General features: G+C 71.3%; 45 protein-coding genes (1 of these 45 only partly in view). 17 read left to right on the top strand and 28 right to left on the bottom strand.

The genetic code is table 11. The features are described 5' to 3' along the window. The 11 genes from OG884_RS27645 to OG884_RS27595 form a co-directional block, all read right to left on the bottom strand. A protein-coding gene (locus tag OG884_RS27645; protein ID WP_326637649.1) for an ABC transporter ATP-binding protein crosses the window boundary here: on the bottom strand, positions 1–765 show its 5' portion. It extends 123 nt beyond the left edge of the window; the window shows 765 of its 888 coding nt (coding positions 1–765); it begins with the start codon at positions 763–765; its stop codon lies off the left edge, out of view. Then, positions 762–1631: an ABC transporter permease gene (locus OG884_RS27640; RefSeq protein WP_326637647.1), complete on the bottom strand. Its 870-nt coding sequence runs from the start codon at positions 1629–1631 to the stop codon at positions 762–764. Before OG884_RS27640 ends, OG884_RS27645 begins: the two co-directional genes overlap by 4 nt. Beyond that, positions 1628–2683 (bottom strand): ABC transporter permease, encoded by a 1056-nt coding sequence (locus tag OG884_RS27635; protein ID WP_326637645.1) that lies wholly within the window; start codon positions 2681–2683, stop codon positions 1628–1630. Before OG884_RS27635 ends, OG884_RS27640 begins: the two co-directional genes overlap by 4 nt. 74 nt (positions 2684–2757) lie before the next feature. After that, the gene (locus OG884_RS27630) at positions 2758–4365 is read right to left on the bottom strand and encodes an ABC transporter substrate-binding protein (protein WP_326637643.1); all 1608 of its coding nucleotides are present in this window, start codon (positions 4363–4365) and stop codon (positions 2758–2760) included. A 6-nt stretch (positions 4366–4371) separates the two neighbouring features. Continuing rightward, on the bottom strand, positions 4372–6099 hold the full coding sequence (locus tag OG884_RS27625; protein WP_326637642.1) for a hydantoinase B/oxoprolinase family protein: 1728 nt from the start codon (positions 6097–6099) through the stop codon (positions 4372–4374). Continuing rightward, entirely contained in the window at positions 6096–8162 is a 2067-nt protein-coding gene (locus tag OG884_RS27620; RefSeq protein WP_326637641.1) for a hydantoinase/oxoprolinase family protein, read from the bottom strand. Before OG884_RS27620 ends, OG884_RS27625 begins: the two co-directional genes overlap by 4 nt. Beyond that, positions 8159–9457, bottom strand: coding sequence for an amidohydrolase family protein (locus OG884_RS27615; protein ID WP_326637639.1), 1299 nt, complete (start codon positions 9455–9457; stop codon positions 8159–8161). Before OG884_RS27615 ends, OG884_RS27620 begins: the two co-directional genes overlap by 4 nt. Continuing rightward, positions 9451–10671: an NAD(P)/FAD-dependent oxidoreductase gene (locus OG884_RS27610; protein ID WP_326637637.1), complete on the bottom strand. Its 1221-nt coding sequence runs from the start codon at positions 10669–10671 to the stop codon at positions 9451–9453. Before OG884_RS27610 ends, OG884_RS27615 begins: the two co-directional genes overlap by 7 nt. After that, positions 10668–12131, bottom strand: coding sequence for an FAD/NAD(P)-dependent oxidoreductase (locus OG884_RS27605; RefSeq protein ID WP_326637636.1), 1464 nt, complete (start codon positions 12129–12131; stop codon positions 10668–10670). Before OG884_RS27605 ends, OG884_RS27610 begins: the two co-directional genes overlap by 4 nt. After that, on the bottom strand, positions 12121–12441 hold the full coding sequence (locus tag OG884_RS27600; RefSeq protein WP_326637635.1) for a (2Fe-2S)-binding protein: 321 nt from the start codon (positions 12439–12441) through the stop codon (positions 12121–12123). The genes OG884_RS27605 and OG884_RS27600 overlap by 11 nt, the downstream gene beginning before the upstream one ends. Then, positions 12438–13415, bottom strand: a complete 978-nt coding sequence (locus OG884_RS27595) for a dihydrodipicolinate synthase family protein (RefSeq protein WP_326637633.1) — start codon at positions 13413–13415, stop codon at positions 12438–12440. Before OG884_RS27595 ends, OG884_RS27600 begins: the two co-directional genes overlap by 4 nt. A 189-nt stretch (positions 13416–13604) precedes the next feature. On the opposite strand from OG884_RS27595, the gene OG884_RS27590 reads away from it, so the two are divergent. From OG884_RS27590 to OG884_RS27580, 3 genes are all read left to right on the top strand, one after another. Next, complete coding sequence (locus OG884_RS27590; RefSeq protein ID WP_326637632.1) at positions 13605–14648, top strand: LacI family DNA-binding transcriptional regulator; 1044 nt, start codon at positions 13605–13607, stop codon at positions 14646–14648. A gap of 254 nt (positions 14649–14902) precedes the next feature. Next, the gene (locus OG884_RS27585; RefSeq protein WP_326637630.1) at positions 14903–16210 is read left to right on the top strand and encodes a DUF6271 family protein; all 1308 of its coding nucleotides are present in this window, start codon (positions 14903–14905) and stop codon (positions 16208–16210) included. Continuing rightward, on the top strand, positions 16207–16884 hold the full coding sequence (locus tag OG884_RS27580; protein WP_326637629.1) for a class I SAM-dependent methyltransferase: 678 nt from the start codon (positions 16207–16209) through the stop codon (positions 16882–16884). The genes OG884_RS27585 and OG884_RS27580 overlap by 4 nt, the downstream gene beginning before the upstream one ends. Here OG884_RS27580 and OG884_RS27575 read toward each other — a convergent pair. Continuing rightward, positions 16873–19191: an ATP-binding protein gene (locus OG884_RS27575; protein WP_326637628.1), complete on the bottom strand. Its 2319-nt coding sequence runs from the start codon at positions 19189–19191 to the stop codon at positions 16873–16875. The two genes, OG884_RS27580 and OG884_RS27575, sit on opposite strands and share 12 nt — an antisense overlap. 71 nt (positions 19192–19262) lie before the next feature. On the opposite strand from OG884_RS27575, the gene OG884_RS27570 reads away from it, so the two are divergent. Then, positions 19263–19655, top strand: coding sequence for a hypothetical protein (locus tag OG884_RS27570; protein ID WP_326637626.1), 393 nt, complete (start codon positions 19263–19265; stop codon positions 19653–19655). A gap of 132 nt (positions 19656–19787) precedes the next feature. Here OG884_RS27570 and OG884_RS27565 read toward each other — a convergent pair whose 3' ends face one another. The 3 genes from OG884_RS27565 to OG884_RS27555 are packed head-to-tail and all read right to left on the bottom strand — an operon-like array spanning position 19788 to position 23465. Then, positions 19788–21380 (bottom strand): carbamoyltransferase C-terminal domain-containing protein, encoded by a 1593-nt coding sequence (locus tag OG884_RS27565; RefSeq protein WP_326637624.1) that lies wholly within the window; start codon positions 21378–21380, stop codon positions 19788–19790. A gap of 13 nt (positions 21381–21393) precedes the next feature. Then, complete coding sequence (locus tag OG884_RS27560; protein ID WP_326637623.1) at positions 21394–22284, bottom strand: hypothetical protein; 891 nt, start codon at positions 22282–22284, stop codon at positions 21394–21396. Beyond that, positions 22281–23465 carry a Gfo/Idh/MocA family protein gene (locus OG884_RS27555; protein ID WP_326637621.1) on the bottom strand — a complete coding sequence of 395 codons (1185 nt, stop codon included), beginning with the start codon at positions 23463–23465 and terminating at the stop codon, positions 22281–22283. Before OG884_RS27555 ends, OG884_RS27560 begins: the two co-directional genes overlap by 4 nt. A 98-nt stretch (positions 23466–23563) precedes the next feature. Here OG884_RS27555 and OG884_RS27550 point away from each other — a divergent pair, with 98 nt between their 5' ends. Both OG884_RS27550 and OG884_RS27545 read left to right on the top strand, forming a co-directional pair. Beyond that, complete coding sequence (locus tag OG884_RS27550) at positions 23564–24496, top strand: TIGR03621 family F420-dependent LLM class oxidoreductase (protein WP_326637619.1); 933 nt, start codon at positions 23564–23566, stop codon at positions 24494–24496. 88 nt (positions 24497–24584) lie between these two features. Beyond that, positions 24585–24959 (top strand): hypothetical protein, encoded by a 375-nt coding sequence (locus tag OG884_RS27545; protein WP_326637617.1) that lies wholly within the window; start codon positions 24585–24587, stop codon positions 24957–24959. Between the two features lie 355 nt (positions 24960–25314). Here OG884_RS27545 and OG884_RS27540 read toward each other — a convergent pair whose 3' ends face one another. The 3 genes from OG884_RS27540 to OG884_RS27530 all read right to left on the bottom strand — a co-directional run bounded on the left by OG884_RS27540 (position 25315) and on the right by OG884_RS27530 (position 28228). Then, complete coding sequence (locus OG884_RS27540) at positions 25315–25728, bottom strand: class II glutamine amidotransferase (RefSeq protein WP_326637616.1); 414 nt, start codon at positions 25726–25728, stop codon at positions 25315–25317. A 140-nt stretch (positions 25729–25868) separates the two neighbouring features. Continuing rightward, positions 25869–26861 (bottom strand): phosphotransferase enzyme family protein, encoded by a 993-nt coding sequence (locus OG884_RS27535; RefSeq protein WP_326637613.1) that lies wholly within the window; start codon positions 26859–26861, stop codon positions 25869–25871. Next, entirely contained in the window at positions 26858–28228 is a 1371-nt protein-coding gene (locus tag OG884_RS27530; protein WP_326637611.1) for a helix-turn-helix domain-containing protein, read from the bottom strand. The genes OG884_RS27535 and OG884_RS27530 overlap by 4 nt, the downstream gene beginning before the upstream one ends. Before the next feature lie 178 nt (positions 28229–28406). On the opposite strand from OG884_RS27530, the gene OG884_RS27525 reads away from it, so the two are divergent. The 3 genes from OG884_RS27525 to OG884_RS27515 all read left to right on the top strand — a co-directional run bounded on the left by OG884_RS27525 (position 28407) and on the right by OG884_RS27515 (position 32276). After that, on the top strand, positions 28407–28967 hold the full coding sequence (locus OG884_RS27525; RefSeq protein WP_326637610.1) for an ATP-binding protein: 561 nt from the start codon (positions 28407–28409) through the stop codon (positions 28965–28967). 235 nt (positions 28968–29202) lie between these two features. Then, positions 29203–30786 carry a PucR family transcriptional regulator gene (locus OG884_RS27520; RefSeq protein ID WP_326637608.1) on the top strand — a complete coding sequence of 528 codons (1584 nt, stop codon included), beginning with the start codon at positions 29203–29205 and terminating at the stop codon, positions 30784–30786. 239 nt (positions 30787–31025) lie between these two features. Further along, positions 31026–32276, top strand: coding sequence for an NAD(P)/FAD-dependent oxidoreductase (locus OG884_RS27515; RefSeq protein ID WP_326637606.1), 1251 nt, complete (start codon positions 31026–31028; stop codon positions 32274–32276). On the opposite strand, the gene OG884_RS27510 is transcribed toward OG884_RS27515, so the two are convergent. Genes OG884_RS27510 through OG884_RS27480 form a run of 7 tightly spaced genes read right to left on the bottom strand, consistent with a single transcriptional unit; the run spans position 32250 to position 43563 of the window. After that, entirely contained in the window at positions 32250–33098 is an 849-nt protein-coding gene (locus tag OG884_RS27510) for a methyltransferase domain-containing protein (RefSeq protein ID WP_326637604.1), read from the bottom strand. The genes OG884_RS27515 and OG884_RS27510 overlap by 27 nt on opposite strands. Before the next feature lie 31 nt (positions 33099–33129). Further along, complete coding sequence (locus OG884_RS27505) at positions 33130–34380, bottom strand: cytochrome P450 (RefSeq protein ID WP_326637603.1); 1251 nt, start codon at positions 34378–34380, stop codon at positions 33130–33132. Continuing rightward, positions 34377–35141, bottom strand: coding sequence for a thioesterase II family protein (locus OG884_RS27500; protein ID WP_326637601.1), 765 nt, complete (start codon positions 35139–35141; stop codon positions 34377–34379). Before OG884_RS27500 ends, OG884_RS27505 begins: the two co-directional genes overlap by 4 nt. Continuing rightward, positions 35138–39814, bottom strand: a complete 4677-nt coding sequence (locus tag OG884_RS27495) for a type I polyketide synthase (RefSeq protein ID WP_326637599.1) — start codon at positions 39812–39814, stop codon at positions 35138–35140. Before OG884_RS27495 ends, OG884_RS27500 begins: the two co-directional genes overlap by 4 nt. Continuing rightward, complete coding sequence (locus OG884_RS27490) at positions 39811–41847, bottom strand: non-ribosomal peptide synthetase (RefSeq protein WP_326637598.1); 2037 nt, start codon at positions 41845–41847, stop codon at positions 39811–39813. Before OG884_RS27490 ends, OG884_RS27495 begins: the two co-directional genes overlap by 4 nt. An 8-nt stretch (positions 41848–41855) precedes the next feature. Then, positions 41856–42740: an NAD(P)-dependent oxidoreductase gene (locus tag OG884_RS27485; RefSeq protein ID WP_326637596.1), complete on the bottom strand. Its 885-nt coding sequence runs from the start codon at positions 42738–42740 to the stop codon at positions 41856–41858. A gap of 1 nt (position 42741) precedes the next feature. Beyond that, on the bottom strand, positions 42742–43563 hold the full coding sequence (locus tag OG884_RS27480; protein WP_326637594.1) for an SAM-dependent methyltransferase: 822 nt from the start codon (positions 43561–43563) through the stop codon (positions 42742–42744). Positions 43564–44042: 479 nt separating this feature from the next. On the opposite strand from OG884_RS27480, the gene OG884_RS27475 reads away from it, so the two are divergent. Next, entirely contained in the window at positions 44043–45296 is a 1254-nt protein-coding gene (locus OG884_RS27475; protein WP_326637593.1) for a cytochrome P450, read from the top strand. Positions 45297–45453: 157 nt separating this feature from the next. Here the strand turns inward: OG884_RS27475 and OG884_RS27470 are convergent, their stop codons facing one another. Next, positions 45454–45996, bottom strand: coding sequence for an EF-hand domain-containing protein (locus OG884_RS27470; protein ID WP_326637591.1), 543 nt, complete (start codon positions 45994–45996; stop codon positions 45454–45456). A 490-nt stretch (positions 45997–46486) separates the two neighbouring features. Between OG884_RS27470 and OG884_RS27465 the strand changes: the two genes are divergently transcribed. Genes OG884_RS27465 through OG884_RS27445 form a run of 5 tightly spaced genes read left to right on the top strand, consistent with a single transcriptional unit; the run spans position 46487 to position 54897 of the window. Continuing rightward, on the top strand, positions 46487–48037 hold the full coding sequence (locus OG884_RS27465; protein ID WP_326637589.1) for a TIGR02677 family protein: 1551 nt from the start codon (positions 46487–46489) through the stop codon (positions 48035–48037). Beyond that, positions 48034–49200 (top strand): TIGR02678 family protein, encoded by a 1167-nt coding sequence (locus OG884_RS27460; protein ID WP_326637587.1) that lies wholly within the window; start codon positions 48034–48036, stop codon positions 49198–49200. Before OG884_RS27465 ends, OG884_RS27460 begins: the two co-directional genes overlap by 4 nt. Next, positions 49197–53276, top strand: a complete 4080-nt coding sequence (locus OG884_RS27455) for a TIGR02680 family protein (protein ID WP_326637585.1) — start codon at positions 49197–49199, stop codon at positions 53274–53276. Before OG884_RS27460 ends, OG884_RS27455 begins: the two co-directional genes overlap by 4 nt. Then, entirely contained in the window at positions 53273–54535 is a 1263-nt protein-coding gene (locus OG884_RS27450; protein WP_326637583.1) for a TIGR02679 family protein, read from the top strand. The genes OG884_RS27455 and OG884_RS27450 overlap by 4 nt, the downstream gene beginning before the upstream one ends. Further along, positions 54532–54897, top strand: a complete 366-nt coding sequence (locus OG884_RS27445; protein ID WP_326637581.1) for a hypothetical protein — start codon at positions 54532–54534, stop codon at positions 54895–54897. The genes OG884_RS27450 and OG884_RS27445 overlap by 4 nt, the downstream gene beginning before the upstream one ends. A 95-nt stretch (positions 54898–54992) precedes the next feature. Here the strand turns inward: OG884_RS27445 and OG884_RS27440 are convergent, their stop codons facing one another. Next, positions 54993–55364 carry a hypothetical protein gene (locus tag OG884_RS27440; protein WP_326637579.1) on the bottom strand — a complete coding sequence of 124 codons (372 nt, stop codon included), beginning with the start codon at positions 55362–55364 and terminating at the stop codon, positions 54993–54995. 303 nt (positions 55365–55667) lie between these two features. Between OG884_RS27440 and OG884_RS27435 the strand changes: the two genes are divergently transcribed. Beyond that, complete coding sequence (locus OG884_RS27435) at positions 55668–56591, top strand: TIGR03620 family F420-dependent LLM class oxidoreductase (protein ID WP_326637577.1); 924 nt, start codon at positions 55668–55670, stop codon at positions 56589–56591. A gap of 72 nt (positions 56592–56663) precedes the next feature. Here OG884_RS27435 and OG884_RS27430 read toward each other — a convergent pair whose 3' ends face one another. Beyond that, the gene (locus OG884_RS27430; RefSeq protein ID WP_326637576.1) at positions 56664–57038 is read right to left on the bottom strand and encodes an MmcQ/YjbR family DNA-binding protein; all 375 of its coding nucleotides are present in this window, start codon (positions 57036–57038) and stop codon (positions 56664–56666) included. Positions 57039–57057: 19 nt separating this feature from the next. On the opposite strand from OG884_RS27430, the gene OG884_RS27425 reads away from it, so the two are divergent. Further along, positions 57058–57561: a DinB family protein gene (locus tag OG884_RS27425; protein WP_326637574.1), complete on the top strand. Its 504-nt coding sequence runs from the start codon at positions 57058–57060 to the stop codon at positions 57559–57561. Positions 57562–57671: the final 110 nt, after the last annotated feature.

Here is a 57671-nt window from a genome sequence, read left to right as displayed (position 1 = left end):
CGCGAGCAGCGCCCTGGTGTAGGGGTGGCGGGGCCGGGCGTAGACCTCATCGACCGGGCCGCTCTCCACCGCCAGGCCGTGGCGCATCACCACCAGCCGCTCGGCGAACCCGGCCACGATGCCCAGGTCGTGGGTGATCAGCAGGACCGCCATGTCCCGCTCGTCGGCCAGTTCGTGCAGCAGCCGCAGCACCTGCGCCTGGACCCGCACGTCGAGTGCGGTGGTCGGCTCGTCGGCGATGAGCAGCGCGGGTTCCGCGATGATCGCGATGGCGATCACCACCCGCTGCCGCATCCCGCCGGAGAACTGGTGGGGGTAGTCGTCGAAGCGCTGCTCGGCGTCGCGCACGCCCAGCCGGGAGAGCAGCTCGACGCCGCGCCGCCTGGCGACCTTCTTGGACACCCCTCGGATGACCAGCGGCTGCATGATCTGCCAGCCGATCGTCATCACCGGGTTGAGCGAGGCGAGCGGGTCCTGGAAGACCAGGCCGACCCCCGAACCGCGGATCTCGCGCATCCGGCGCGGCGGCAGCGTCAGCAGGTCGGTGCCGTCCAGCGCGATCCGCCCGGTCAGCGTGGCGCCGGCGTCCAGCCGCAGTACGGCTCGCGCGGTGACCGACTTGCCGGATCCGGACTCGCCGACCAGCGCGACCTTCTCGCCGCGTGCCAGCTCCAGGTCGACGCCGTGCACGACCTCGACCGGCCCCTCGGGCCCGGGGAAGCTCGCCCGCAGATCTCGTACGGCGAGCAGTGGTGTGTCCGTCATCGGCCGGCCCCCTCGCGGATCGTCGGGTCGTTGCGCACCCGCAGCCAGTCGCCCAGCAGGTTGAAGGAGATCGCGGTCAGCATGATGGCCAGGCCGGGGAAGGCCACCGCCCACCAGCCGTTGGTGAGGTTGTTGGCCGCCGCGGCGATCATCGCCCCCCATTCGGCGGACGGCACCTGCGCGCCGACGCCGACGAAGGACAGGCCGGAGATGACCAGCATCACCGCGGCGACGTCCAGCGTGGTCTGCACGTACAGGGTGTTCAGCGCGTTGGGCAGGATGTGCCGGAAGACGAGACGGGTCCTGGAGACGCCGAGCATCCTGGCCGCGTCGACGTACTCGGCGTCCTTGACGTCGCGGACCAGCGTGCGCACCAGCCGCGCGTAGCCGGGCCACCAGGTGAGGGAGAGGGCGATCACCGCGGACTGCAGGCCGGAGCCGAGTGCGGCGGCCAGGCCGAGGGCCAGGATGATCGACGGGAGCGAGAGGCCGATGTCGGTGATCCGCATCAGCACCTCGTCGACGACCTTCCCGCCGAGGGCCGCGACCGTGCCGACCACGGTCCCGATCAGCGCCGCGGCGACGATCACTATCATCGTGGCGGGCAGGGTGACCCGCGCGCCGGACAGGACCCGGCTGAGCACGTCACGGCCGCTGGCATCGGTGCCGAACCAGTGGTCGCCCGAGGGGGACAGCAGGGCCTTGGACAGGTCGACCGCGTAGGGGTCGTGCGGCGCGATCAGCGGCCCGATGACGGCGAGGAGCACCATCGCCACGGCCACCGTCACCGCGGCGCGCTCGACGATCGGGACGCGGGGCAGGATACGGCGGCGCGCGCCGGTGACCGCCGTGGCTCCGGCGCTCACGCGTTCACCTCCGCGAGAGCGGGTACGGCCGGCTCGCCCGTGCGGCGCTTCGTCCTGCGCAGTCGCGGGTTGAGCCAGAGCTGGATCAGGTCCACGGCGATGTTCGCCACCACGAAGACCACTCCGATCACGAGAACCGTGCCGATCACGGTGTAGAGGTCGCTCTGCAGGACGGCGGCGACCGCGTGGGCGCCGATTCCCGTCCTGCCGAAGATGGATTCCACCAGGACCGTGGAGCCGAGCATCCAGCCGAGTTGCATGCCGAGAATCGTGCTGGCCGGGACCATGGCGTTGCGCAGGCCGTGCCGTACCACCACGCGGAACTCCGAGGCGCCGGTCGCCCGGGCCAGCGTGATGTAGTCGGAGTCCAGCGCGGTGATCATTGAGGAGCGTACCGTGCGGGCCACCACCGCGACGAACGAGGCGGCCAGCGTGAGGGCGGGAAGTATCAGGTGTCGCAGGGCGTCGCCGAAGGCGGGCAGGTTCCCGCCGAGCAGCGCGTCCAGTGAGGTCATTCCGGTGATCCTCGGCACGTCCTGGCCGAAGGCGAGCTGGCCGGTCAGCGGCAGCAGCCTGAGTTCCGCGGCGAAGACGAGTTGGAGCATGAGGCCCAGCCAGAAGACCGGGACCGCCGCGCCCAGCAGGGCGATGAGCCGGGCCGCGATGTCGGCCGGCCGGCCTCGCCGGTAGGCGGCGTACACGCCCAGCGGTACCGCCACCACGATATTGATCGCCATCGCGGCGAGCACGAGTTCCACCGAGGAGGGCAGCATGGCCGCGATGTCGTCGAGCACCGGCCGCTGGGTGAACACCGAGACGCCCAGGTCGCCGTGGAGCAGCCGGTCCAGATACCCCGTGAACTGCTGCCACAGAGGCCGGTCAAGGCCGAGCTGGATCCGTACCTGTGCCACCTGTTCGGCGGTCGCGTTACGCCCCGCGGCGGTCCTGGCCGGGTCGCCGGGCAGTACCTGGGTCATCAGAAAGGTGACGACGGCCAGGCCTGCCAGCACGATGACGCTGGTCACGAGCCGCCGTAGCAGAAAACGAGCCATGGGGTACCTCCCCTCAGTGGTGATCTCCGATGATGGGCGGGCTCGGCGCGGAGGGCCGCGCCGAGCCCGGCGGGTCAGCCGACCTGCACCTGGTAGACGTCCACGGTCTGGTGGTGCGCGGGGTCATAGGCGTAGCCGGTGAGCCCCTTGCGGTGAACCGTCACGTACTGCGGGTTGGACATGTTGATCGAGGGGTGGTCGGCCGCGATGGTCTGCTGGGCCTCCTTGTAGAGGGCGCAGCGGGCCTCCTCATCCGTCAGCTTCTGAGCGTCCTCGACCAGCTTGTCGACCTTCGGGTTGTGGTAGCCGCCGCTGTTCTGCCCGTTGTTGATGAACTTCGAGTTGAACTGCAGGTGCAGCACGGAGTCCGGGTCCGGGTAGGGCGGGAAGCCGTAGATCATGCCGAGGTCGGGCGTGGTCTCGTTGCTCTTGAGCATCTCGACGTACTGCGGGTAGGTGACCGCCGACAGTTCGACCTTCACCCCGATCTTGGCGAGGTCGGACTGGAGCAGCGTGGCCGCCTGCTCCATCTCGGCGGTGGCCTTGAGGTAGCTCATCGTCAGCGTGACGTTCTTCAGACCGGCGGCGTCCAGGATGCTCTTGGCCTTGTCCAGGTCGTAGCCCGCCTGCGCGACCGTGGGGTCGGCGCAGGCCATCGTGCTCGCCAGCACTCCGGCGGCCTTCTTGCCCGCACCCTTGAGGATGGCCGACTGGTGCTGGTCGTAGTCGTAGGCGTAGGTGATGGCCTCGCGCAGCGCCTTGTCGGCCGCCGGCGAGTCCTTCATCTTGAAGAAGACGTAGAGCTGCACGTTGGTGTCGGCCTTGTCCACCACATGGCCGCCGCTTTCGAGACCGGCCCAGTCGTTGGGGTCGATGTCCATCGCGATGTCCACGTCACCGTTGCTCAGCGCGGTCTTCTGGGTCGCCGCCTGCGGCAGGTAGCGGATCACCACGTCCTTGGCCTGCTTGGTGAAACCGCCCCAGTAACCGTCGTGCCGGGTGAACTTGGCCTCCTGGTTGGGGGTGTACCCGGTCAGCTTGTACGGCCCGGACCCCGCGCCGTTGGCCGCCAGCCACTGACGGCCGTCGTCGGAGCCGGCGTTGGCCTGGACGAGCTTGGAGTTGAGCAGGTAGACCCGCGACAGCGCACCCAGGAACGGCGCGTAGGGCTGCTTCAGACTGATCTTCAGATGGGTGTCGTCGACGGCCTCGGCGGAGTCGTAGGCGGTCATCAGCGACGCGACGCCCATCTGCAGCCTGCCGATCCGGTCCAGCGTGTACTTCACGTCGGTGGCCGTCAGCCTGGTGCCGTCGTGGAAGGTCACGTCGTCGCGGAGCGTCAGGTCGAGGGTCTTGCCGTCCTTGGAGAACGTCCACTCGGTGGCCACCGCGGGGGCGATCACGCCGCCCTTGGCGTACTTGACCAGGGTGTCGTAGGCGGGGATGGACACCTCGTCAACGGTCGAGTTGTCGGCCTGGACCGGGTCGAAGGTGGCCGGCGGCTCGTTCTCCGCGATGATCAGCGTCTGCTTGCGGACGTCGGAGCCGCCGGAGCCGCCGGGGGCGCCCGAGGTGCTCTGGCCGCAGGCCGCGAGGGCCAGCGCGCCGACGAGCACGACGGAGGTCAGGCCCAGCGTGCTCCTGCGGCCACGTGCCACCGGGGTGGCGGGGGGTCGGTGCACTGTCGTCTACCCTTCACTCTTGATTCGGGCGGCCCTGGCCGGCGTGGGCCGCCAGCCGTCGCCGTCCACGATCACGCCATAGGACTGCTCCGCGGCCTCGGCGCCGACGTAGCCGTCCAGCACATCGGCCACCACCGCGGCCGGGTCGCGGTCGAGGGGGTCGCCGTAGCCGCCGCCTCCGGCGGTCCGGTTCACGAACCGGTCGCCGGCCTTCATCGCGGCCCGGTACATGCCGACCCGCTTGGCCTGGTCGGTCTCCGGCCACAGCACCATCTCGCTGGGCTCGGGCTCCTGGCCGCCGTCCAGCGCCCAGGGCCGGGTCTTGCTCTTCTTCTTCATCGAGAGCACCTCGCCGTCGGCGAGGTAGCGGACCTGCCTGAGCACGCCGACGCCGCCACGGAACCGGCCGGCGCCGCCGGAGTCGGGAATCAGTTCCAGCCGCTCGTGGAACACGGTGGACTTGTGCTCCAGCACCTCGACCGGGGTGTTGCGGACGACGCTCTGGGAGGGGTGCTGCTGGGCGTTCGCGCCGTCACGGTCCTTGCGCGCGCCCCAGCCGATGCCCTCGTTGTTGCTGATCACGAAGTCCGCGCCGGTGCGCGGGTCGTGGCCGAGCGCCATGAAGCCCGGCTCGTCACCGCCGGAGGAGGCCGGGATCGAGTCCATCACCTGGGCCAGCGCCTTGTGGATCAGCTCGAACGCGACGATGGCGCTCCACTGGGTGAAGGTCGCGGCCGGGTAGACGGCGTGGAAGAAGTTGCCGGGATCGGCCTTGACCTCCAGCGCCCGGTAGTGCCCGGCGTTGGAGGGCTCCCTGGGCGTGGTCAGTTCCTTGAAGATGGCCTTGCCCAGGCTCTCGGTGGAGCCGATCGGCAGGTTGACCGGGCCCACCACCGCGCCGTCGGAGCCGTTGAAGTCGACCTCCATCCGGTCGCCGTCGATGGTGACCTTGACCTCCATCCGGATCAGGTCCTCGGTGATGCCGTCGTCGTCGCAGTAGTCGAAGGCAGTCCAGGTGCCGTTGGGCAGCGCGGCCAGGGCCTTTCTGGCGACCCGCTCGCCGTGCTCGATGACCTGCCTGATGGCCTGGTCGACGGTCGCACCGCCGAACTTCTCCCAGACCTGCGCCAGCCGGTTCTCGCCGGTACGCAGGGCGGCGAGCTGGGCGTGGAAGTCGCCGATGGTCAGGTCGGGCAGCCGGGAGTTGAACCGGATGAGCTCGACGATGTCGCGGACCACCTCGCCACGACTCACGATCTTGGTGCCGGGGAAGATGAGACCTTCCTGGTGCATGTCCGTGGAGTCCAGGACGTAGCCGGGGGACTTGGCGCCGAGGTCCATCCAGTGCGCGCGCACCGCGAGGTAGGCCGCGGGACCCTCGTGCCCGTCACGGAAGACCGGCGCGAAGAGCATCGCGTCGTAGGAGTGCGCGCCGCTCCAGTACGGGTAGTTCAGCAGGTAGACGTCGCCCGGTGCGAAGTTCTCCCGGCCGACGTACTCCACGCCCTTGACGATGGCGTGGTCGTTGGCACCGAGGAACGAGGTGATCCCCGCGGCCTCGGCGGTCAGCTCCAGGTCGGCGTTGTAGATCGAGATACCGAAGTCGAGCACCTCGTAGATCACCGGGTTGAAGGCCGCCCGCACCAGGGTGCGGCGCATCTGCTCGCCCACCGAGACCAGGTAGTTGCGGATCACCTCGACGGTCGCGCCGTCCAGACGCTCAGGGCTGTTCACAGGGTTCCTCCGGTACCGGTCACCAGCAGCTGTCCATAGGTGTCGACGGTGAGCCGCTGATCACCGAAGATCACCGTCGTCGAGGTGCCCTCCTCGACGATCGCCGGGCCGCTCACCTCGTGACCGGGCGCCAGGGTGGTCCGGTCGTAGACCGGGAACACGGCGATCTCGCCGTCCGCGACGTCGAAGGCGGGCCGTTCGCCGACCGCCGCGGGGGCGCCGGGCCCGGCGGGCGCCGGCTCGCGCAGCGCCGGCTTGGCCAGCCGTCCCACCGCCCGCACCCGCAGGGTGAGGATCTGCCCGGTGTCGGCCATCGCGTGGCCGTAGCGCGCCTCGTGCTGGGCGTTGAAACGGGCCAGCACGGTGGCTGCGGTGTCGCCGGGCTGCAGGTCGATGCCGAGGCTGTGCTCCTGGCCGTGGTAGCGGATGTCCAGCCTGCGGATCAGGGTGCGGTCCTCCGGCTTGATGCCCTGCGCGGACAGCACCTCGTCGCCCTGCGCCTCCAGGTCGGCGAACTCGCTCTCCAGGGCGGCCAGGCTGTCGTCGCCGAGGGAGCGCAGCACGGTGGCGGCGAACTCGTACTCCAGGTCGGACATCAGCATGCCGAAGGCGGAGAACGCGGCGGGCACCTGCGGGACGATCGTGGTGGCGATGCCCATCTCCCTGGCGAGCATCGGGCCGAGCAGCGGTCCGGCGCCGCCGATGGCCAGCAGCGCGAACTCGCGCGGATCCAGCGCCCGCTCCACGGTGATCTCACGCAGCGCGCCGACCATGCGGGCCAGCAGCACCCGGAGGACGCTCGCGGCGGCCTGGTTCACGCTCACCCCGAGGGGAACGGCCAGCTTGGCCTCGATCGCGGCGCGGGCCGCGTCCGCGTCGATGGACATGTCGCCGCCGAGGAACGCGGCGGGGTCCAGGTAGCCGAGCACCAGCGCGGCGTCGGTGACGGTCGGCTCGGTGCCGCCCGCGCCGTACGCCACCGGCCCCGGCACGGCACCGGCGCTGTGCGGACCGACCTTGAGCAGCCCCTCGTCGATCCAGGCGATCGAGCCGCCGCCCGCGCCCACGGTACGGATGTCGAAGATCGGGATGAGCAGCGGGAAGCCGTCGATGCCCGCCTCGTGCACCTCGCCGGGCTCGCCGTCCTCGATGACGCAGCAGTCCACGCTGGTGCCGCCGACGTCGAAGGAGATCAACTTGGGCAGCCGCTGCTCGCGGGCCAGGAAGGAGGCGCCCACCACTCCCCCGGCGGGGCCGGACAGCACGGTCATCAGCGGGGCGCGGCGGGCCAGTTCCGCGGTCATCGCGCCGCCGCCCGAGCGCATGATGTGCAGCGGGTGGGTGAGCCCCGCCTCGGTCAGCCTGGCCTCCAGGGTGCCGATGTAGTCGCTCAGCACCGGCCTGATGTAGGCGTCCAGGGTGACGGTGCTGGTCCGCTCGTACTCGCGGTACTCGCGGGTGATGTCGGTGGAGACCGAGATCGACACGTCCGGGTAGAGCTCGCGCAGGATGCGCGCGGCCCGCCGCTCGTGCTCGGGGTTGGCGTAGGAGTGCAGGAAGCAGATGGCCAGTGAGGCCAGTCCCTGCTCCTCGACCAGGATCCGGCCGGCCTCGCGCACGGCGTCCTCGTCCAGGTCCTGCAGCACGTCGCCCTGCGCGTCGATCCGGCAGGGTACGCCGATCCGCCGGCGGCGCGGCACCAACGGCGGCGGCGGGGCGTAGGAGAAGTCGTACATGTGCTGGCCGGGGACGTTGGCGCGGGCGATCTCCAGCAGGTCCCTGAAGCCCTCGTTGGTGATGATGCCGAGGTTCGCGCCGCGGCGCTGCAGGATCGCGTTCAGGCCGAGCGTGGTGCCGTGCACGAACGCCTCCACCCCGTCCAGCCGGGTGGCGAGGCCGCCCACCGCGTCCAGGACGCCCTGCTCGGGGGCACCGGGGGTGGTCGAGGCCTTGTGCAGCCGGATCTGCCCGGTCTCCTCGTCGTAGGCGATCGCGTCGACGAACGTGCCGCCGATGTCCACGGCGAACCGGGTACGTCCGGCCGGAGTGTCGGGGGAATTCACAGGGCACCTCCAGGGACCTGCTGCGGGGCGGGGACGACCGGCAGGTCGTCGCGGACGATCCGGCCGGCCTGCATGACGAAGGGGATCCGGCGCAGCGCGGAGACGTCGCTCAGCGGGTCGCGCTCGGTGACGATCAGGTCGGCGAGGTAGCCCTCCTCGACGGCACCGGCCTGGCCGGCCAGCCCGACCAGGCGCGCGGCCTCGGAGGTGCCGGCCCGTACCGCCTGGATGGGGCTGAGGCCCGCGTCGGTGAGGAACTCCATCTCGCGGACCGCCACGACGGTGTCCTCGATGGGCTCGCCCGGCGGGTAGTCGGTGCCGGCGAGCATGGTGATGCCCGGCGCGCCGGGGTCGTCCGGGTCGGCGATGCCGGCCGCGACCGCCCGCCGGATGCTGGCCAGGTGGCCGGGGCCGACCTCCACCGCCCGCTCGATCTGCCAGGGCGTGAAGCTGTGCTCGGCCATCCAGTCGGGGCAGCGGGTGACGCACAGGGTCGGGGTGAGGAACACCCTCCGGTCCGCCATCTGCCTGGCCGTGTCGTCGTCCAGGTCGTAGGCGTGCTCGTAGCCGCGGACTCCGGCGGCGAGCGCCTCGCGGATCGCCGAGCCGGCGCCGGCGTGCGCGGTCACGTAACTGCCGTGCTCCTCGGCGGCGCGGACCACGGCCCGCATCTCCTCTGCGGTCATCTGCGCGCCGGTGAACGACTCTCCCTGGTGGGCGATGCCGCCGGTGATGAAGATCTTGAGCAGGTCGGCGCCCGCGTCCAGCTCCTGCCTGGCCGCGCGCAGGAAGCCGTCGTGCCCGTCGGCGTAGGAGCAGTCGGCGCCCTTGCCGTGGCCGCCGGTGGTGGAGATGGCCCGGCCCGCTCCGACGATCCGTGGCGCGGCCACCCAGCCCTGGTCCGCGGCGGTGCGCACCAGCAGGTCGGCGCGGTTCTGCTCGTGCACGCAGCGGATCGTGGTGACCCCCGCGACCAGGGCGTCCTGCGCCCGGGACAGCGCGCGCAGCGCGGTCAGCCCGGGGTTCTCCGACTCGTCGGTGGCGGAGAAGGGGTAGAGCACCGACAGGTGGGTGTGCACCGAGATCAGGCCGGGCATCAGGTACCTGCCGCCCAGCTCGACGATCCGAGCTCCCGGGGGCGGGGCGTCCGCCGTGATCTTCTCGATCCGGCCGGCCGCGATGAGCACGTTGACGTTCCTGCGGATCCGTCCTGATCGGACGTCCACGACGTGCCCACCGGTCAGCCAGAGGGTCTCGGGCTCCGACGTGGGCCGCAGCCGAGGTGATGTCAGCACCGCTTGCTCCTTCTGTCCTGGTGGTTTTCCTGTTCGGGGCCGTTGTCTTCCTGGCTCCACTGCTCCATCAGCCGGCCGGGGCCGAGGTCGGAGACGTCGACCGGCGGCGGCTTCCCCTCGATCAGGCAGCGCAGCGTCTCCCCCCACAGCGGGGCGAAGGTGAAGGCGTAGGTGCCTCCGGCCACGTAGAACCCGGGGGCGCCGGGCACCTCGCCGATCACCGGCATCTCGTCGGGCGTGGCCGCGAGCGGCCCGGCCCACATCCGCAGCAGCCGCAGGTCCCGGATGAACGGCAGCACCCGGACCGCCAGCGCGACGTTGCCCACCAGGCTGTCCAGGCTGGCGTCGCTCCGGCCGGCCAGGTCCATGCTCAGGGCCGGCCAGCCGCCGCCGATCAGCAGGTTGCCCGCGGTGACCTGCTTCACCGACAGTCCCTCGCCGATGTGCTGGACCAGGTGGGACATGGTGGCCGACGAGCGCACGGTGGCGTGCATCTGGATCGCCACCGGTGTCATCCGCAGCGTGATCCCGGCCATGGCCGCGATCTCCCCCAGCCAGGGCCCCGCGACGTCGACCACCACGGGGGTGTCCACCACCCGCTCGGCGGCGCCGCGCCCGGCGACCACCCGCCAGCCGTCGCCGTTGCGGGTGATCCGCCGGACCGGCGCGAACGCCACGGTCCGGCCGCCGTGCCTGGTCGCCGAGTCCAGGTAGGCGGGGGTGACCTTCAGCGGGTTGGCGTAGCCGTCCAGGTCACACCAGGTGGCGGCGGCCACCGTCGGTCCGAGCAGGGGCAGCGCGGCCCGCGCGGCGTCCCCGTCGAGGATCTCGGTGTGGATCCCGGCGGCGGCCTCCCAGCCGTGCTTGTCGCGCAGCTCCTGGTACTGCTCCTCGGTCTCGGCGATGGTGAAGCCACCGGTGCGGCGGACCTCCACCGAGGTTTCCAGCTCCTCCTCCAGCGTCTCCCACCGGTCGCTCGCGGCGCGCTGCAGCGGCAGGAACCGCGCGCTGTCCAGCGGCACCGCCTGACCGGGGCGCTTGGTGTGCACGGCCTGCATGTGCAGGTTGCCGGCGGTGGTGCCGGAGCCCTCCCTGCCGGGGGCGCCGCGTTCGAGTACGAGCACCCGATGGCCGCTGCGGGCCAGGTGGCTGGCCACCGAGGCGCCGAGCACCCCGGCTCCCACGATCACCGCGTCCGCGGTCCGCGTGCTCATGCGTCGCCTTTCTGCGATTCCGGTCCGGCCAGCTCCAGCAGCGTGGCGAGGGGGACGGGGCGCACCGGCAGCCGGGAGGGGAAGATCTCCACCCGGGACTCGCCGTCGCCCACGCCCCGGCCGGGCATGACGGACCGGACCAGTCCGGCGACCGCGAACCCGCACTCCCGGCCCTGGCAGGGGCCCATTCCCGCGCGGGTCCAGGCTTTGGTCGCGTTGAGGTCGCCGTCGGCGCTTCCCGCGGCGGTGGTGCGGATCTCCTCCGCGCGGACCGCCTCACACCGGCAGACCACGGTGTCGGCGGGCAGCGCGGGCGCCAGCGTGGCGAGCAGCGCCGCCGGGCCGGGGTAGAGGGAGTCGGTCAGTGCGGTGAAACGTGCCAAACGGCGTCTGGCCGACATCATCCGCCGGGCCTCGGACACCGGTACGGCCGAGCGGCCCTCACGGGTCAGGATGTCGTGCGCGGCGGCGAGCCCTCTGGCCTTCGCCGCGTGCACCCCGCCGATTCCCGCCGCCTCGCCCACCACGTACACATCGGCCCGGGAGGCGCGTCCCGCCGCGCCGGTCACCGGCACCGCGTCCCCGCTCGCCACGTCGACCCGTACCTGGCAGCCCAGCATGCGGGCCAGGTCGGTCTGGGGACGGAAGCCGTACCCGACGCAGAGCGCGTCCACCTCGACGGTGCGGACCGGACGCGCGGGCCTGGCCGCGGCGGCGAGGGTCACCGAGGAGACCCGGTCGCGGCCGTCGGCGCGGAGCACGACGGTCTCCTGCCAGATCGGCACCCGGGCGCGGGCCAGCCGCGCGGCGTAGGAGGCCAGCTCGCGCAGTCGCGCGGGGTGGCCGAGCGTGCCCAGCGCCCGCAGGCTCGGCCGGTACGGCCTGCCCGCCTCGGCGATTCCCGCCACGCTCACGCCGAGTTCGATCAGCGAGCAGGCGACCGGCAGCAGGAACGGCCCTGAACCGGCCAGGACCACCCGGTCTCCGACGGTGGTGTGGTCGCTCGCGGCCAGGTGCTGGGCGAAGCCCGGGGTGGTCACTCCGGGAAGCTGCCAGCCGGGGAAGGGAAACACCCGCTCGAAGGCGCCGGTCGCCAGCACGAGGTAGCGGGCGCGCAACCGCACCGGATGCTCGGCGTCGTCGGAGGCGAGCAGCGTGCGCCCGTCGTCCTCCACGCCCCAGACCAGATGGCCGGTGCGGCACTCGGCGCCGGCCGCGCGCACCTGGGCGATCAGCCGGCCGCCCTCGGGCCGGTGGTCGCCCCACTGCCTCGCCACCGCAGGCGCGGGCCGCCGGTAGTACTGCCCGCCCAGTTCCGGCTGCTCGTCGAGGATCGTCACGGCCAGACCGGCGGAGGCAAGCCGGGCCGCGGCGCTGAGCCCCGCGGGACCGCCGCCGACGATCACGACATCCCGTTCGACGACCTCGCCGTACGTGGCCGCGCTGTGCTCAGCGGTCATGCGGAGCCTCCCCCTCTGTGGCCGTCTCGACCCGCATGCCGGCATAGATCTTGGTGATGCAGGCGCGGACCCCCGGACGACCGTCCACGGTCACCTCGCACTCGAAGCACACGCCCATCCCGCAGAACGGGCCGCGAAGGTCGCCGCCCACCGGATTGCGCCGCAGGCTCCACCGCCGCTCGCCGACGAGAACCGCGGCGAGGCTGATGCCGTCGACGGCCTGCACGGAGTCGCCGTCGACGACGATCTCCGTTTGCGGAGCCCGGCCCGGCCCGGCACGCCGGCCGGTGCGGCCCTGCGCCGTTGTCATCGCCCGGCCCGCCCCGAGACGGTGTCCGCGTTGTCCCCGGAAAGGGCTTCGACCAGGCCGGACTCCTTCAGCACGGCGCCGATCGCGTCAAGCCTCTCCGGGTCCGTGATCGGCAGGAGCGGCGGGCGGACGTGCCCGCCCGGCTGGCCGAGCATCGCCATGGCTGCCTTGAGCTGGGCGATGGGCGTGCCGTACACGCCGCTGTAGTCGGGGTTGATCAGCCGGGAGGAGAGCCCCGCGTACCGGTCGACCCAGCCGCGCGCCGCCTGGCGATCTTTTGCCGCGACCGCCTCGTAGTAGGGGACGGCGAACGGGGCACCCATGCCGCCACCGTCGATGTTCCCGTCCCCGCCCAGTTCCAGCAGGACGGCGAGGCCCCGCCGGTGCAGGAAGCTGCCGAACACCCGGACCCGGTCGCCGACCTCCTCAACCGTGCCGAGCATCCGCAGCCAGTCACCGGTGCTGTCCTTGATGGCCACCACGTTGTCCAGGTCTGCCAGTCTCGACATCAGCCCGGGGTGGGCGGAGATGTCGACGGCCACCCCGCGCGGCCAGTTGTAGACCATGAACGGCAGCTCCGTCGCGGAGCTGACCTGCCGGTAGAAGGCGAGGATGTCCCGAGGCCCCGGGTGCGCGTACGGCGGGGGCGTGGCGAGCACGCCGTCCGCGCCCGCCTCGGCGGCGTGCCGCGCGAACTCGATCGCCTCTGCGGCGGTGTAGGCCGTGACGCCGACGACCACCGGGACCCTGCCGGAGAGCTCGGACACCGCGATCTCGGCGACCCGGCGGCGCTCGGCCGCGCTCTGGCTGAACCACTCACCGGTGCTCCCGTTGACCAGGACTCCGTGCACGCCCTGGGCGGCGTAGAGCCGGAGCAGCGCACGCCACGCGTCCTCGTCCAGCCCGCCTTCGCTGGTGAAAGGGGTGGGCGCGGCCGGCCAGTAGCCGTGCCAGGTGACGTCGTCGCGGTCCATGGAACCCCCGGGGATCAATGTTGTAGTCATTTTTTGGGATCGCTTGCATTAGGTTGCAGTACTCAGGAGATTCAGGTCAAGGCCGAAATGTGTTTTTAACCTGGCTAAATTTCCCAGCACCGCACCAAGTGTTCGCGATCTTGTGGCAAAATTTCCCCCCGGATGGGATCGATCCCAGGAAGAAGGACAATGGCGATCACGCTGAAGGACGTCGCCGCCGCAGCCGGGGTGTCACGCAGCACGGCCTCCCGCGCACTGAGCGGCTCACCGCTGATCGCCCCGGAGACCCGGGTGGCGGTGAAGGAGGTCGCGGACCGGATGGGCTACCGCCCCAACCGCGCGGCCAGCGCACTGCGTTCCAAGCAGTCCCATGTCGTGGGACTGGTGCTGAACAACCTCATCAACGCGTCCTTCCACACCATCGCCGAGGTCGTGCAGCGTCGCGCCGCGGCCGAGGGATACCAGGTGATGCTCTGCATCACCGACGCGGACCCGCGGCGGGAGGAGTCCTTCCTCAGGACCCTCGCCGCGCACGGGGTGGACGGGCTGATCATGATAGGCACGGGCAGGAACACGGCCATGGCCAACGCGCTGCTCGCCGAGGGCATCGGGGTCGTCAACGTCATCCGCGCCGCCACCGAGAGCGCCGCGCCGTCGGTGCTCGCCTCCGACCGCGAGGGCGCCCACGCGGCCACCTCACACCTGCTCGACCTGGGTCACGAGCGGATCGGCTTCATCGGCGGCCTGCTGAGCGCCAACTCCGGACTGGAGCGGTTCGCCGGCTACGAGCAGGCACTGAGGGAACGCGGCCGTCAGGTCGACGAGTCACTCGTCGAACGCGGACCGTTCGACTCCGCCTTCGGCGCCGAGGCGACGGAGCGGCTGCTGCGCCGCAACCCGGAGATGACGGCGCTGTTCGCCGCGAACCACGAGGCCGTGTTCGGCATGCTGCCCACACTCGTCGGTGCGGGCATCGTCATTCCCGAGCAGCTCTCGCTGATCTGCTACGAGGACATCCCCTGGCTGCGCTGGTGGCAGCCTCCCATCACCGTCGTCGACAACGGGGCCCACGAGCTCGGGGATCTCGCCATGAACCTCCTGCTCCAGCAGATCGAACGGACCGACCGGTCGACGGCCCCGGCCCAGAGGGGCCGGGCAGGCCGGGCCTACCGGGTGGGCGCCCAGCTCGTCCTGCGCTCCTCCTGCGCGAAGCCTGCCACGACCACGCGGTGAACGTCCTGCGTCCGGTGGGTGGCGTCCGGTGGGTGGCGTCCGGTGGGTGGCGCTCACGCCGGACAGGCGACAGGGCCGTCACCGTCAGGACCCGCGCCCGGTGCCACGAGCCCTCCGGGAGGTGCTCAGCAGGAGTACGGCGCGGATTGAGCGCGGCCCTCGCCGGCACCGAGGTGGACGGCGTGGACAGGAGGGCCGGGTCGTTTTACAGTTCGGGGGTGCGCTGATCGCGGGTTTCCCAGTGAGGCTGTGGCATGCCAAAACGGTTGCTCTACGTTCCCACGCACCGGCGCTGTCCCGAGGCCATCGTCTCGTATCTGGACGAGAGCCTGTTCCTCGCCCGCGAGTACGGGGAGGAGATCCCCTTCCTGCTCGTCGAGTCGTTTCCGGCCGACTGGATCCCCGAACATGCCGAGTTGCTCGGGCGGCTCAGCGTCGAGCGGTCCGCGCGGGCCTTCCATCTGATACCGGAGGGGCGGCGAGCCTACGTACGGGCGCTGGTGGAAGCGGCGGCCGATGAACCGGCGGATCGGGATCGGCTGGAAAGGCTCCTGATCCCGGAGGGGGTCTCGTACGGGGCGGGGCCGAACATCGCGGCGTTGGTCGCGGTGGCACTCGACGCCCAGGTACTGCTGCGCCGGGACTCCGACACGCGCCCGATGCCGCGCGGGGAGGTCCTCGCGTTTCCCGGAGAGCTGGAACTGCGCGCGCTGGCCGGACAGGGGGTGTATTTCGTCGCCAGCACCTACGTGGGAGATCCGCCGCTGGACCGGCGCGACCTGCTGTCGGCCGGACCGGAGTTCATGCGCCGTATCGAGCGCCAGGTCAAACCCGGCCTGAGCGATCGGGAGATCGACGAGCTGCTCCGCGAGTACCTGGTCGACGAGCCGGCCCGCGGCTACGACTCCGATTTCGTCACCCCCGACCGGCCTGGAAGCGTGGAGATGGGCGTCTCCTGCGTCAAGGAGATCTTCCGTACGGTGCCGGAGATGCCGCTCACCGAGATGCTCGGATCGGACTTCATCCAGCGGAACCTGCTGCTGGCCGTCGGATATCCGGTGCTGTTCCACTCCCGGAAGGTCTACCACCGCTACGACGAGACCCGGCGCGGGCGCTCCGACTTCTCGGCCGCGGTCCGCTACGCGGTACGGGACCTGCGTTACCTGCTGTTCTGGCGGATCTGGAGCGAGCTGGCCGCTCGGGTGGCCGCGCGTCCCGAGGACTTCTGGCGCCCGCCGGGAGAGGTCGACGCGAAACGGTTCGGCGCCACGACGCGGCAGGCGGTCGCCAGACAGGCTCCTTCGCTCCCCGGCCTCGCGGCGGAGTTCGGCGCGACGCACCTGGCCGCGGCGGCGGAGACCCGCGGCGACGTCGCGGCGCGGCTGAACGCGATCGGCACGGCCGCGCTCGACGGTGCCGACCGTCATGTCGCGGAGATCGTGGACGGGTTCGCCGACTACTGTTTCCTGCTGGAGCACTGGCCCGGCCTGGTCACCGCCGCGTCCCGGTCGGCCGGTCTGGTCCGGGCCCTGGCCCTGGTGGGAGAGGACCGGCTCGGATGACCGACGGCAGGCCGCGCAACAGCGGTCAGGAGGTGCCGCACTCGGCCGCCTTCCGGCGGCAGGTCGCCAACGCGGTCAGGGCTGCCGAGTTCGAGGCTCGGGAGTTCGCCGGAGTACCGGTCTTCCACGACCAGCCCAACCTGCTGGAGGCCAGCATCCGTGCCGTCGACCCGGCGCTGGGGTGCTGGGTGGAGCTCGGATTCGGCAGCGCGGAGAGCGCCCTGCAGATCAGGGCCATCGCCGCACGGGCCGGACTCGCCATGACGCTGCACGGATTCGACTCGTTCGAGGGGTTGCCCGAGGACTGGGGAGGTGAGGCGAAGAAGCACGACTACCGGTTCGCCAGGCCCCACCTGGACCTGCCGGACATCCGGGTGCACGAGGGCTGGTTCCACGAGTCGATCCCGAGGGCACTGCCGGAGCTGGCCGGACGGATCGGCTTCGTCCACGTCGACTGCGACCTGTACTCCTCGACGCGCACCGCGTTCGAACTGCTCGGCGAACGTCTCGGGCCCGGGACGGTCATCCAGTTCGACGAGTACTGGAACTACCTTGAGGCCGAGGACGGAGAGCTGAGGGCGTTCCGCGAGTTCCTCACCAAACGGGACCTGGGCTTCCGCTATCTCGGCTACAACGCGAACTACATGCAGGCGAGCGTGCTGTTAGAGACCTGAGATCAGCTCCCTGAGCTCCGCCTCGCGGGGTGAGCCCACCTGGTGGAACCGGTCGGCGGCCAGCCGCCACTGCCCGGCGGCGGCCCCGGTGTCGCCCGCCGCCGCCCGGGTGTCGCCAAGCAGGGTGAGAATCCGGGCCTGCGCCAGCGCGTCGTCGGCTTCGGCCGCGATCCGCAGCGCCTGGTCGAGCCGGGTGACCGCCTCGGTGAGGCGGCCCGCGTCGGCCGCCACGGCGCCGAGCCCCGCGGTGGCCTCCGCCTCGCCGCGCCGCTGCCCGTACTCGACGAACGGCGGCAGCGCCCGCGCGAACGCCGCCTCGGCCTCGTCGATCTCACCCCGGTCGCGGTGCGCCCAGCCAAGCCTGACCAGCGCGTCGGATTCGGTCAGCTTCGCTCCCTGCTCGCGTGCGATCTCCAGCACCTGCCGGTAGAACCCGGCGGCCAGGTCAGCGTGTCCGCGTACCCGCTGGACGTCCCCGATCGCGGTCAGCGCGTAGCTCTCCCCACTGCGGTCGTGGAACTCACGCTGCATGACCAGTGACCGCTCCGCCTGGGCCATGGCCTCGTCGAGCCGCCCCAGCTGGAGGTAGCTCATCGCGAGATGGGTATGGGTGTACGCCACGCCGGTCAGGTCGTCGATCCCGGCCCAGGCCGGCAGTGCCCGTTCGAAATAGGCGGTCGCCTCGACCATCCGGCCTCGATCCAGGCAGACCTCACCCATCCCGTTGAGCATGAAGGCGCTCAGCAGCGTGCTGTCCAGGTCCGTCGCGATGGCCAGGCCCGCCTCGTAGCAGGCGATGGCCTGGGCCGGGCGGCCCTGGTCCCGGTAGACGTTCCCGAGGTTGCGCAGGATGCACGCCTCGCCCCGCCGGTTGCCCGCCAGCCTCGCCGCCTCCAGCGCCAGCTCGTGGGTCGCCGCCCATTCGGCCCAGCGGGCGAGCACCCGGAAATGGTAGTGCAGCGGATCGGCGAGTTCCCAGGTCAGGTCCCACAGCCGGTGCTCGTAGGCCTGCCCGACGGCGGCGACGATGCCCGCCTCCTCGGTGACGAACCAGTCCATCGGCCGGTGGCCGACCAGGACGTCGGCGTCGAGGTCGCGAGGCAGCCAGAGCCTCGCCCGGGGAGCCAGGGCGTCTCGTTTACTGTTCGGCGACATCAGGTAGAGGGCGCGTTTGGACAGCGCCAGATACCCGCCCAGAACACGTTCCATGGCCTCGTCCGCAGGGCCGTGGTCACGCAGCCGTTCCTGGGCGAACGAGCGCAGCAGGTCGTGGAAGCGGAAGCGGAGCTGCCCCACCGCGTCCTCGCCGACCGCCTCCAGGAGCTGGACATCGGCCAGTCGCTCGATGAGCTCCTCCGCGGCCGCCAGGTCGGAGTCGAGCGCCGCCGCGAGCACCCAGGGGGCGAAGTCGGGTGCTCTGACCAGGCCGAGCAGCCGGAACGCCGACTGCTCCTCCGCACTCAGGGCCGCATAGCTCAGGGAGAACGAGGCGCGCACGCTGAGATCACCAACTTTCAGCTCTTCGAGGCGGCGGTGCTCGTCCTCCAGCCGGGTGAGCATCCGGGCCAGCCGCCAGTGCGGCCGGACCGCCAGTCTGGCCCCGGTGATCCGGACCGCGAGCGGGAGGTGGCCGCAGAGCCGTACCAGCCGCTCGGCGGCCTCCGCCTCGGCATCGACCCGAGCCGGACCGACGATCTTCCTCAGCAGTTCGAGCGCCGCCTCGTGCGTCAGCACGTCCAGGTCGAAGCCTCGGGCGCCCTCCAGCGTGGGAAGGCGCTCGCGGCTCGTGATCAGTGCCGCGCAGCCGGGCATGCCGGGCAGCAGCGGCCGGAGCTGGGCGGCGGACGCGGCGTTGTCGAGAACGACGAGCACCCGCCTGCCGTCCAGCAGCCCCCGGTAGAAGGCGGCGCGTTCGGCCACCTCCGGCGGGATCGCCGGGCCCTGCACACCGAACGCGCGCAGGAACCCGGCGAGGACGTCCGAGGGGTCGAGGGATTCGGCTTCCGCGCCTCTGAGGTTCACGTACAACTGGCCGTCGGGGAAAAGGTCCCGGAGCCGGTGCGCCAGCCGTACCGCGAGGGCGGTCTTACCGACCCCGCCCATGCCCGAGATCGCACTCAGTATCACCGTGTCCTCGGCTCCGGCGAGCCAGGAGCGCAGGGTCTCCAACGCCTCTTCGCGTCCGGTGAAGTCCGCGAGGTCGGCGGGGAGCTGGTAGAGCCCCGCGGTGACGGTGAACGGCTGGTCCAGATGCTGATGGATGATCAGGTCTCGTCCGGCGACGTAGAGGTCGCGTCCTGCGTGCATCTCGGGCATCGCACCTGCCGCATCGGGAAGAAGTCCAGAGTGACACCAGGATTATCCCCGAGGGGAGCCCGATGACGAAGGCGATTGTCACCAATGTTTCCCGCCACGACGGAGCGCACGTCCTCGAAGCGCGTTACGGCGACTGGAGGATCACCGTTCACCTGCGTCCGGACACCGGGCCGGTGACGGCTTCCGAGCTCGCGGAGCCGCTCGGGGCCGTGGCCGCGGCCCTGGCGGCGGCACCGGCGGCGGCACCGGCGGCGGACCCGCCCTGGAGCGACGCCGAGGACGCGGCGCTGGTACGCGCCTTCGACGCCTCCTACGACCTCGACGCGGTGGCCGCGCGCCTGGGACGGCCTGCCCGGAGCGTACGGCAACGGCTGACGCTCTTCGGCAGGCTGCCCGCGATGGATCCGGTGACCGGCCGGACGATCGAACCGGCGGATGACCGTACCGACCTCTGACACCGCCGACGCCGCTGATACCGCTGACGCCGCCAACGCCGCCAACGCCGCCAACGCCGCCAACGCCGCCAACGCCGCCAACGCCGCCAACGCCGCCGACGCCACTGCCGCCACTGCCGCCGACGTCCGCGGTCAGTGCGGCCGGCGTTCGATCAGGGTCCCGTTCACCACCATGGCGTCGAGGTCGGCCTCCTGGAACACCGCCATCGCCTCGGCCGGGGTCTCGACGATCGGCTCACCGCGGATGTTGAGCGAGGTGTTCAGAAGCACCGGGGGCGCGCCGAGGCCGGCGAACTCCGCCAGCAGCCGGCCGAGCGACGGGTTGTCTTCCGGGGCCAGAGTCTGGACCCGGGCCGTGCCGTCCACATGGCATACGCCGGCGAGCGTCTTTCTGTGCTCCGGCCGGATGGGCCAGGCGAACTGCATCCAGGGTGAGGCGCAGTCGGCGTCGAAGTAGTCCCCGGCCGCCGCCGCGAGGACCACCGGGGCGAGCGGCCGGAACCACTCGCGGTGTTTGATATGGCTGTTGATCCGCCGTGCGACGTCGGCGCGCCGGGGGTCGGCGAGGATGCTGCGGTGGCCGAGCGCACGCGGTCCGAACTCCGAGCGCCCTTCGAACCAGCCGACCACCCCGCCCCGGTCGAGCAACTCGGCCGTGCGGCGCAGGACCCGGTCGTCGATCTCCTCCGTACCGTAGCTTCGCCCCCGGTATGGACCGACGGGGAAGCGCGTGGTCAAGGCCGGCGGGTCGAGTTCGAGCGCGGCGAGGATCGCCGCACCGAGCGCCGTTCCGTCATCGCCGGGGGCGTAGACCACGTGGACCCGTTCGAACGGGGTGTTCTTTATGATCTTTCCGTTGAACGCGCAGTTCAGCGCGACCCCCCCGGCCAGGCACAGGTTGGGACAGCCGGTCACCCGCCAGGCGTGGGCCAGCACGTGCAGCAGGATCCGCTCCAGGACCCACTGACCGGCGAAGGCGATGCTCGCGTCGGTCTCGAACCCGCCGGACACCCGATCCGCGCGGATCCGGCGGATCCGCTCGACCACGCCGTACGGTCCCTCCAGCGCGATGGTGAAGCGTCCGTCCGGCAACAGGTCGACGGCCTCCATGAGCTCGCCGGTGAACCGGTCGTCACCGTAGGGCGCGAGGGCCATCGCCTTGCCGGCCTGCATGAAGGCGAAGCCGATCCCCTCGGTGACCGCCCGGTAGAGGTCACCGAGCGAGTTGGACATCAGCGCCGTCAGGTCGTTGGACGACGCGGCGCCCCGCTTGGCCCCCACCACCTGGCCGAGCGGGGTGAGCTCGTTGCCCCGGCCCAGCATCCAGGTGGTCGTCTCCCGCTCGTGCCGGTCTGCGGCTCCCGGTCCGACGACGCTTCCGGCTCCGTCCACGACCAGCACCACGGCCTCCTCGAAAGGGCTGGTGAAGAAGGTGCTCGCGGCGTGCGACCGGTGGTGGTTGACCCAGCGGATCGAGATCTCGGGTTCCCAGCCGCGCAGCGGGGTGAGCATGTCGTTCGCGGCGAAGGCACGGATGTCCTCGGCCCTCAGGCCCGCCGCGTCCAGGCAGTAGGCGAGGGAGGCCCGGCAGGGGTCGGGGTCCAGCAGCGCGTAGCGGACCCGGCTGAGCCTCTCGTCCTCGATCGCGATGCTGCCGCCGTCCTCGGTGATCAGCCAGGTGGCGAAGTCGTGAATGGACCCGCCGAACCCTACGACACCCGTCATTCTTTCTCCTTCGTTAGGTCTCGGCGCTGCCGGCCCACGGGTTGCACAGATGGACGATGAGGATCGCGATCGCCCAGCGGTCGGGCATCACCGAGGCGGCGCCCAGCGCCACCGGCGGGGCCGCCCACTGGTACAGCCGTGCCGTGTCCGTGGCGACGAGGAGCTGGGCGTAGGCGAGGATCACGGTGACGACGAGCATGGGCACGACGCGCGCGTCGGTGACGAGCAGCGCGAGCAGCCCGGCCCCCCAGGGCGTCAGCATCGTCAGCGGGTCGAACCACCTTCCGGCGTGGTAGAGGCTGCCCGCCCGCCAGGGATCTCGCATCAGCTCGGACTGCCCGAAGTGGTCCTCGCCGACGGTGCCGGTCAGCCGGCGGATCAACGGGGCGGCGAGGCCGACCAGGGGCAGCCAGTGCCAGGCGAAACAGGCGGCGAACAGCGGAGCCGACTCCTTGACGCACCCGGCGACGAGGGCCGCGAGCAGGGCTGGGAACCAGAGCTCGCGCTGGAGGAGGATCGCCGAGCCGAGAGCCCAGGCGAGGGCCGTCCCGTCGACGAGCACCGGCCAGCGGAGCTGGATCCGCCAGATTCCCGGCATGCCGCATATCAACAGGCCGCCGACCACCCGCAGGCGCGCGTCGGGGATCCAGGGCTCCATCCATACGGTGACCAGCGGCGGCAGCGCCACCAGGTGCGCGGTCGTGCACCAGCGCCATCGGCGTGCGGAGTCCCCGCACAGCGCGGGCAGCAGCCAGCGCAGCATGAACGGCAGCGCGACCGGCTGCCCGGCTCCGGCCCGCAGGTAGCGGCGGCCATCGGGACAGACGGCCCGCACCGGCCGGTTGATCAGGCTCAGCCCGAGCAGTACCAGGGAGAGACCGAGCGACCACAGCGCCGCGCTCACGGATCACCGCACCGCTCGCACCACCAGCAACCGGTGGCGTACGGGGTGGGTCCCAGCGGCGCGGGACGGTCGCACCGGGATCTCAGCCGCACCGGGGAGGTCTCCGGGGTCTCGATGGCCAGCATGGTCTCCATGACGTGTCCGACGAACCCGCCGGTCAGCCGCTGTTCGGTCAGGCCTCGCAGGGCGTGCGCCATGTCGACGACTCCGATCCCGCGTCCCCCCGGCGCGTCCGCCGGATAGGGCACGGTCGTCCATCTCGACGATCGGGCCGTCTTCAGCCGGACCTTGCCGGTGTAGAAGTTCGGGTCGGGGATCGCGAGGGTCCCCTCCGTCCCGAAGATCTCCAGATGCGGGATCCGGGTTCCCCACACCTCGAAACTCGTCGTCAGGGTGGCGACGGCCCCGGTTTCGAACTCCAGGAGGGCCGCCAGGTGGGTCGGCACATCCGCGAGGAAGGTCTCCCCGGCGCGCGGTCCGGTGTCGATCGACCGCCTCGGTGCGGGCCGGCGGTGCGCGCCGACGACGTCGCGCACCGGGCCGAGCAGTCCGACCAGCATGCTCAGGTAGTAGACGCCCATGTCCAGCAGCGGTCCCGCGCCGGGCTGGTAGAAGACCTCGGGCGTGGGACAGCTCCGTTCGTGTCCGGGGGTCAGGAGTGCCGCCGCCGCGCCCAGCGGATGTCCGATCAGACCCTGGTCGATCGCGCGGCGGGCGGCCTGGGCGGCGGCCCCGAGTACGGTGTCGGGCGCGCCGCCCAGCATCGCGCCACCCGGCATCGCGCCACCCGGCATCGGGCCACCCGCCGGGGCCGTGGCCAGCAGTTCGTCCAGCTCCGCGGCCGAGGCGGCGAGCGGTTTCTCGGTGTAGACGGACTTACCGGCCTCCAGCGCCTGACGGGTGATCCCGGCGTGCCACCGCGGCGGGGTCAGGTTGATCACCAGCTCGATCGAGGCGTCCCGCAGCGTCTCGGGCAGGGAGGCCGGTACGGCCCGCGCGCAGGACGCGGCCAGCTGCCGGGCTCGCTCGGGGATCGAGTCGCAGCAGGCGACGATGTCGATGATCGGCGCCCTGGTCAGGGTCCTCAGATATTTGGCGGAGACGTTCCCGCAGCCGACGACGGCGCACCTGACAGGGGGAACCGGCATGTCTGCCTCGCGTGAGTGGGTCGGTACCGTCATGGCGAATCGCTGAAGGCTCTGCTCTTATTAGAGGAGAAGGCTGGAGAATGACAAGGAAAAATCCGGTTCTGTGACCAGATGACATTTACGGAGATACCGTGGCGGAAATTCGGCCATTCCGTTTCGGAGTGGAGGCGGCGGGTGCCTCGAACGCGGGCCGCTGGCGGGACACCGCCCGCGCGGTCGAGGATCTCGGCTACCGGACACTGCTCGTCATCGATCATCTCGGCGACCAGCTCGCACCGGTTCCGGCGATGCTGGCGGCTGCCGACGCCACGACGACGCTGAGGGTCGGCTCGCACATGCTCGCCAACGAGTTCCGCCATCCGGCGTTGCTGGCGAAGGAGGCGGCCACCGTCGACCTGCTGTCGGAGGGACGGTTGGAGCTCGGCCTCGGGGCGGGGTGGAACCGCGCCGAGCACGACCGGATCGGGGTGGGGCTGCCCGCCCCGCCCACCCGGGTGGACCGGCTGGCCGAGGCGATCGCCGTCGTCAAGGGTCTGCTGGAGCACGAGTCGTTCAGCTTCTCCGGCCGCCATTACATCCTCGACGAGGTGGCCGGACTGCCCCGGCCGGTGCAGCGGCCGAGGCCGCCGCTGATGGTGGGCGGCGGTGGGCGGGCGATCCTGTCGCTGGCCGCGCGCGAGGCCGACATCGTCGGCCTGAACGCCAACCTGGCGTCGAGCCGTTCGGACGCCTCCAGCGCGGCGACCATGACCGGGGCGGCCACCGCCGCCAAGGTGGAGTGGATCCGGGCCGCGGCCGGATCCCGGTTCGACGCGCTGGAACTCAGCGTCCGGGTCTACTACACGGCGGTGACCTCGGACGCGGAAGCGGCGGCCGCGGAGCTCGGCCCGCTCACCGGGTTGCCGGTCGCCGAAGCGCTGCGCTCGCCCCACCTGCTGCTGGGCGACACCGAGCGGCTGGTGGACTCCCTCCAGGAATATCGCGAAATGTACGGTATTTCCTATTTTGTAATTACGGCCGATGCCTATGAGGCGTTCGCCGGGGTCGTCTCCAGGCTGGGATAACCGAGGCGGATGTACATTTCGAGGATTCTGTTCCGGCCGCCTTCGCCCTACTCTGGTCCCAGAGTCATCGGCGTAGGGACGGTTTCAGATGGACATAGCTGCGGTGTCGTCCGCGGTGGCCCTCATGGTCGCCGGCGGCGCGGCCACAACCATGGGCGAGCAGGTGGCCCTGGACCTGGTCGAGCGGATCCGTGAGAGGATACGCGCGATCTTCGGCTCCGACGAGCGCTCGGCGGAGACGCTGAACCAGGCGATCGAGGAGCCCGGCGACGAGAACCGGATCAGGTCGCTGGCCGAGGCACTGTCCTGGTACGCGCGGCGGGACGAGGAGTTCGCCGGCGAGCTGGAAGGGTGGGCACGCGACCATCCGGCCTCGACGTCCCTCGTGCAGAACGTCCACGCGGGCCGGGATGCCTACGCGGCCGGCCGGGACATGACGGTCAACCAGCGACCCGACCCCTGAGCTCGTCGGCTCCGGGCTGACCGTCGGCTCGATGCCCCGGCGCACCCGGCAGTCGGCCTCGCCCCCCAGGTGCAGCTCGATGTCGCGGCCGGTGAACCCGCTCTCAGGTCGCCTGCTGTGAGGCGGCGGCCTCCGGGCGCAGGTCGGCGAGGCTCAGCCGGTGCGCCGGCTCCGCCGGCGGCACGCCGGAGTACGTACAGCTCGTGGGTGTCGGGGTAGCGCAGCGCCCACAGGTCCCGCGGCGTGGTGAGGACCAGGTTGAGGGCGTAGACGGGCAGGTTCCTGGCGACCCAGCGTGCGGCGCTCTCGATGCCGGCGGCGACGTCGCCGCCGTGCGCCCTGGTCTCACGGGTGATCAGCGCGAAGAAGCGCTCTGAGTCGGTGTCCCCCTGACCGGCTCCCGGTCCTTCCCCAGTTCCGCCTCGAGGTCGTCCAGTCCCTCGATCACCCCGTTGTGCGCGAAGAGCCGCCCGTCCTGCAGGAAGGGGTGCGTGTTGCGTACCTCCAGATCGCCGGTGGAGGCGAAACGGACGTGCGCCAGAAAGGTGGTGGACTCCACCTCCTTGGCCTCCTCGGCGAAACACCGGTCCTCGTAGGCGGCGATGGGAGCCTTGTGCATGTGCGGGGTGCCGTCGTCGTCGAAGTAGCCCAGGCCGGTCCCGTCGGGTTCGCGGTGGCTCTGGTAACTCAGGCTGTCCGGGGCGTCCAGCAGCCAGAAGGTGGCACGCGTACGTTCAGGGGTGCTGCTCAGGCCGAACAGACGGCACATCTCAGGGTCTCCTTCTCCGTCACTTCTGCTCCGGCCGCACCGGCCCGTACCCGACCGAGCCGGCCAGCGCCCTCACCTGGGCTTTCCCCCTAGGCTGGTTACCCCCGCCACCGCCGTACGACACCACCCACCGGTGATCCTCACCGGTACGGCTGCCACCTGACCGTCTGGTCACGGGCTTTGAAACTGCGCATCCGGTGTTCCCACTGCGACCGGATGCCCGGGTTGCTGCGCAGGACGGGCAGGACACTGGTGACCAGCTTCAGCTCGCGAAGGCGGCGCAGCACCGGAAATCCGCGCCAGCGGGTGACGTCGAAGCCGTAGCCCTCGGCGAACGACGTGTGCTCGTCGGCGGGGTAGTCCATCCGCAGGCGGCCGACCGCCACCGGGGCCAGGTCCCACTCGCGCGGGCCGATCCCGGTGCTGTCGAAGTCGCACAGCACCGGCCCCTTGGGCCCGGCGATGACGTTGCCCATGAACACGTCGCCGTGGATGACCCCGGCGGGGAGCGCGTAGTCGAGTGCGGCGAGCCGCTCCTCGACCTCGTCGCACTCGTCCAGCAGGAAGGCATGGTCGCCCTCGGAGAGGTCCTCCGGTTCGTCGAGCCGCTGGCGGACCTCGGTCATCGGGGCCCACTCCGGCAGGTCCACCGGCGGGTCCGGCAGCCTGTGCAGGCGCCTGAGCAGGACGGCCAGGTCGCCGCCGCCGGGACGCGGGCCCACCTCGGGGGTGTGCTCCCACAGGGTGACCAGGTGGCCCTCCACCTGGAGCGGCTGCTCGCAGCCCGGCAGGAGCCGCACCGCGGGAAAGTCGTGGTCGGCCAGCCAGCGGGCGACCCGCACCACGGTCGGCACGCGCGAGCGGGCGGCCGAGGATCCGGCGATGCGCACCACGACGGGCGCCCGGCGCAGGCGGAAGACCGCGTTGTTCGTGAACTTGATCAGCTCGGCGTCGCCGGGCGCGAGTCCGGCCCGGTCACAGGCCGATGCCAGCAACGACTGAAGCCGGTCGCGGGTGAGGCCGCCGGCGTGGTCGGCGGCATGGTCGCCAGCCTGGTCGGTGGCCTGGTCGGTGGCCTGGTCGGTGGCCTGGTCGGTGGCCTGGTCGGTGGCCTGGTCGGCGGTCATCGTCATGCCGCGCGCACCGCCGAGATGCGCCGGGCGAGGTCCTGGGCGTCGCCCGCGTGCGCCCGCATCATGGCGACCGCCTGCAGCGGCGCGAGGCGGTCGATGATCCTCATCGAGCGGATCTCGGTCGCCAGGGTGACGGCCTCGTTGCCGTTGGCGATCCCGGCGGTCATGTCACCGGCTCTGAGCTGCACCGTCGCCAGGGCGGTCAGCTCGAAGGCCCTGCTCCTGGCCATACTCGGGTCACGCTGCCCGAGCGCGTCGGTGAGGAAACGCTCGGCGACGTCGAGGTGACTGTCGAGGTGGGTCTCGGCGAGGTCGGCGTGGACCATGCCGCTCGTGGCGTCGAGGTCGGCGGCGCCGAAGAAGCTCACCCAGGCCGGGGACCCCCGGTCGCGGGCACGGGCCAGCTCGTCGGCCGCCCTGTTGATCGACTTAAGGGCGAGATCGCTGTCGCCCAGCAGGGCGTAGGCCCACGCCTCGTTGGCGAAGAGCATCGCCACGGTCCGCTCGCAGCTGGCGTCCTGCGCGCAGATCTGTCCGAGCTGGAAGAACCGCAGCGCGTCCAGGACGCGGTCGCAGTGGAGGTGGACACGGCCCATCCGGTACAGGACGTTGGCCGCCAGCGAGGAGTTCCTCGCGTGTTTGGCCTGTTCGAGCGCGCGGGCCAGGTGGCTTCTGGCCGAGCCGTACAAGCCGACGTCGAAGGAGGTCCAGCCCGCGAGGTTGTGCTGGTCGGCCAGTGCCTGGTGCAGGCGCAAGGTGACCGACTCCGGGCAGGCGGCCCGCAGCAGCCGCTGTGACCAGGCCAGCTGTGCCACCACCGCGTCGCGGCAGACCCCTCCCCCATGCCGGTAGTCCAGGGCGCGCAGCGTGCGGGTCACCGTCTCGATCTGCTCGACGTCGGCCATGCCGATACGGTGCGGGACGGGGGTCTCCGTGGACGTCACCGGCTCGGTCCACTCTTCCGCGTCCCCGGATGCCGCGCCGATGGTCACCTGCGCGGCGTGCGCGAGCAGGCGGCGTACCTGCTCGTCCTCATTGGAGTCGTCGCGCTGGTCGGCCGCCGCCGCCGGGGCCGGTGCCGTGCAGGAGGCGTCGTAGGCCAGGCCCATGTAGCCACGTGGGATTCCCAGGCCGTCGGCGATCCGGCCCAGCACGTCGTACGCCATCACCTGGCGGCCCTTGAGGATCTCGGAGATCTCCGACTGGGACTGTGCGGTGAGGGCGGCGATGTGACGCTGGGAGACGCCGATCCGCTGCAGTAACCGGTACACGGTGGCCATGTCGCGGGCGGCCAGAGCCTGTCGCATCTGCGGGCGTTCCCAGAGTGCGGGGTCGACTTCCCGCGCGTTCGCGTTGCTGACGTTCATCCCGATCTTCCCGCCGCCGAGTTCCCTTGCCGCCAAGGTAACCGGCGATGCGACGCCGCCGGAGCCGTATCGGTACCACCGATCATCCAAGCTGATCGGCTCGGCCTATCACCCGACCGATCTGCGGACAGTATTGGTCCAGCGACTCTCCGTATATCGACCTTGTCCCGCAGGATGGGTGATTCAGACCAGCGAGCGCGATCCCGCGGCCCTGGTGTCCTACTCGATAGGAGCAACGATGCTCACCGAGCACGCTCCAGCTCTGGATGTCGGCGTGCGCGGCAAGCACCGCGGGCGCTTTCGGGTGACCGCCTGGTGCCTCCCCCCGGGCAACGCCGCCCGCCGCGCCCGCAAGCTCCTTCGCGACCTGCTGTCCCGGCCGCCCTTCGTTCCCTGCGAGGTCGCCGAGCTGGAGGTCGTGGTGACCGAGCTCGCCACCAACGCCGGCAGCTACGCGCCGGGCCCCTATGAGCTGCGTGTCCTGCACGACCGCGACCTGCCGATCAGGGCCGAGGTGGCCGACGCCGGCGGCGGGGTCCCGCTGATAGAACGTCTCCTGCACCGCTCGTTCACGATCCCGGACCAGGTGGAGGAACTGGAACTCGGCGGACGGGGCCTGCGGATCGTCGACGAGTTCACCGCCGGGCGCTGCGGGGCGCGCTGGACCCGGCTGTGCGGCACCGGGCAGATCGGAACCGGCGTCTGGTTCGATCTTCCGGCGCACCGCCCCCGGACGTGACGCCCCCGGCGGGGCGTGGGGCCGGTCGGCCCGGGGCCCGGCGGAGACCTGTCGTGGACGACCTCCCGCGGCCGAACGCGTGGATCCGCCGGCCGGCTGCGGGCAGTGTTACCCGGATCCGGCAGCCGCACCGCCACCCCGGCGGATCACCGTACCGCTGATCTGCTAAAACGGTGTTCATGCCACAAGCTCGCCGACAGGCGGGCGCGGCAGAGGGCACGCAGAAGGCACGCGGATGTTGAAGCTGGACCGGTTGGTGAACGTTCTCGGTGGCTACGGGGCGCGGCTGTGCTGTGCCCCGGCGTCGCGGGATGTCGAACTGCGCAGCGTGGTGGTTCATGATCCGACCGACACCCGCCGCACGGCCGGCGACGTGTTCCTGGCGGTGGGCGTGGAGTCGGCCTCCGACGCCGTGCGCCTGGCACGGGCGGCACGGGCCGTCACGGTGCTGGTGCACGGGAACCCTCCCCTCGACGAGAGCGCGCTGGAACAGGCCCGTGACGGCGGGATCGCCGTGCTGCTCGTCGAACCGGCGGTGTCCTGGAGCCAGCTCCTCGGCGTGGTGTACGGCCTGGTGCTCGAAGGCAGCCAGACCGGGCGGGGGCCGAACGATCTGCTGGCCTTCGCGGACACGCTCGCGACCGAACTCGGCTACGCGGTGACGATCGAGGACCAGATGTCGCGGGTCCTGGCCTACTCCGGCTCGCAGCAGACCGCCGATCCGGCACGGCTGGAGACGATCCTGGGCAGGCGGGTGCCGGATGCCATGCGCCGGCTGTTCGAGCGGGAGGGCGTCTTCGCCCATCTGGCGACCTCCGACGAACCGCTGTTCGTCGACCCCTCACCGGCACACGGCCTCAGAGGCCGCATGGTGGTCGCGGTGCGGGCAGGACGCGAACTACTGGGATCGATCTGGGTCGAATGCGAGAGCCCGCTCTCCGACGCGCGCCGGATCATCCTGGCTGACGGGGCACGGGCGGTCGCGCTGCACCTGCTGCGCTCCCGGGTCAGTGCGGACCTGGAGCGTCGGGTGGAATCCGATCTCGTCATCCAGCTGCTGGAGGGGACCGCCGACGCGCCCGCGGTGATCAGCAGGCTTGGCCTGCCCCGGGAGTGGTTCCGGGTGATCGCGCTCCAGGCGCACATCGCCGAGGAACGGCATGCCGCGATCCTGCTGGCCTTCGAACGCGCGACCACCGGTTTCGGCTGGTCACGGCCGGGACGGAGCGCGCTGTTCGGCAACACCCTGTACACGGTGCTGCCCTGCGACAACGATGCCAGGCCCGCCCTCGACTGGCTCGCCGCGATCGCGAACGTCCTGCCGCGGCGGGTCACCGTGCTCGCCGGCGTCGGCGGCCCCGCGGGGCCCGCCCAGCTGGCCGCGAGCAGGCAGGAGGCCGACGAGAGCCTCGCCCTCCGGGCGGTACGGCCCGCCGGCGCCCCGGCGGTCGTCTACGACGAGGCGTGGGACGAGATCCTGCTGCAACGCCTCCGGGCCGCCGCCGCCGCGGGGCGCACCCCCGCCCGCGGGCCGGTCGCCGAGCTGACCCGGCATGACTCCGAGCAGGGCACCCGGTACATCGAGACGTTGCGCGCGTGGCTGGAGGCACAGGGGGATCTGGCCGTCGCCGCCGGCCGCCTCAGTGTCCACCCGAACACCGTCCGCTACCGGCTGCGGAAGATGGCCGAGATCACGAACCTCCAGCTCGAACTGCCGGAGAAGCGGCTGGCCATGATCATCGCATTGGCCGTCGGCCGGTCCCAGGCCCCGCCTGGCGGATCCCTCCGTGACGAGGACCGGTCGGACGGTGCCTCGTAAGGCGAGGAGGGAGCCTCGGCGAGGCGCCGTCCAGCCGGTCGCGGTGGGCAGCAGGCCCAACGGACAGGACCCAGCCGGTCGCGGTGGGCAGCAGGCCCAACGGACGGGACCCAGCCTCCCGGCGCTTGTCACCGCCCGACAAAACACACCATTGTGCTTGTCCAAAACGCACACCCCGTTCTCCGGCCGCGCCAGCGATGCTCAGGGCAGGCAACGAATGTCAGAGCGGAGAAATGGTCATGGGCATCGACGGTGGGCCGCGTACGGCCGTGGTGATCGGCGCCGGCGTGGTGGGGTTGTCCACCGCGTGGTTCCTGCAGGAACGTGGCGTGGAGGTCACGGTCGTCGACCGGGACGACGTGGCCGCGGGCGCGTCGTGGGGCAACGCGGGCTGGCTCTCCCCTGGGCTGGCCATCCCGCTGAACGAGCCCGGGATCCTCCGCTACGGCCTGCGCTCCCTGCTCGACCCGAGCGCCCCGCTGCACATACCGGCCACCCCCGACCCGGCGCTGCTGTCGTTCCTCACCCGGTTCGCCGTGAACTGCAACTGGAAGTCCTGGGGCCGTGCCGTGCGGGCCAACCTCCCGTTCAACGAGGAGTGCCTGGAGGCGTTCGACGTGCTCACCGCGAACGGCGTCGAGGCCCCCACGGTCGAGGCCCCGATCATGGCCGCCTTCGAGACCCCTCGGCAGGCGGTGGCGCTCCTGCACGAGCTCCGGCGCATCAACGAGTCCGGCCTGGAGATCAAGTACAGCGCGTTCGAGGGTGACGATCTCGGCAGGCAGGTGCCGCAGCTCTCCTCGCGCACGCGGGCCGGGATCCGGCTGGACGGGCAGCGCTACGTCGACCCCGGAGAGTTCACCCGGTCACTGGCCCGCTCCGTCGTCGCCCGGGGCGCCACGGTCCGGTCCGGCTTCCGGGTGATCGACGTCTACTCCCACTCCGGCGGGATCGCCGTCCGGTCGAGTGACGGGGACTCCGTCAGCGCCGACGCCGTCGTGCTGGCCACCGGTGCCTGGCTCAACCAGCTCGGCGCCTCCTGGGGCGTCCGGGTGCCGGTACGCGCCGGACGCGGTTACTCGTTCACCGTGCCGACGGACGAGCCGGTGCCCGGGCCGATCTACCTACCCGCCGTGCGGGTGGCCTGCACGCCGTACCAGGGCAAACTGCGCGTCGCCGGCACGATGGAGTTCCGGGACGCCGACGCGCCCCTGTACCAGAGGCGCGTCGACGCGATCATCGCGTCCGCCCGGCCGCTGCTCACCGGCGTCTCCTGGGAGGAGCGCACCGACACCTGGGTCGGCCCGCGCCCCGTCACCCCCGACGGCAGGCCGCTGATCGGCGCCACCCGCGCCCCCGGCAGGTACGTCGCCGGCGGCCACGGGATGTGGGGATTCACCCACGGGCCGGTCACCGGACGCATGCTGGCCGAGCAGATCACCACCGGAAAGCAGCCCGCGGCCCTACGGGACTTCGACCCCGTCCGCTGAGACGGGACGGTTCGGCCTGCGGGCGGTGATCAGAACGCTGCCCGAGGGGATCGTGGCCCAGTCGGCGATGCCGTCGCGGATCCAGGCCACGGTCCCGGCGCCGTACTCGGCCGCCAGCTCCGCGCGATGGGCGTCGAGCCGCTCCAGGATCCGCCCGTAGAACGGCTCGGTGTGCTCGGTGAGATCCTCGACGGCGTCGACGTCCAGACCGGCGGCGCGCAGGATCTCCACGTACGCCCCGGCCTGCTCGATCGAGACGACCTGGAACATCTCGAAGTACGTCGCCAGCCGTGGCCGCATGTCGTCGGTGACGGGAACGCGCAGGCACGGGGCCTCCACCACCAACCGGCCACCGGGCCGCAGCACCCGGACGAGCTCGGCGAACAGGGGCTCCGGCGCGAAGTGCGGCGTCGACTCGAAGACCAGCACCGCGTCGAACGCGCCGTCGGGGTAGGGCATGGCCAGCGCGTCGCACCGCTCGAAGGACACCAACGGCTCCACACCCCGCTCGCGCGCCCACGCCCGCCCTCGTTCCAGCGCGTGCTCGTTGACGTCGATCGCCGTCACCCGCGCCCCGGTGCGCTCCGCCAGCATCACCGCGGGACGCCCGTTCCCGCACCCCACGTCCAGCACCGGCTCGCCGGCCCGCGCGTCCAGGCGGCCGACCACGACCCCGGTCAGCCGGTCGGTGGCCTCCTCGACCGGCGTGCTGTCGCCGGGTCCGGACCAGTAGCCGTAGTGCAGGTCGAGCCCGCCGACCTTCTCCGTCAGCGAGGCCAGGTAGTCGTGGGAACCGGTCACGGGATACGGCGTGCTGGGCATCTTTCCTCCGTACGCTGATCTGACTCACCGGCTACCACGACACCGGCAGTGATTCGAGGCTGTAGGCCGCGTTCATCGGGGTGAAACGGAGTTCCTCGAACGGGACGTCCAGCCGTAGACCGGGGAAGCGGTTCAGCAGGCGGGGAACGCAGATTCGCAACTCCAGCCTGGCCAGTTCGGCGCCCAGGCAGTAGCGGGCGCCGTGCCCGAAGGCGAGATGGGGCAGCGGCTCACGGGTGATGTCGAACCGGTCGGCGTCGGGCCCCAGGCCGGCGTCGTGGTTGGCCGACGGCAGGGAGCACAGCACGTACTCTCCCGCCCGGATCTCCTGGCCGCCGACCGTGACGTCCTCCTCGGCGGTGAAGACCTTGCCGAAGGAGACCACCGACAGGTGGCGGAGCACCTCCTCGACCGCGCGGCCAACGTCGGCGGTGCCCTCGCGCAGCGCCGCCGCCTGGTCGGGGTGGCGCAGCAGGAGCAGGGCGCCCAGTCCGATCGCACCGGCGGTCGTCGCGTATCCCGCGAGCAGCAGCTGGGCGGCGATCCCGGCGATCTCGGTGTCGGAGAGGTCCGCGCCGTACGACGAGATCAGCCTGCCGACAAGACCGTCACCGTCGCCGGGATCGCGGCGGCAGCGGGAGACGAACGCGCTCATGTACGTGTCCAGCTCGGCGAAGGCGACCGCCTGCTCCCGCGGTCTCGGTGTGAAATCGAGGAGGATGTCGACGTCGCGCCGCAGCCTCTCCCTGTCGGGCTCGGGGATCCCGAGGAGCTCGAAGAAGATCCGCGCCGGAACCGGGAGTGCGAAGTCCGCGATCAGGTCGGCGCGGGGCCAGGAACGGCGTACCGCCTCCACCTGCTCGTCGGCGACGGCCTCGATGCGCGGGCGCAGTGCCCGCAGCCGGCGGGCACCGAACTCCGCGTTGAGCATCCCCCGGACACGCGCGTGCTCGCGGGGAGCGTACGTCGAGAAGAAACCGGGGCGCGGCGGCGGGAACCCTCCCGGAGGCTCCGGCGGCGGGATGGGGCCGTCGACCGCCGCCCTGGAACTGAACCGCCACTGGTCCGCGACCACGCGGCGGGCGTCGGCGTAGCGGGTGACCATCCACGCGCTCGCCCCTGTCGAGAGGGTGACCCGGACCACCGGCTCCTCGGCCCGCAACCGGGTGAACTCCTCGGCCGGGTCGAGGGGGCAGGCGCTGGAGCGGCGGACGAAGAGCGGGACCGGCGGGCTGTCGTCGATCACGATGGCCGCGCCCGCCTCACGCGTGCCGGGAGTCATCGCGACGCGCCGACGTCGCCGAGGCGCGTCACGATGTCGGTGACGAGTTCCGCCTCCGCGCCCACCGGATAGAAGTGGTCCCCGGGGAAGGTCCGCAGCTCGAACCCCTCGGCCGCGACACGGCTCCAGGCGCGCATCTCGTCGTGGCTCACGCGCCGGTCGTCCGTCCCCAGGTAGCCGACGATCGGAGCGGCGACCTGCGGGGTGAACGCGGGCCGGTAGGCGTGCAGGAGGTCGTGATCCGCGCGCAACGCGATCATCGCCAGGTCCATCAGCTCAGGGAAGCGCAGCAGCGCCGGATCCGCGGCCGCGGCCTGCTCGGCGAGCTGCTCGTCACCGATGGGAATCCTCCGCGCGTCGCTCGCGCACAGGTGCGGCGCCGCGTGCGCGGACACCAGCAGCGCCGCCGGGGAGATCCCGTGCTCTCCGGCGAGCCTGACCGCGACCTCGTACGCGACCACGGCGCCCATGCTGTGCCCGAACAGGGCGAGCGGCCGGTCCGCCAGGGTGAGGAGTACCTGGCAGACATGGTCGACGAGGGATTCCATCCGGTCGATCGGCCGCTCGTTGATCCGGTTCTGCCTACCCGGGTAGCACACGGCGGACAGCTCGACGTCCGCGGGCAGCCGGTCCTGCCATCCCCGGTAGACACTCGGGGAACCCCCTGCGTGGGGGAAGCAGACGAGGCGCAGCCGGGGCGCAGCGAGCACACGCTGCCGGCGCAGCCACACGCACTGGTCCGCCGAGATCGTCTCGGTCATGGGAAATCGCTCCTTTCGAGAACCGGGCGCGGACCACCCGCCCCGGTCTCTCCCCCGCCATCGGCCCGGGAGACTTCCTCTCCGTCCGCCCGCGTCGCGGCGAGTGCCTTCGCCAGGCCCTCGATCGTCGGAGCGACGAACAGTGCCTTGACGGAGAGCTGAACCCCGAATCGTTCCTTGCAGCGCTGGACCACCTGCAGCGCGCTCAGCGAATGCCCGCCCAGGAGGAAGAAGTCATCGCGCCTCCCGATCGTGTCGACGCCGAGCACGTCCTGCCAGACGGCCAGGAGCTCCAGCTCGCGAGGGCTCCACTCCTCGGTGCCGTCGGCGGGTGGCACGGCGGGGCGACGCGGCTGAGAAGGTCGTGGCCGGGCGGCGGGTACGGCGACCCGCCGCGGCGCCTTCCCCGCGCTCCCCGGCGGCTGGGAGGAGACGACCACCTGCCCCAGCGGAAGGGCCGCCAGGCACCTCTCGAAGGCCGCGACCCCCTCCTTGGGGCTCAACCCGCCGCTCAGACCCTCGCCGGTGAGCTCACGGTGGCGCCGTTCCATGTCACGGGCCATTCCCACCCCGTTCCAGCGGTCCCAGTTGATCGACAGCACCGGCATGCCGTCGCGCCGCGCGCAGAGGGCGAACGTGTCGAGGAAGGCGTTGGCCGCCCCGTAGCAGGTGAGGCCGGGAACCCCGGAGAACGAGGCCAGCGAGGAGAACAGCGCGACGAAATCGGGAAGCGCGCCGACCTCCCGCAGGACGGAGACCAGGGTGGCGGTCCCCTCGGTCTTGGCACGCAGCGCGGCGGCGATGTCCTCCTCGGTCAGGAACTCCGCCATGCCGCCCCCCGGCACACCGGCGGCGTGGATCACTCCGTGGATCTCGCCGAACCGCGACCGTGCCTCGTCGAGAACCTCCTTCAGGCGCCGGGCGTCGGCGACGTCCGCGCCGCGCACCAGGATCTCGTCTCCCCGGCCCGCGAGGAGAGCCGTCATCGCCTCGCCGTCCTGACCTCCGAAACCGTACGACGGAAACTCCCCGGACGCTCCGGAACCGTGCGACGGGAACTCCCCGGATACTCCGCGCCCGATCAGGACGAGTCGTGCCGAGTACGTGCCCGCGAGATGCTCGGCCAGCCGCAGCCCGATCCCGCTCGTCCCCCCGGTGATCATGTAGGTCCCGCCCCGGCGTATCCGGGTGCCCGTTTCCCGCGTCACCCGCAGCGGCTCGAACCGGCGCAGCCAGCGGTGTCCTGCCCGCAGGCCGGTCGGGTCCTCGCCCGAAGGGCGGCAGAGCTCGGCGAGGAGCTCCGCGGCTCGGGCTCCGTGGTCCTTTCCGTCACCGGGGTCCAGGTCCACGAGCCGGATGCGCGCGTCAGCCAGCTCGTGGCGGAGCGGTCCCGCGGCTCCGATCGTGAGGGCCTCGCGCGGGTCGAGCCGCTCGCCTCCGGTGATCTCCAGGGCACCCCTGGTGACAAGGGAGAGATCGGCCTGCGGCCGGCCGCTCAGGGCACGGGCCAGGCCGACGACGTGGCCCAGCGGCGGGCAGATCCGCGAGGGCAGCGACGCTCCCCAGAGGCAGACGATTCGCAGCGGTTCGGTCGCGTCGGCCTCCGCGGTCTTCAGGAGCCTTTCGTAGTCCTCCCCGCACCCGGGGTCGATCGTGATCCGGTCCGGGGCCGCACGCTGGAACGCGCGTCCCGGGGTGACGACGACCGTCGTGGCCCCGTGCTCCTCCAGCTTCACGATGATCGCCTCGGCGAGGGACGACGAGTCGGAGAGCAGGATCCAGCGGTGCTCCCGTACCGCGGGTCCCGGATCCGCCACAGGCACCTCCACCGCCCGTTTCCAGGTGATTCCGTACAGGCCGTCGGATGAGCGTTCCGGGTTGGAGGCCGCGGAGTCCACGGCGCGCACCGGGTCCGGCGGGCGCGCGACGGTGGGTGCGAAGGGGTAGGGCACCGCGGGCAGCCGGAGCCGCCGCTCCGGCCAGAGTGAGGGCAGGTCGACCTCGACGCCCGCCTCCCACAACCGGGCCAGCGCGCGGAGCAGGACCTCCCTGTCGGCCCGCTCCTCCATCGGGTGACGGGTGACGTTGACGACCACCGAGTCCGTGCCCGCCCGTGCCCGGACCGGCGCGCTCAGCGTCGTGCCGGGACCCACCTCGACGAGGATCTTCGGCCCTTCGGCCAGGACATGGTCGAGCGCGGCGTCGAACCTGACCGTCGCCCTCAGATGGGTGACCCAATACTCCGGATCGGCGAAGTCGGCGTCACCGGTCCCCGTCACGCCTGAGATCAGGCGCGCCGAGGGAGCGCGCAGCGTGATCCTGGCGAGGAAGTCGCGAAACTCCCCGAGTACGGGGTCGACCAGGGCCGAATGCGCGGCGGTGCTGAGCGGCAGCAGGCGGCCGGTGATCCCGCGCCGGTCCAGCAGCTCCCTGACCTCGGCGATGTACGCGGCGGGCCCGGCGAGCACGCAGGACTCCGGGCCGTTGACCACCGACAGGCACACCCCTTCTCCGAGAAAGGGCTCCACCTCCCGCTCGGAGGCGGGAACCGCCAGCATCGCCCCGTCGTGCAGCGAGGCCAGGAGCTCGCCACGTTTGCACACGATGGCGAGGGCGTCGCGCAGCGACATGACACCCGCGACGCAGGCCGCCGCGTACTCACCGAGGCTGTGCCCCATCAGCAGGGAGGGAGTCACTCCCCGCGCCACCAGGAGCCGGGCGAGTGCGATCTCCATGACGAACACGGCGGGCAGCGCCAGGGAGGGATCGCTCTCCCCCGCCGCGCCCGCTTCGACCACCTCGTTCACCTCTCCCGCTTCGACCACCTCGTCCGCCTCGACCGCATCGCCCGCCTCGACCGCCTCGTCCGGAACGGCGATCGGCACCGTACCGGGCTCGTCCGTCCACAGGGCACGCAACCGCACGGCGGCCGAACGGTCGGGCAGCAGGTCCAGGCACTCGTCCACGGCCGCGCGGAAGACCGGTTCCTCGCGGTAGAGCTCGCGCCCCATCCCGGGATACCGCGTTCCTCCGCCCGGGAACATGAACACCACGTCGCGGTTGCCCGTACGGACGGCGGAGGCGGGAGCGGACCCGCCGGTCGCGTGCCCGCGCAGCTCCGCCACGGCGTGGGAACGGTCGCGGAAGACTCCGGCGTGGCGGAAGGGGAGATGGCGACGGCCGACCGCGAGGGTACGGGCGAGATCGGCGAACTCGGGATCGGAGACGTCATGAAGGGCGTCCGCGCAGGATCCGGCCATCTCGGCGAGGGCGGTCTCGTCACGCGCGGACAGCGCGACGAGCTGCCACCCGGGAGCCGGGGCGGCGGGCGGGCGCGGCGGCGGCTCCTCAAGGATCACGTGGGCGTTGGTGCCGCCGATGCCGAAGGAGCTGACGGCCGCGCGGCGGGGGACATCCGTGAGCGGCCAGTCCTCCGCCGCCGCCGCGAGGCGGAACGGGCTCGTCTCGAAGTCGATCTCGGGGTTGGGGTGCGGCGAGACGACGGGGCTGGGCGGGATCCGGCCGTGGTGGACCATCAGCGCGGCCTTGATGAAACCGGCCACTCCGGCTGCCGCGTCGGTGTGCCCGATGTTCGATTTCACCGAGCCCAGCCGGCAGTACCCACTCCCGGTCGCCCCTGCCGCCCGGTAGGCCCGGGTCAGCGCGGTGACCTCCACCGCGTCTCCGAGCGCCGTGGCCGTTCCGTGCGCCTCGACGTAGGCGACGGTGTCCGGGTCGACGCCGGACACCGCGAGCGCGGCCTCCACCGCGGCCTGCTGGCCGCGGACGCCCGGTGCCGCGTAGCTGAGCTTGTCCGAGCCGTCGTTGGTGACCGCGCTTCCGGCGACCACCGCGTAGACGCGGTCGCCGTCGGCCAGGGCGTCCCCGAGCCTGCGCAGTGCCACGATCCCGAGGCCGTCGGCGGGGACGAACCCCGACGCGTCGCGGTCGAAGGACCGGACGTGGCCGTCGGCGGACCAGACACCGCCCTCCTGGTGGAGGTAGCCCTGCCGGCGCAGCGGCGTCCAGGAGACCCCGCCGGCCAGGGCCATGTCACAGTCGTGGGTGATGAGCGCCCGGCAGGCGAGGTGGATCGCGACGAGCGAGGTGGAGCAGGCGGCCTGCACGGTGATGCTCGGCCCGGTCAGGCCGAGCTTGTAGGAGGCCCGGGTGGAGAGGAAGTCCTTGTCGTCGGCGGCCGCCAGGAGGTCGGCGGAGGTGCCGAGGAAGGCCCCGCGATCCCTGTCGCGGTGCGTGCCGAGGGTCTGCCCCGCGTAGACGCCGATGGTGCCGGGGAAGTGACCGGGCGCGTGACCGGTGTCGTCCAGGGCGTGCCAGGCGGCTTCGAGGAACATCCGCTGCTGCGGGTCCATGAGGGCCGCCTCGCGCGCCGAGTAGCCGAAGAAGGCGGCGTCGAACCGGTCGGCGTCCCAGAGGATGCCGCCGGCGGGAACCAGCGCGGGATCGGCGAGGCGCGCCTCGCTCGCCCCGCCTTCCCGCAGCTCGTCCAAAGTGAGCTCGGAGATGCCCCGGCGGCCCTCGGCGATGAGGCGCCAGTATTCGGCGGCGCCGCGTGCGCCGGGAAAGCGGCAGGCGATGCCGACGACCGCGATGTCGGCACCCGAGACGCCGGCACCCGCGATGTCGGCGCCGTCCGCGTTCGTCGGTTTCAACTCTGTCGTCCTTTCCAGCGGCGTTCCTCCAGTGACCGGCTTCCGGCGAGCAGGTTCCTCCTGCTCGCCGCGGCCGTCGCAAGGTCTCGCTCGGACCGGTCACGGTCCCTGACGCGCATGAGGTCCCGCTCGGACCGGTCACCATCCCTGACGCGCGTGTCGAGAAGTGCCGCGAGCGACCGCACGTCGGGGGCCGCGATGAGGTCGGCGACGGGGAGCAGGACCCCCCGGCGTTCGTGGATGTCGGCCTGGAGCGTGATGAGGTCGACCGAGGTCCCGCCGAGCTCGAAGAAGTTCTCCTCCGCGCCGACCTCGTCGAGTCCCAGGAGCAGCCCCACCATCTCGGCCACCTCTCGCTCTCCCGGGCACGAGGGCACCGCTTGTCCGTACCGCGGCCGACTGCCCGCCGCGTTCGGCAGCGCCGCGCGGTCGACCTTGCCGTGGGAGGTCAGCGGGAGCCGGTCCAGCGTCACGAAGATCGACGGGATCATGTACGCGGGGAGCTGACCGGCGAGCAGGTCGCGCAGCTCGCCGGCGGGCACCCTCGGCCCCCGCGAGAGCTGCGCGTACGCGGTGAGCCTGGCGGTTCCGGTCTCCCCGCCGGTGGTGGTCACCGCCGCGCCCGTGACGCGCGGGTGGCGCATCAGGGCCGCTTCGACCTCGCCGGGTTCGATCCGGTATCCCCGGACGTTGAGCTGCTCGTCGATCCGCCCCACAAAGTCGATCTCTCCTCCGGGCAGCCGCCGGGCGAGGTCGCCGGTACGGTACAGGCGCGCGCCGGGGCGCCCCGCGAACCTGTCGGGGACGAACCTCTCGCGTGTCAGGTCGGGCCGCTTCAGGTATCCCCGCGCCACACCACGCCCTCCGACGCACAGTTCGCCGGTCTCCCCCTCGGCGACCGGGTCACCCGCCGCGTCGAGGATGTGGACCTCGACCCCGGCCAGCGGGCGTCCGACGGACGGCCTGCCGGTCCCCTGCCGGCAGCGCCCGGCCGTCGCGGACACGGTGACCTCCGTCGGGCCGTAGGCGTTGAACAGGCGCACCCTGGGCGCCCACCGCTCCACCAGGAACTCGGGCAGCGCCTCGCCCCCCGAGGTGAGGGTGGTCACCGGTACCGGGACGTCCTCGGGCAGGGTGGCCAGCAGCGACGGCGCGCCCGACAGGTGGGTGATGTCCAGCTCGCACAGGATGCGGCTCAGCTCGCGGCCGTACAGCGGCACCCCGGCCTCGGGGACGCACAGGGTCGCGCCGTTGAGCAGGCTCATCGCGAACTCCCAGACCCAGGCGTCGAATGTGAACGGCGCGAACTGCAGGACGCGGGCCCCTTCGAGGTCGCCGAAGAGCGACCGCAGCCCCTCCGCCAGGTTGGTCACGCCGCCGTGGTCCACCAGCACGCCCTTGGGGGCACCGGTCGATCCCGAGGTGTAGAGCACGTAGGCGAGGCTGTCGGCCCGTGTCGCCGACGCGGCGCTTCCCCGCGTCGCTCCCATGGCGGGATCCGACGTCGCTCCCAAGATGGGCCGAGGCCGGTGCCGGCCGTTGGCGGGATCCGGTCTTCCGAGGCCTGGCCGTACGGAGCGCAGGCCGTGTCCGGGCAGCAGTTCCTCCGGGTCCCGGTCGGCGACGACGATCCGGGCGCCCGTGTCGGACAGCACCAGCTCGTTGCGCCCCACCGGATGCGACGGCGGCAGGGGCACGTAGGCGCCGCCGGCCTTCCAGATGGCCAGGACCGCCGCGGGCAGCAGGAAGGAGCGCTCCATCAGCACCCCCACCGTGTCGCCCGCCCGCACCCCGGCCGCCACGAGCTCACCGGCCAGGGCCGTGGCGTGCTCCCGCAACTCCGCGTACGTCATCCGCCCGCCCGGGTGGACGAGAGCGTCACGCCCGGGCGCGGCCTCGGCCCATGCCTCGAAGAGACGGTCGGCACCGACCTCGGCCCATCTCTCGAAGAGACGGTCGACACCGACCTCGGCCCATCTCTCGAAGAGACGGTCGACACCGGCCTCGCCGCCAACCGGTTCAAACCCGTGCATGCTTCCCCTCAGCGGTTATGGACGGCCGCTCGGCGGCTGCGGAACTGTTCGGTGAGCACCGCCACGTGCTCGCGCCGGTAGCCCTGCTCCATCGCCCTCAGCACGCGCTCACGCATCACGCCCAGGTAGGACTGGTCGATCCCGGCCCGCTCCGCGATGCCGGTCAGGTTGTTGAGGACGTCCAGGTGCGAGGTCAGCGGAGCCTGCTCGAAGGTGTAGTCACGGCGCGCGATGAGACCGAGGCCGATGCCGATCGTGTTCTGGAAACCGGGGTCGTAGAGCGGCACGGATTCGGCGAAGTCGTTGAGGGGGACGCCCATGCTCTCCGCGATGGCCGAGCATTCGAGGAAACCGTTGACGAACGCGTAGTAGAAGGCGCTGGACACGACGTGGTAGGCCTTCGCGTAACCGGGATCGGCGCCCAGGCGCACCTGCTTGCCGGACAGTGCCTCGGTCACCCCCGCCATCTCCTTGAAATCCTCGGCCGCCCCGCCGTAAACGGTGAAGCAGTCCTCGGTGCCGATGGCGTCCGGGTAGTTGAGGATCGCGGCCTCCAGGTATCTGCCTCCCGCGGCCTCGACCCGCGCCCGCAGCGGGAGGACGTCGTCGGGGACGCCGCTGGCGTTCTGCACGACGAGCCTGCCCGAGAGGTCGGCCCCGGCCTCGTCGAGGACCTGGTGGGTGATCTCGTAGTTGAGCAGGCAGAGCAGCACGATCGGGGAGGCCTCGATCGCGCCGGCCGCCTTCGCGTGGGCGTGGACGTTCCTTCCCGCGAGCCTCTCCGACCGTTCGGGTGTGCGGTTCCAGACCGAGACCTCCAGACCGGAGTCGGCGCAGGCCCGCACCACCGCGGAACCGATCACGCCGGTTCCGATGACCGTCACGTCCGTCATGTCATTGCTCCATCCTGGTGAAGGTCATGACCACTCCGCCGACCTCGGTGGCGTCCGCCCACGCGGCGAAGGTGTCGATCAGCCGCGCGGTGTCGGACGTCCCGCCCCCGGTTTCAAGCCGCTCCCGGAGCCCCCCTACGAGACGGGGGAAGGAACCGCGCACGTTCTCCGTGATGTCGACGAGCTCGGTGACGACCATCCCCGCCTCCCGCGCCGCCGACAGGTGCTCCTCGGGCGCGTCGAGCGAAACGGCGTTCAGCATGGTCAGGTAGGGGCCGATGCGCTCGCGGATCTCCTCCGTCATCGGAACCCGTAGGTAGGGCGTCTCGACCACCAGGCGACCCTGCGGGCGCAGGACCCTGGCGATGCCCCGGTAGAGGTCGGCGACGTCGAAGTGCGGGGTGACCTCGAAGGCCAGCACCGCGTCGAACGAGGCGGCGGCGAACGGCAGGTCCAGCGCGTCGACGCGCCGGAACCGCACCCTCTCCGCCATCCCGTGCGCCGCGGCGTGCTCGGCCCCGTTGCGCAGCGCCTGCCGGTCGATGTCGATCGCGACGACCCGCGCCCCCAGGGTCCTGGCCAGGCGCACCGCCGGGCGGCCGTTGCCGCAGCCCACGTCCAGCACCTGTGAGCCGGGGCCGACGTCCAGCCGGGCCAGCACGAAGTCGGTCATCCGCTCCGTGGCCTCGGAGATCGAGGCGTCGTCGTCGGGGCCCGTCCAGAAGCCGTAGTGCCGGTCGGGTCCCGCCGTCTCGCCCACCAGCGCGGCGAGCTCGTTGTAGGTCGACTCGATCTCCGAGGGAGCCGTTCTGACATTTCCCATGTCCACCCGGAGTTCGGAGTCTCCATCACCCAGATCAGAAATGAGAAACCTCCCGAACCGGCACCAATAAGCATAAATTGCGGGTCGAATTAATTCCCCGGCCAAGCGAAACAGTAGCAGCGGGGGCCGACCCAGTCGACGACCTCGAATATCGGTTTCCGGCCCGCTTGAGTCAACATTCCCACGAACATCGGTGCCGACACGCCACCCTTTCGCCATAAAACCATTTATCGACAAAGGGCAATGAAAATCGGATCCGTCTTTCTTGGTTTTGCCTTTCCCGCTCCACGGGTAATCCCGGTACGGAAGCCGGACCGCCTCCGCGGATGGCGAACCAAACGACTAATCGGCGCCGTTGCCCACAAAACGGATAACCGACTCAGGTTGATGGGCGTCAACGGTGACGCCGAGGTCCAGCGCGGTGGCCGATTCCGGCCGTGAACCCAAGCCAGCGAACCGAGTCATTCACCGGAGAGACCGTGGACATCATTCCCGAGCCCGTCGACTACCCTTTCGGTAAACCCATTCGTCTCGACGTCGACTCCGAATACGCGCGGTGCCGCGAGCGGCCCGGGCTGACCAGGGTCCGCCCGCCCTACGGTGACGACGCCTGGCTGGTGACCCGCTACCACGACATGCGTTCGGTGCTGCGCGACCGCCGCTTCGTCCGGACGCCTCCTCCCGGCGGCGACGAGGCGCGCCTCACCGTCCTGCCGCTCCAGGACAGCATCCTCAACACCGACCCCCCACAGCAGACCCGGTTGCGCCGGGTGCTGGCGAGCGGGCTCAGATTCAACACCGAGCGGATCCACCTGCTCCGATCGATCGCCGAGCAGCACTCCCGTGCGCTGATGGCCGGGTTCGCGGACGCGCCTCCCCCGTACGATCTGGTCGGCGACTACATCAAGCCGCTGGTCGTGGAGGTGCTGTGCCCCCTGATCGGTATCCCCAAGCAGGACCTTGCGATCTTCCTGAACTGGTTCGAGGGGTTCGCGAGCACCGCACTGGCCGCCGACGTCGTGGAGGCCAGGGTCGAGGAGATCTCCCGCTACACCGACCGGCTCATCGCCGCCCGGCGCGCGGAGCCGAGGGACGACCTCGTCAGCGTCCTCGCATGCGCCCTCGACTCCGACGGCGGGAACACCGTCCACGCCCTTGACTCCGACGGCGCGGACGGTGTTCCCGCCGCGGACGGCGGGCTCGCCGAGGCGGAGATCAAGGAACTGGTCAACGACATCCTCCTGGCGGTCGACAACGTCTCGACACAGCTGACGAACGCCTTCTACCTGCTGGTCACCTCACCCGGAAAGCTGGAGGAGCTGCGCGCGGATCCCGAGCTCATCCCACAGGCCGTCGACGAACTCATACGCTACGCGCCGTTCCCCTCGCACGTCACCTTCGCCCGCTACGCCATCGAGGACGTGGAGGTGGGCGGCACGCTGGTGCACGCGGGAGAGCAGGTGCTACCCGCCCTTCCCTCGGGCAACCATGATCCGTCGGTGTTCGCCAACCCCGGCGAGCTCGACTTCCACCGTGGCGCCAACCCGCACCTCTCCTTCGGGTACGGAACGCACCACTGCATGGGGGCGCCCCTGGTGCGCATGCTGATAGGAGTCGCGATCTCCTCGCTGTCGGAGTGCCCGCCCATGCGCCTCGCCGTCCCGGACGACGAGCTGCCGTGGCGCTCTGACCTGCTGATCCGCCGCGTGGAGACACTGCCCGTCACCCGGTGACGCCGCGCCCGGTGCCCGGATCGCCGAAAAGGGACCGCATGGAAGGTACCTGAGCCACCGAAAAGGGACCCCATGGAAGGTACCTGGATCGCCGAAAAGGGACCCATGGAAAAGGGTGGCGGTCGCCAACAACGCGACCGCCACCCCACCACCCTGGCTATTTCACCTGACCGAAGACCTGTCCGGCACGCGCGGTGAGCTCGCCGACGAAGAAGTCGCGGCAGGCCCTGTAGTATTCCTCGCTGCTGATCCGGCCGTCGCGGTTGGTGTCGATATTGCCCGCACCCTTCTCCGCCTCGCTGCTGGACAGCCCCCAGGACTGCAGCAGCTTCGCGTACTCGGACGGGGACAGGAGCCCGTCGTCGTCGATGTCGGCCGCCGCGAACTCGGCATCGGTGATCGGGCGAAGGAGCTTCTCGGCGCTCTCCTTCTTGGCGTTCTGCTCCATGTAGGAGCGGAACTCCTCCTTGGAGATCTCCTCGTTTCTGTCGGCGTCCATGGCCTCGGCCATGGACGCCCAGGCCCGGTCGTACGCCTCTACGAGGCGGCGCCCCTTTGCGGATCCCTTGTCGTAGCCGAAGTGCTTGAGGGTCCTGTCTGCCAGGGCCTGAAGGTCGCTGTGCTGGATCCTTCCGTCGCCGTTGACGTCGACCAGCTTGAACCAGTGGTCCGACTTACGGGCAATAGTGTCGATGGCCATTATTTGCTCCATTCATATGGCGGCCGGCTTCCGTGGCTGGAATACCCGTCACAGGGCAATAAAAAACCAAAGAAAGGGAAAATCCGGTAGCCCAAAAAAACGTGCCGTCGGATTATTCATGAAAAATCACAGCTATTCATGCTTGATTGACTTGCGACCCTTCTCGCGCCGGAAGCATTTCCCGAGCGAATCCACGAGGCCGGGGTGGGGCGTCAATGCGGCGTCAGCGCCTCCGCCTTCCCGTCTGGACCCCGTATAGATCGCATCGAAAGCCGACCACCAGGAGGTAGCGCCCCTTTCGCACTAGTTCTCCCAGGAGGAAGTTATGTCGGAAATTCCACTATATGTCCCGGCCTGTGAAGGCGCCTTCAGCATGACGGTCGACCGAGTACCGGGCGCGAGTCGCTGCTCGGCGCCCCCGATAGCCGCCTCACCACCGCCGACGCGGATGGCCGCGCATCAGACCTCACCCGTCAGGCAAAATGGCACGGTGATTGACCTGCCCCAATCGAACCATCGAGATCCCCAGCCCTTCGCCCACCTGAGCGCGCCGAACGCACCGCTCTACCGCCAGGTACTGCGCGCGTTCGCGCGGGCGAAGGAGCGCTTCATCGTGCATCTGCGGCCCGAGGACGTCGCGGTCGAACTGGGTGCGGGCAATGACGACCAGCTCACCCAGGCGCTGGAGAAACTGACCGAATGGGGAAATCTGCGCGCGGACCCCGACACCGGCAGGGTCACCTCCGTCGAGGACTTCCACCGCAAACGGTTCCTCTTCCAGCTCACCGCGGCCGGCCAGGCGGCCGAGCAGGCCATCGCCTTCTACGAGGAGGCGATCGGCCGCCGGGGCGCGCTGCAGTCGGTGGCCCTCGGTGACATCGCCGAACAGCTCCGCTCCCTGTCGGCGCTCGCGCAGCAGTCCGATCCCGATCCCGCCAAGACGCACCTGCTGCTACTCTCCCTGGCCGAGCGCTTCGCCTCACTCGCCGACAACGCCCAGGCGTTCATGGCGTCACTGCGCCGCGCGATCGACTTCTCCGACGGCGACGTGGAGGGTTTCATCGCCTACAAGGAGCGGCTGATCGACTACATCAACCGCTTCATCTCCGATCTCGCCAACTCCGGCGCCCGCGTGGCCATGCTCCTGACCGAGTTGGAGGCGGGCGACCACGAGAGGCTGCTGCGGCTGGCCGCGCGGCGGGAGGCCACCGACGCCGTACCGGAGGGAACGGATGCGACCGATGCGTACGACAGGGCCGAAGCGGCGGCGCTCAACTCGTGGCGGAACCGCTGGCGCGGGCTGAATGACTGGTTCGTCTCTCAGGGCACCGGCCGCCCCTCACAGGCCCGGCTGCTGAGGCAGGCGGCGGTCACCGCGATCAAGCAGCTCGTCGACGCGGTCGGTCTGATCAACGAGCGCCGCTCGGGCCGCTCCGACCGCTCGGCCGACTTCCGTACCCTGGCCCGCTGGTTCGCCGAGGCGCCGGACGAGGCGGCAACGCACCGGCTGTGGCGCGCGGCCTTCGGCCTGTCGTCCGCGCGGCACCTCACCGTCACCGCCGAGACCGAGAGTTCCTGGCGGCAGGAGGACCTGGCCCCGAACACGCCGTGGCGTGCCGCCCCACCGGTCCGGATCTCCCCGCAGCTACGCAGGACCGGCTCCTACGAACGGCGGGGAAAGCCGAACCGGGTACAGGACCGCTCGCGGGCCCGCGCCTTCCTGCTGGAGCGGGTGGAGCGCGAGGCAGCGGAGACCGCCGAGGCCCGCGCCGTGCTCTGCGGCAGAGGACCGGCTCTCCTGTCCGAGCTCGGCGTCCTCGATCCGCGGGCGTTCCAGCTCTTCCTCGCGCTGCTCGGCGACGCCCTGGCCGCCCGCCCGCCAGGCGAGACCGAGGTCAAGACCATGACCGGCGACGGTTCGATGGAGGTACGGCTCTCGCTCGTCCCCGGCGGCGACCAGGTCGAGATCCACACCAAGGACGGGACGCTCACCGGCCCCGAGCACCTCATCGAGATCATCGATCTGATGGTGGCGTCGTGATCCGCGACGAGGAGCGGGCGCAACGGCGGGCCGCGCTCCGCGCGCTGCTGGTCAAGCCACTGCTCACCGCCGAGAACGACGCGGACAAGCTCGTGCTCGTCCGCCGCCACCTGACCGAGCTGCGTGACTGGCTGAACCGGGAGACCGGCTGGCGACTACTGGCCGACGCGGAGACGGCCCGGCTGTTCAAGACCGCCCCGGTTCTCTCCGACGCCACCCATCCGGCTCGCGGCCGGGCCAAGGAGCCCTTCGGCCGCCGCCGCTATGTCGTACTCTGCCTGGCACTCGCCGTACTGGAGAGGGCGGACTCCCAGACCACGCTCGGCCGGCTCGCGGAGGAGGTACTCAACGCGGCGGCCGAACCGGGGCTCGACTTCGCGTTTACCATGGAGAGCCGGGCCGAGCGGGCCGACCTGGTGGCCGTCGTGCGCACGCTGCTCGACTGGGGCGCGCTGCGCAGGGTGGCCGGCGACGAGGACGCCTACCTGTCGGCCACCGGCGACGTCCTGTACGACGTACGCAGACCCGTGCTCGCCACGCTCCTCACCGGGGCGCGTGGCCCCTCCACGATCGACGCCACCACCTTCGAGGAACGGCTGGCCGAGCTGACCGCCGAACCCGTCGCCGACACCGACGATCTGCGCAACCAGGCGATGCGCCGCAGGCTCACCCGCCGGCTCCTGGAAGATCCCGTCGTCTACTACGACGACCTCGACGAGGCCGAACGCGCCTACCTCGTCTCCCAGCGCCAGGCGATCACCCGCAGGATCGAGGAGGCGACCGGGCTGCTGCCCGAGATCCGCGCCGAGGGCATCGCGATGGTCGACCCCGACGACGAACTGACCGACGTGCGCATGCCCGAACAGCGCACCGACGGGCACGTGACGCTGCTGGTGGCCGAGCACCTGGCCGTCCACGGTGAGGCGAGCACCGCGGAGCTGCACGCCTTCGTACGGCGGGCCGCCGACGCCCACGCCTCCTTCTGGCGCAAGGGAGTGACCGAGCCCGGCGCCGAGGAGGAGCTCCTGGCCGTGGCGCTGGACAAGCTGGTGGCACTCCAACTGGTCGAGGTCCGCGCGGATCGGGTGCGCGGCCTCCCGGCGATCGTCCGCTACGCCCTCGAAGAACCGACCATCCGCGAACCAGGAAAGGCCCGGCGGTGACGCACCCGATTCCGACCTCGGAACGCTGGAAACCCCTCAGAGCCGGGCTCGTCGACATGTTCCACTACGACGTCGAGGAGTTCCGCTTCCACGACGGCCGGCTGCTGTTGCGCGGCAACAACGGAACGGGAAAATCGAAGGTTCTCGCCCTGACCCTGCCGTTCCTGCTCGACGGCGAGCTCGCGCCGCACCGCGTGGAGCCGGACGGCGACCGCCAGAAGCGCATGGAGTGGAACCTGCTGCTGGGCGGCAGGCACCCGCATCCCGAGCGGCTCGGCTACACCTGGATGGAGTTCGGCCGACGCGCGGCCGACGGCACCGTGGAGTTCCGGACGATCGGCTGCGGCATGAAGGCGGTGAAGGACCGCGGCATCGTCAGGCACTGGTTCTTCGTCACCCCCCAGCGGGTCGGCGCCGGGCTGGACCTCCTCTCCCCCACCGGCGTCTCGCTCACCAGGGAGAAGCTGCGCGATGCCGTCGACGGGCACGGCATGGTCTACGACCGGGCCTTTGACTATCGCAGGGCCGTGGACGAGGCCCTGTTCGGCCTCGGCGAGCACCGCTACGAGGCGCTGGTCAACCTCCTCATCCAGCTCCGTCAGCCGCAGCTGTCCAAGAAACCGGACGAGAGGCTGCTCTCCCGCGCCCTCACCGAGGCGCTGCCCCCGCTGAGCCCCTCCCTGATCAGCACGGTCGCCGAGGCGTTCCGCGGCCTCGACGAGGAGCACGACGCCCTGCGAGCACTGGAGGAGGCCCGCGGTGCCGCGACCGACTTCCTCTCCCACTACCGCAGGTACGCGCGGATCGCCGCCAAACGCAAGGCCGCGGTGCCCCGCACGGCCCAGAGCCGCTACGAACATCTCAGCCGCGACCTCAACGAGGCCGAGGGCCGCCGCGCCTCGGCCCAGGGCGCCCTGGAGGCGGCGCGAGAGTCACTGACCGGGCTGGCCGCGACGCGGACACGGCTGGAGGCCAGGAAGGAAACCCTGGAGAAAAGCCCCCGGATGCGCGACGCCGAACGGCTTACGCAGGTCAGCGAGGAGGCCGAGCGGCAGGCCGGACACTCACGTGTCCAGGAGAACGCCAGGGAGGACCTGGCCACCGAGATGCGCCGCCGCCAGGCCCGGGCGGAGGCCGCGGAGGCCAGAGCCGCCCAGGCCGCCCGCGAGCTTTCCGCCGCGCGGGAGTCGTCCGCGTCAGCCGCCCGTCAGGCCCTGTGCGAACGGGACCACCTCGACATCGTGGCCCGGTGGGAGGAGGATCCCGCCGGGGCCCGCCGCGCCGCCGAGACCCTGGCCGACCGGCGATCGCAGGCGGTGGCCGAGCTTGACCGCCTGTTCGAGGCCGTCACCCGGGCCGGTGCCCGGCTCGATGCCGCCCGCGCCGAGACGGACCGGCTGACCCACGAGCTCCAGGCCGCCGCCGAACGCATCTTCACAGCCGAGCGGATCACGGAGGAGCAGACCGCCGAACTGGCCGGCTCCTATCTCGGCTACCTGGCGGGGGTGGTCGAGCTGCGGATCGACGACCCTGACGCGGTGCTCGCCACGCTGGAGTCCTGGGCGGTCACCGCCGAGGGCCCCAACCCCGCGGCGACCGCCGTCGACGACGCCGTCCGGACGGCCACCGCCGAGCTGGGCCGCGGGCAGGCGGAGCTGGACACCGAGTCACGCGCCCGGCGGCAGGCCGCCGCGGACCTGGCAGAGGAGATCACCCGGCTGGAGGCGGGCGGCCACGACGCGCCACCCGTCCCGTACACCAGAGCACCCGGCGCGCGTGCGGACCGCCCGGGCGCGCCGCTGTGGAAAGTGGTCGACTTCACCGAGACGATTCCCGTCGACCAGCGGGCCGGGCTGGAGGCCGCGCTGGAGGCGGCGGGCGTCCTCGACGCCTGGGTGACCCCGTCGGGCACGCTCGCGGCCGAAGACGACACGGTCCTTCTCGCGGGTACGGCTGTCGCCGGGCCCTCCTGCTCCGCTGTGCTCCGTCCCGCCGTCGACCGCGCCGACCCGTGGGCGTCCGCGCTGCCGGACGCCGCCGTTCACGCGGTGCTCGCCGCCATCGGGCTCGGTCCCGGCGCGGCCACCTGGGTCGCGGCGGACGGCCGCTGGGCCAACGGCGTGCTCACCGGTTCCTGGCACAAGGAGACCGCCGAACACATCGGCGAAGGCGCGCGGGAGGCGGCCAGGCGGGCGCGTCTCGCCCGGCTGCGGGATGAGTTGGGCCAGGAGCGCGAGCGACTGGAGGAGCTGCGGCGGGAGCTGGACGCCGTCGCCGCACGACAGCGCGCGCTCGCTGAGGAGCACCGTGCGCTGCCGTCGGACACGCGGTTGCGCGAGGCGCACGTCAAGCTGGCGGGCGAGCACGAGCGGCGACGCGAGCTGGGCGGCGCGCACCGCGCGGCGCTCGGCGTGGTGAGCGCGCGGCAGGCGGAGGTGGAGAGTGCCCGGACACTGGCAGGCGAGTTCGCCGGGGATGTCGGCCTGCCCACCGAGGCCGCGGAACTCGCGGCGGCCAGAACCGGGGTGGCCGGCTACCGTCTCACCCTGGCCGGGCTCTGGCCCGCGGCCGAGGCGATGCTTGGCTCGCGCGAGGCCGCGACGGAGACGGCCGAGGAGCTCTCCCTCACTCGCGAACGACACTCCGAGGCCGTTGAGCGGGCGGCGCGGGCCCAGGAGGGCGCGGAGGCCGCGGCGGAGGCGTACCGGGTGCTGGTGAAGACCGCGGGAGCCGCTGTCGAGGAGCTCTACCGCCACCTCGACGAGGTGCGGCAGGCCATGCGGGAGCGGGACGCCGCCGAACGCGCCGCGCGGCGAGAGGAGCAGACCGCCCTGGTCGAGCAGGGCAAGGCCGAGGGCACACTCGACGCCCTGCGCGGCGAGATCGAGCAGGCGGGGCTGGTACGCGACGCGGCGATCGCCGAGTTCCGCGCGTTCGCCGCCACCGGCCTGCTGCGCGTCGCCGTACCCTCGCTGGAGGTTCCCGACCCCGGCACCGAGTGGGCCGCGACCCCCGCGGTTCTCCTGGCCCGCGCCGTCAACACCGAACTGGACGGCGTCGACGACGCCGACAACCCCTGGGACAGGGTCCAGAAGCGGGTCACCGAGGAGCACAAATCGCTCTCCGACGCCATGGCCAGGCACGGGCACTCGGTCGGCCTGACCCTGCGCGACGGGGTCATGGTCGTCGACGTGCTGTTCCAGGGGCACACCAGGGACATCCCCGGTCTGGCGGAGGCGCTTTCCGAGGAGACCGAGCACCGCGCCCAGCTGCTGTCGGCCAAGGAGCGGGAGCTGCTGGAGAACCACCTCCTCAACGAGGTGGCCGGAACCCTCCACGAGATGATCGCCGCGGCCGAGACCGAGGTACGGGAGATGAACGCCGAACTGGAGTCCCGCCCGACCTCCACCGGCATGCGACTGCGCCTGCTCTGGAAGATCGCCAGGAACGCCCCCGACGGCCTCGACCGGATACGCGAGAAGCTCCGCCAGACCGTGGACGCCTGGTCTGTCGAGGACCGCGCCCTGGTGGGTGCCTTCCTGCAGGAGCAGATCGCCGGGGAGTACGCCGACAACCCGGCCGCCGGACGGACCGAGCAGCTGACCAGGGCACTGGACTACCGGACCTGGCACGAGTTCGCGATCCAGCGTCTGCAGGACGGCCAGTGGCGCACCGCCACCGGACCGGCATCCGGCGGCGAACGGGTGCTCGCCGCATCCATGCCGCTGTTCGCCGCGGCATCGGCCCACTACAAGTCGGCGGGCAACCCCCATGCGCCGCGGCTGGTGGCACTCGACGAGGCGTTCGCGGGGGTGGACGACGACTCGCGCGCCAAGTGCCTGGGGCTGCTGGCGACGTTCGACATGGACGTGGTGATGACCAGCGAGCGGGAATGGGGCTGCTACCCGCAGGTGCCGGGGCTGGCGATCTGCCAGCTGTCCAGACACGACGGCGTCGACGCCGTGCTGGTCACCACGTGGCGGTGGGACGGCCGCGAGCGCCGCAGAATGGAACGGCCCGATCCGCGCCCCGCCACGGTCGTCCCTGAGCAGGAACCCGAAGGGCTGTTCACTTGAGCGACCGGCTGGAACGACTGCTCGGCACCCGGGAGACCGTGTGGCTCGTCGAACGGGTCCGCCGCCGCCTCGAACAGGGCAGGCCGCCGACCGGGACGGTCACCCTCGGTGCGGCCTCGCCGGAGCAGCGCCGCGCGATCGAGCTGCTTCTCGGCCGTCGCGCGGGCACCGGGACCTCACTGTCGGTCTCCCTCGACGAGGTCGACCGCGTCCTGCGCTCCAGCGGTGCCTGCCCCGACGGCTTGGCCGCCGCCGTCGTCCTGCTCCGCGGCCCCGTCCGCGACCTCCCGCGCGAGAACACCGAACGGGAGACGGCCTGGCGCGGGGCCCTCTCGGAGCTCGACGCGGTCGTGGCCGACCGCCCGGAGCTGCACGGCTGGCGTTCGTGGCTGGACGCCACCGGCCAGGTGCGGCGGAGCGCCCCCGGCCCGGACGAGGCCCGCGTCCTGCTGGACAGGCTGGCCGAGGTGCTGCGCCGCCTGCCGCATCCGGGCATCCCGATCGGCCGCCTGGCGGCGGAGAGCTGCGGCGACGCGCATGCCCTCGACGAGGGCCGGCCACTGGCCACGCTGGCGATGTCGGCCGCCCGCTCCCTGGCCGGCCTGCCCTATGCCGGTGAAGGCACGGCCGACGCCCGCAGGAGGGCATGGGCCGGCGTCGGAGTTCACCTCGACGACCTCTCCTCGACCGTCGTCTGCCTGGGGCTGCCCGGAGACGACCGCACCCCCACCGGGCGCATGCTGGCAGCCGCCCGCGAGGCGGGCGAGCCGTGCGTGCTCACCCTGCGCCAGCTACGTCGCCACGAGACACCCATCGCCGCGGGGCTGGTACGGATCTGTGAGAATCCGGTCGTGGTCGCCGCGGCCGCGGACGAGCTCGGACCGCTCTGCCCTGGCCTGGTCTGCGTCAGCGGCAGGCCGTCGGCGGCCGTCTGGCGCCTGCTCGACCTGCTCGCCGCCGGAGAGACCGCCTTCGCCTACCACGGCGACTTCGACTGGGGCGGCGTCGGCATCGCCGCGGCCGTCCACGAACGGGTCGGCTGGCGGCCGTGGCGCTACGACACCGCCTCCTACCAGGCGGTGTCCTCCCGAAACCCCCTCACCGGCAGCCCCCGGCCGACCCCCTGGGATCCGGGACTCTCCGCGGCGATGACGCGGCGGGCCGTGCGGGTGGAGGAGGAACTGGTGCTGAGCGACCTACTCGCCGACCTGGCCGCCGCCGCGTCCAGCAGCTCGGCCACACTACGCCGGGGAAGATGACCACTGTCCGCCTTGGGTTCGCCGCGGAAGCGACGCAGCAGTTCCATCCGGACCTGAGCACCCTGGTCCCGGACGACCCGCAGCAGCAGCCCGCTCTTCTCAGCCTCGGTCAGGTTCGCGATCCACGCGGCCAGCTCACGCTGGTTGTCCCGTACGACGGTCAGCTCGGGGCTCGCCTCGGCCGCGACCTCAAGCAGGTCGGCGTCAAGACGGAGGAAGTCGGCCAAGGCCTGCTGCCCCGCGCTCAGCGATCCCGGTCCCGCCGGAATCGGCGGCTCCAGCTCGTCCTCGGCCTGCTCGTGGGCGTCCAGTGGCCTCCTCGACCAGCGCGTCCAACTCCGCCTCACTCAGTTCTGCCATGACTGGCCGGCGTAGCCAGAACGGCACGACGTCATGGTCGTGATCTCGACTTCCAAGGCTGTTTCCATCTCACCGTGAGACGGTCGACATGCCGCCGTCACCGGTAGCGGAAGCCATCGAGAAAACGGCGGAAGACGCCGCCCACCCGGGGCAGCGGCTCGGCCGGGGGCGGGGCCACCGCGCGCTGCCTGGCGATGGGCTGGTCGTAGTCGGTCCGCGCTATGGCGTCGACGACCTGGGCCTCGTCGAAGTCCTCGGAGCCCTCGATCACCGGTACGAAACCGACCAGCATCCCGTTCCGCATCACCAGCGCTTCGAGGCCCGCCGTACCATCGGTGTCCCAATCCGCCTCACGCCCACCGGGCAGCAGGACCCGGACCCCGAACTGGTAGCCGCCTCTCGCCAGTTGAGCGTTTATGCCACGGTCACGCAACGCGTCGACCACCCGCCGGGCCCGATTCTCATCCACCCCTCCCACCGTAACCGGACCCGGCCACCCGCGAGCACCCGCGCGAAACGGGGAGGCAATTCAGCCGGCCGAGCGGCAGTGTCGGCGCGGGGACAAGGTTGTCGAGAGGGTAGTTTTCCCTGCTCATGGTGGATCGGGAGCCTATTCCCTGCCCCGAGGCCGGGTACAGAACCTCCTGTGCCCCGGTGACGGACACCGGGCCCGCTGAACCAGGCAGCCCGGAGCTTCCGGCTCTGCGGCGCTCGGCGAACCTGGGAATCCTCCGCCGATCTCGGCAGGGGCTTGGGAAGAAGGAACTCGAAGATGGCCGAACATACGGTGCCGCCCCCGGTGGATCTGCCCGCGCTCAAGCGGCGCCTTGGCAGCATCGGTGTGTGGCTGGGGTCGATCTCAGCGGTGCCCGCGGCCGAGGCGCGGCGCGCGGCCACGACGATCGAGCGACTCGGCTACTCCACGCTGTGGTTCGGTGAGACCCCGACCAGCAAGGAAGCCCTGGCCAACGCCGCGGTTCTGCTGTGCGCCACCGAGCGGCTGATCCTGGCCACCGGCATCGCCAACATCTACGGACGAGACGCGACCGCCGCCGCCAACGGAGCCAGAACCCTGGTCGACGCGTGGCCGGAGCGCTTCGTCCTGGGCCTGGGTGTGAGCCATGCTCCGCTGGTCACGAGTCGCGGGCACGACTACAGCAGGCCGGTGTCCACCATGCGCGCCTACCTGGACACCATGGACGCCACCGCCTTCAGTGCGCCTCTGGTGGAGGAGGCACCGAGGTTGCTGGCCGCGCTGCGCCCGAAGATGCTGGAGTTGGCCGCGACCCGCGCCCAGGGAGCGCACCCCTACTTCGTCACGCCCGAACACACCGCCCAGGCCAGAAGGATCCTCGGATCCGCCCCCGTCCTCGCTCCCGAGCAGGCCGTGGTGGTCGACACCGACTCCGAACGGGCCCGTGCCACCGCGCGCCGCTACATGGCCCTGTACCTGGCCCTGCCCAACTATCTGAACAACCTACGTGACCTGGGCTTCTCCGACGCGGACTTCCAGGAAGGCGGCAGTGACGCGCTCGTCGACGCGATCGTGCCCACGGGTGACGCGGACACCGTCGCCGAACGTGTCCGCGCTCATCACACGGCCGGCGCCGACCACGTCGCCGTGCAACCCCTTGCCCAGACACTCGATCGGCAACTGGACCAGTTGCGGTTGCTGGCTCCCCTCCTCACCGGCTGACCGCTACACCGTCAGTCGTTCCTCGTCGTACCTTCCCTTCAGCCCCTTCCCCCTTACGCCCTTCCGCCCCACTCACTCCAGACGGGCGACCAGATGCCTGGGCGCGACGGCCCGGTAGGCGTCGGCGACGATCTCGGCGAGCTCGGCCCAGTCCTGGGGAACGTCGAGGTAGACGCCCAGCCAGCCGCGGTGTCCAACGTACGGCGGCCGGAAGAAGCGCTGCGGGGCTTCGGCCTGCAGGGCCTCCTGAACGCCGGGCGGGGCTGCGCACCAGAAGGCGAGCCGGTCGTCGTGGTGATGATCGGCGTACATCACGAACATCTTCTTGCCTCGGACGAACCAGGCCGGCTCGCCGTGGCTGAGCCGTTCGGTGCTCTCGGGGAGCGCGAGACAGAGCCGGCGCAGCGACTCCAGCAGATCATCGGCCACAACCAGACGGTACTTCACGGTGGGAGGATCGTGGGCTGTGACCGACAACCGATTGTCCCCTCCCTTCCTCGGCGACGAGCGCGCCATGCTGAACAACTGGCTCGACTGGCACCGCGAGACCCTGGCCGTCAAGTGCGCGGGGCTCTCCGAGGAGCAGCTGCGCGAGCGCTCCGCACCGCCGTCGCCCCTGTCGCTGCTCGGCCTCGTCCGCCACATGGCACACGTGGAGCGCGTCTGGTTCCGCCACGTGCTGAACAATGAAGATGTCCCCCGCCTTTACAAGACAGACGATTCCGACGCCGAATTCAACGACGTGGACACCGCCTCCGCTCAGGAGGCTTTCGCCACCTGGCGGGCCGAGATCGAGCACGCCCGCAAGGTGTCGGCCGAGGTGCCGCTGGACGCCATCGGAAAGCGGCAGCGCCACGGGCAGGACTGCTCTCGCCGCTGGATCCTCGTCCACATGATCGAGGAATACGCCCGGCACAACGGCCACGCCGACCTGCTGCGCGAGCGGATCGACGGCGTCACCGGCGAATAGTCCCCCTTTCCCTACCCGGACCGGCACCGGTGTGGCGCCCCGGCCGGTTCCCTACCCGGACCGCACCGGTGTGGCGCCCCGGCCGGTTGGGCAGGACCTGCTCATGTAGG

It is taken from the genome of Streptosporangium sp. NBC_01755 (assembly GCF_035917995.1).
In the GTDB taxonomy this organism is placed as follows: domain Bacteria; phylum Actinomycetota; class Actinomycetes; order Streptosporangiales; family Streptosporangiaceae; genus Streptosporangium.
Note: the sequence above shows the minus strand (reverse complement) of the source record. Positions and strands in the feature narration are given on the sequence as shown.

Bases quoted from the DNA above. Each gene is read 5' to 3' on its own strand.
- OG884_RS27635 (WP_326637645.1), bottom strand. From the start codon at position 2,683: ATGGCTCGTTTTCTGCTACGGCGGCTCGTGACCAGCGTCATCGTGCTG.
- OG884_RS27610 (WP_326637637.1), bottom strand. From the start codon at position 10,671: ATGAGCACGCGGACCGCGGACGCGGTGATCGTGGGAGCCGGGGTGCTC.
- OG884_RS27605 (WP_326637636.1), bottom strand. From the start codon at position 12,131: ATGACCGCTGAGCACAGCGCGGCCACGTACGGCGAGGTCGTCGAACGG.
- OG884_RS27600 (WP_326637635.1), bottom strand. From the start codon at position 12,441: ATGACAACGGCGCAGGGCCGCACCGGCCGGCGTGCCGGGCCGGGCCGG.
- OG884_RS27595 (WP_326637633.1), bottom strand. From the start codon at position 13,415: ATGGACCGCGACGACGTCACCTGGCACGGCTACTGGCCGGCCGCGCCC.
- OG884_RS27590 (WP_326637632.1), top strand. From the start codon at position 13,605: ATGGCGATCACGCTGAAGGACGTCGCCGCCGCAGCCGGGGTGTCACGC.
- OG884_RS27585 (WP_326637630.1), top strand. From the start codon at position 14,903: ATGCCAAAACGGTTGCTCTACGTTCCCACGCACCGGCGCTGTCCCGAG.
- OG884_RS27580 (WP_326637629.1), top strand. From the start codon at position 16,207: ATGACCGACGGCAGGCCGCGCAACAGCGGTCAGGAGGTGCCGCACTCG.
- OG884_RS27575 (WP_326637628.1), bottom strand. From the start codon at position 19,191: ATGCACGCAGGACGCGACCTCTACGTCGCCGGACGAGACCTGATCATC.
- OG884_RS27570 (WP_326637626.1), top strand. From the start codon at position 19,263: ATGACGAAGGCGATTGTCACCAATGTTTCCCGCCACGACGGAGCGCAC.
- OG884_RS27565 (WP_326637624.1), bottom strand. From the start codon at position 21,380: ATGACGGGTGTCGTAGGGTTCGGCGGGTCCATTCACGACTTCGCCACC.
- OG884_RS27555 (WP_326637621.1), bottom strand. From the start codon at position 23,465: ATGACGGTACCGACCCACTCACGCGAGGCAGACATGCCGGTTCCCCCT.
- OG884_RS27545 (WP_326637617.1), top strand. From the start codon at position 24,585: ATGGACATAGCTGCGGTGTCGTCCGCGGTGGCCCTCATGGTCGCCGGC.
- OG884_RS27540 (WP_326637616.1), bottom strand. From the start codon at position 25,728: ATGTGCCGTCTGTTCGGCCTGAGCAGCACCCCTGAACGTACGCGTGCC.
- OG884_RS27535 (WP_326637613.1), bottom strand. From the start codon at position 26,861: ATGACGATGACCGCCGACCAGGCCACCGACCAGGCCACCGACCAGGCC.
- OG884_RS27530 (WP_326637611.1), bottom strand. From the start codon at position 28,228: ATGAACGTCAGCAACGCGAACGCGCGGGAAGTCGACCCCGCACTCTGG.
- OG884_RS27520 (WP_326637608.1), top strand. From the start codon at position 29,203: ATGTTGAAGCTGGACCGGTTGGTGAACGTTCTCGGTGGCTACGGGGCG.
- OG884_RS27515 (WP_326637606.1), top strand. From the start codon at position 31,026: ATGGGCATCGACGGTGGGCCGCGTACGGCCGTGGTGATCGGCGCCGGC.
- OG884_RS27510 (WP_326637604.1), bottom strand. From the start codon at position 33,098: ATGCCCAGCACGCCGTATCCCGTGACCGGTTCCCACGACTACCTGGCC.
- OG884_RS27505 (WP_326637603.1), bottom strand. From the start codon at position 34,380: ATGACTCCCGGCACGCGTGAGGCGGGCGCGGCCATCGTGATCGACGAC.
- OG884_RS27500 (WP_326637601.1), bottom strand. From the start codon at position 35,141: ATGACCGAGACGATCTCGGCGGACCAGTGCGTGTGGCTGCGCCGGCAG.
- OG884_RS27490 (WP_326637598.1), bottom strand. From the start codon at position 41,847: ATGCACGGGTTTGAACCGGTTGGCGGCGAGGCCGGTGTCGACCGTCTC.
- OG884_RS27485 (WP_326637596.1), bottom strand. From the start codon at position 42,740: ATGACGGACGTGACGGTCATCGGAACCGGCGTGATCGGTTCCGCGGTG.
- OG884_RS27480 (WP_326637594.1), bottom strand. From the start codon at position 43,563: ATGGGAAATGTCAGAACGGCTCCCTCGGAGATCGAGTCGACCTACAAC.
- OG884_RS27470 (WP_326637591.1), bottom strand. From the start codon at position 45,996: ATGGCCATCGACACTATTGCCCGTAAGTCGGACCACTGGTTCAAGCTG.
- OG884_RS27445 (WP_326637581.1), top strand. From the start codon at position 54,532: ATGACCACTGTCCGCCTTGGGTTCGCCGCGGAAGCGACGCAGCAGTTC.
- OG884_RS27435 (WP_326637577.1), top strand. From the start codon at position 55,668: ATGGCCGAACATACGGTGCCGCCCCCGGTGGATCTGCCCGCGCTCAAG.